The organism is Ruegeria sp. AM2 (assembly GCF_056540685.1).
The window spans coordinates 57,672-115,342 of sequence record NZ_JBQFXE010000007.1 but is presented as its reverse complement, the minus strand read 5'-3'; the positions used below and the strand labels follow the sequence as shown (position 1 = coordinate 115,342).

Here is a 57,671-nt window from a genome sequence, read left to right as displayed (position 1 = left end):
CACGCGCTGGAAGGTCCGGCCGCGAGTCCGGTCTTTGATTTCTTTCGCAATCTGAAATCCGATACGTCTTGGTCAACGATTTCTAAAGCTCCATATATGAATACGGGCGCGAATTCGAGCACTGCGACCCGTAAGATCGTTGATGCGCTTGCCAAAAATGGCCGTGGTCCAGTGTTCGGCTTTGATCTCAGCGATCCGGCGCATAGCTTCTTTGCAGCAAGGGTTCTGGCGCCCGGACTGAAGTTCGACAAATCTCTATTTTAGGTTGTGTTGCGTTCAATAGTGCGGAACTATGATTGCAACACGGTTCGAAGAGGAGCGAGAACTTGACCAGCGTTATCGAGACCGGAAGGGGAGAATCCACCGTAGAGATGCGAAACCGCAATCGCTATGTGGATACGTTCAGCGACTTTTCGCCTGATGAAATGGAAAGCCTCTGCCAGGTGAAACGTTTCATCGAGTGCTATGAGGGCGATCGCGATTTTCGCAATGCGCTGGACGACGGCGGAAAATTCTCGGATGACCAGCGCCAGATGTTGAAGGATATCGGGGTCACGTTTGAACCCGAAGAGCTTGCCTTGTTGTGGGAAGATCCTGGCTTTAGCGGTCAAATCAGCCAGCACGCATTCGGAGCCGACAGCTTCGAAGAGCTGCCGTCCGAGATTCATGAGACCCTGGCGCGCTATCCCAGACTGCGCACATGGTACTTGTGGCGGTTCCGCCGCGAGAAGACGGGTTTTGTTCAAAAGAAAATGGTGCTGACCACCAAGTCACTCAGTCCGGAATACACGGTGTGGCGCGCACGGCGCATTGCCACAACGCGAAATGAACTCGGTAGTTATGGCTGGGACATTGATCATCCCTGCCACGCGGTCGAGATGGCCGTGGGATGCTCTGTTGGCTGTCATTTCTGCGCATTTGATGCACCCAAGCTGCAGACGGTCTATGACGTCTCGGTGCCGGAAAACCAGGAAATGGTGGCAGGGGTCGCCAATGGTATGGCCGAGGTTCTGGGCTGGCCCGCCGCCCATGGGATGCTGTATTGGAGCACGGAACCCCACGACAATCCGCATTACGTAAAATTGCTGGAGATCTGGCACTCGGTTACCGGTGCATCTTTGTGCACCGCAACGGCGCGCGCCAAGGAAGATTGGGTTGGCGAACTGATCGGGTTCTACAGCAAGGTGCCCGCACCGTGGCCGCGTATCAGCGTGCTGTCTCGCAATATCATGCGGCGCCTGCATAAAACCTTCACACCGTCGGAGATGCGCGACACAACCCTTTTGATGCAGCAAGCCGATGCCGAGGTTTTCCGCGCAAAGGTCCCGGGTGGCCGCGAGCGTATGTTAAAGCAACTCGTTGAATCGGACGACATGCGCAATATCGACACTGACAATCCGCCCGAAGGGTTCGACGTGCCTCAGGGCTCGATTGCTTGCGTCTCTGGTTTGCTGGTCAACATGGTCAACAAGTCCGTTCGTCTGATCAGCCCTTGCTATACGACGCTGGAAAACCGCTATGGCTATCGCGTGTTCGACGAGGCGACCTTTAAAGACGGTGAAGACTTCAAGCGGGTGCTTGAGAAGATTGTCGCCCGTTCGATGGTTGTCGAACCCTATCCAGAGATGCCGATCAAGTGGCGCGATGACCTGAAGTTCATTGAGCAAGAAGACGGGTTCACCCTAATCTCACCGACCACCCGTCGCGACTTCCGCCGTGGTACGTTGCACCAGGTCACGGGCGCGCTAATTTCCGATGGCACTCTGACCTATGGCGAAGTGTTTGATCAGCTGTCAGATCATCCCGAAATTGGTCCGATGGCTGCAATGGCGATGCTCGAGAACATGTTCTCAAACGGGTATCTCTGCGAGATGGCGATCACCAAGGACTATCGCGCCAGAAAAGAAGCGGAAAACGCCGCGCTGCGGGATGTCGAGATCGCTTAATTCGGTGGTCCATACAAATTCGAATTGGCGGCTTTTTAAGCCGCCTTTTCTTTGGCCTGCGTTTATCGCCAACCGCCGCCATCAATCTCATCGCCATGAGATGGCGCTTGGTTGAACGGCGGGCGCAACACGCCGACATAGGCCTTGGCCTCGGTCACTTCGGCCCCGACGATGACCAGTTTTAGGTGATGCACGTTGCACGAAAGAGCCGGATAAATCACTTGCGGTCCGTCCGCAGACCAGGCGGGCAGGGCGTATTGTTCATGAAACGGCACTTCACGCAGCGCGCTTATTTTGTCTGAACGTGCAAGACCCGCGGATTGCAAGCGGCTAAACGCCGCCTCCCAGGGTTGCGTCGAGAACGTGTTTTCCTTTGCATAAAGCTCGATACCCAGCTTGGGCCCAATCCCATCCGGCATCAGGTCGATGTTCAAAGCGGCCTCTCCCAACGGGTCCGCATAGTCCCGCCAAACGGCCTTGACCGTTTCCAGGTCTCCGGGCCAGCCAATCTGATCAAGCCAGGCAATCGCAGCATCGCAGCTTAGGCCTGTCAGGCAAAGGCGGGTGACGACAACCTCGCGCGCGCCCATAACACCCATCTGAAAAATTGTGACGTCTTCGGGCAGCGCCTCGGCGAACTTGGCCAATTGGCCGCTATCGATTTCCAACTGAAAGAACCGCTGCCCAAGCTCGGACAGGGCGGCCAGAAGTGCACGGTCGGTGCCTTTGGCTTGCCTGTTGGGTCCCCAGAACATGCAGGGTTTGTCCAGGCACTTGTCCAGCTCTGGCCCTTCAGCGCTTGCGCTATCGACTTCCAACCAGACATTGCCAAGCATCGGTTTCCAGCGCGCTCCGTCGCGCCAGTCGCTGGCAAAACCAGACAGGTCTTCCCAGAAGGTCGAGCGTTTCAAAATAGAAGCCGTCGAAAAGGGGTCCTGCGCAAGCGCGGCGATTGATCCGTTGCCCTGTGCGATTTCCCACAGAATGTCCGCCCGGGCCTGTGGCTCTCCCAGCCGGATTTCCAACCCCCAGAACGGGGCCATCTCAGCCGGTAATTGATCGGCAACATGATAGAGGCGCGCCATACCGGGTGCGTCCACAAGCGCCGCTCCGACGCGCGGCGCAATTAACCTGAGGACATCACCGATGCTTTGACAGTGAGGCGCCAAAGACCGCTTGGCATTCGGGGCGGCCAGAGCATCATTTGCAATTTGGGATGACGCGGCAGTGTTCGGGGTCGTGGTCATTGCTCTGCTACCTTAGAACCATGTTTCTGGTCAGGAAAAGCCCGTTGAAGGTAATCGGAACGGCGGTTGCGGTCGTAACCACCGCTTCGATATCACTTAACTGGCCTTGAACCGCGTGGATATGCAAATGAGGTTCCGTTGAATTGCCTGAATTTCCAGCGCGCCCCAACTCGTTTCCCCTGCCGACGCGGTCTCCAGCTTCGACTTTCAAACTGCCAGGTTGGAGATGGGCCAGCAGAACTGTGATGTCGTCGCAGGCAAGCAACGCGAAATTACCCGCTGGCTCCTGCAGATTTGAACCTCCGATTGCTGTCTCTGGCTGGTCATTGCGCGTTGACAGAATACTCCCATCGCACGGGGCAATCACCGGCATCCCAAAGATCGCGTAGTCGTCTGGGTTTGACGATGACACCGCTTTGGCCCGTCGTCCATCGGGCCAGAGTGCGACCAGATCGACTGCGTATTTCTGGGCAGGCGTCGTGAAGTGGTGATTGATGATGATCGATTGCCCACCATGCAGGACGGCAACCCGATCACCATCTAGCGGCATAGCGAGGTTGACGGTGTTCGCAGGAGCACGTTCCGCGTTCAGGACTTGTACAAGGTTCATGCAAAAGAAGGCCGCTGGCAATGCAAATGCCACCAACGAAATCCATCCACCCCAGCCGCTCGGCACAACGCGTGTTTCGCCGGCTTTGCGGACTGGGCAGGACCAGAGCACAGACGCAACCGACAGTGCGATGAGGACCCATCGCCATTGCAATCCGACGATGAACCAAACGACACCGCCTAAGAACAAATAAACCGACAAGCTTAACAAAAGTGTCGACCGGAGAACCCAGTCCGCCCAACTTCGCGGTTGTCTAAGGACCAGATCGGTTGCTAACAACAGCGGAAGACCAAAACTCAGGATTATGGCCACCCACTGGCTCTGCATCACAACAGCTGCCTTCGCGCGAGCGCGGCAAACGATCCATCGCGCGCCATCAGTTCGCTATAGCGTCCTTCCTCGATGATTTTTCCGCCTTCCAGCATAATAATGCGGTCTGCATTGACGATGGTTGTCAGACGGTGCGCGACGACGATCCGGGTCAGGTTCTGTTTGTCTAGGCTGTTGTTTACGATCGCCTGCGTTTTGTTGTCGAGCGCGCTTGTGGCTTCGTCCAGTATGAGGATGCGCGGTTTTTGCGCCATCGCACGGGCAATCATAAGACGTTGTTTCTGACCGCCCGAGAATGTGCCTGCACCTTCGGAAACCACAGTGTGCAGTTTCATTGGCATGGCCTCGATATCGTCCTCAAGCCCGGCGGCAATCGCCGCTTCCATCGCGTCGTCTTGTGTCAGTTTCGTGGAACCGACGATGTTTTCAAAAATAGTACCCGAGGTCAGACGGCTGCCTTGTAAAACAACGCCGATCTGACGACGCACGGCTCCGAGGTTAAGGCCGTGCAAGTCCTGCCCGTCGAAGTACACGCCACCTGCTTCGGCCTGTTCAAAGCCAAGGATCAGTCGCAGGATCGTGGATTTTCCGGATCCGGATGCACCGACAAAGGCAACAAACTCACCAGGGCGGATTTTGATCGAGACGTTGTCCAGAACCGGGGGACCTTCGGGGTCATAGCGGAAGGTGACGTTGGACAATTCAATCTGCCCCGTCAGCTCTCCGGGATCGATGGCGTCGCTGCGCACTTCGGGTACGGCTTTCAGGATCGGATCGGCACGACGATAGAGCGGCACGATTTCGATGATCTGGGACGCTGCAGCAGCAAAGGCCATGACCGAGGCGTTGAACTGGCCAAGTGCAGCGTTGAAGGACAGAAAGTCACCGATGGTAAAGCCCGGCCCGTCGATGCTTGAATCGTTCAATTGATAATAGACATAGGCGAACACGGTGATCGAGGCAGCCACCGGGAACATCGTATTAAACACTTCTTGCCCGGCATTTAAGCGGGATGCGGCATAGGTGTGGCTTTTGGTCTTCTGATACAGCTGCGCCCACCGCGCAAAGGCGCGGCTTTCACTATGAGAACTTCTGAGCTTGCCGATGCCGGCGAGAAACTGGAAAACCTGACCTTCGATCTTGCCCATCGTTTCCAGCGCCGCCTGTTTGTGCGGGATCATCGCCCAGGTGAAAACTGTGGTTACGAGGATGACGATCAGGATCAACCCGGTGGCAACCAGCGCAAGCTCCCACGAGTAATAGAACAGCAGCGCGAAGGAAAAGAGCGAGAAAATAAGCGAAAATACGGATTGTATTGTGGCACCCGTCAGAACTTCGCGGATTGAGTTGATGCTGTTGGCGCGATCCGCCAGATCGCCAGACGTGTAATCGCGGAAAAACCCGAGTGGCAGTGCCAGCAACCTGTCCCATACGGCGGATTGAATGCGGCCGTCCATCTTGCCGGTGACGCGCAACACGGTGAAACCGCGCGTTATGTCAAAGATGAACACACCCAGGGCGGCTAGGATCAACGCCCCGATAACCGCCGTGAACGTATTCAGATCGGCACGAGGAACGACGTCCGAAAAAAGATAGCCGATGGAAACCGGTACAGCGAGGCCAAGCAGACCGGACATCAATCCCAGGCACAGCACCAGCCACATTTCACGCCGCATATCGCGCAAACCAAAGGAAAGAACCTCTTTCACGTCCAACGCCTTCAGGGGGAAGGGCACGTAGAACATGTAGGCAAACGCGTTCAATTCACCCGCATTGCGCCGCGTGATTTTGGTGCGAGTCCCAGAAGCCGGGTCAACCATCACATAGTCGCCAGAGGCGGAGCTTGGCATCAGGGCGACGGGCTGCGTTTCGTCTTCGTCCAAATACCCGACCAGCGCGCCTGCATCCGAACGATGCCACCCATCACGCAAGGCGACCCGACGCATGCGCAGCCCGGACGCGCGGGCAAATTCCTTGAGCTGGTCCACCCATTTGCGGTTTGTTCCGTGCTTCGGCTTCTTCGCATCTGAGCCCTGGCTGCGGACAACCTGAGAGAACACGGTGAACAACAGGTCTTCGCCTGTGTCGGCGTCGCTTCCGGTCTCGGCCAGGTTCTCCAGATCCGGGCGCAGAACGCTGCCCAGCGTGGCAAGGGCTCCGGTAAACCGAACCTGCCGTTGCCCGAACCGGGCCGCACGGGTTTCGACACCTTCGGCCCGGGATTGTTCGATTTCTTCCTGAATGATCGGCAGGAAGTAGCGATGGAAATTGTCCAAGGCTTCCCAAAGGCCGCCCAAAAACAAAAGTGTCGGCGTGTAGGCGCAGCTTATCGTGCTGTCGGTTCCAAAACTGACCCAGCTTTGATCGGTGATGGGAACCGCAACACCGCCTTGTTGTAGCTGGCATTCAGAGCGATCCAGAAATCTGGCCTCGCCGTCGTCGAGCGTACCCCAGATCACATCTTGAAACTGTGCACAGGCATCGGTGCCGCCAGAAAACGCCTGCGCGGGTTCCGCCTCTAGTACCAGCGCATTGCGCGGGATGCGGTTCTGAACGATGGCGCGGGACAGTAGCCCGACCCAAGTGTCGATCCAGTCCACGACGATCAGATCGAAGTCTTCGCCTTGGATATCCGCAGCATCGCCTTCGTAAAGCTGTGTCCCCATGGCTGCGACGGCTCGCAGCGCCAAGCGGTTGCCATTGGGCAGCTCAAGGCTGGGTACACCAAACAGCACCGCGCCGGGTCCAACATGCATGACATGGCGCCCTGTTGAGACCACCTGATCGCCCGACATCTCGATCGCATAGACGTCGATATACCCAACCAGAACCAGCCAGACCTTCGAAGTGTCTTCGATCATAAATGGCCGGTGACCGCCGACCGCCATGCGCCGACCGGTAATCTTACTCAGCAGTTCGGCGTCGAATGCGTCCTGAATTTCGGTCCGGACCATGTCTGTTTGTGTCATGCTCTCAAACCTCTTATTCCGCCTGCATCAGGCTGCGATAGGGCCCGTCCTGTTCGATCATCTCTTCGTGGATGCCGCGCTGCACCACCGAACCCTGGCTCAGCACGATGATCTCGTCGCTGTCACGAACGGTCGAGAGCCGGTGCGCCACCACGACGCTGGTACAGCCGCGACGCCGGACATTGTCATCGATCTGTTTTTCCACAATCGGATCAAGCGCCGCCGTCGCCTCATCCAGCACGAGGATCGATGGATTGACGGTTAGTGCGCGCGCGATTTCGATCCGTTGGCGCTGACCGCCGGAAAAGTTCGATCCCATCTCGGACACTTGCGTGTCATATCGACCGGGACGTGCTTCGATGATGTCCAGAATGGCGGCGTCGCGCAGCGCGTTTACGATGTCACGCTCCTGAACCATGGTGTCCCACATCGACATGTTGTCGCGCAGCGATCCTTCGAACAGGAAAATCTCTTGATCCACGGTCGAGAGGGACTGCGAAAAGACCCGCTGGGGTATTTCGCTCAGAGGCTTTCCGTCGAACAGAATGTCCCCGCTCCAGGGCGCATAGAGCCCGGTGATCAGCTTGGCCACCGTCGATTTGCCGCTGCCCGATCCTCCGATCAAGGCCACCCGCTGACCCGGTTCAATTACCAATGACAACCCGTCGATCAGCGGCGGTCCGGCTTTTGTGTAGCCAAACACAACGTCGCGCAACTCGATCCGTCCGTTCAGTTTGAAAACGGCGGCTTCGGCTGCTGATTTTTCGTCCTGCACGCCGGACCGCGGGTCAAGCTCATGGTTCAGAACGTCGTCAAGTCGCGCCAGATCGCCTTTGATTTCCTGAAGGCTGCCAGCGAGGTTAACCATCTGTTCGATCGGGCCGGTGAAGCTGCGCATCAGGCTTTGGAAGGCGACAAGCATACCGATGGTCATTGCGCCGTCCATCACCCGAAGGCCGCCGAGGAACAGGATTGCCACGGTAATCAGGGCCGATACCAATGTGGGAACCGACCCAAGGATCGTCGTATAGAATGAGAACTCCTGCCGCGATGTCAGATATTTGGCCTGATAGCCGGACCATTTAGAAAAGAAATCATCTTCCTGACCCGAAGATTTCAGGGTTTCCATAAGCTGTATGCCCGCGACCGATGTCCCCGCGAGCTTACCCTGATCTTGCATCAGGCGGCGACTGCCGTCTTCACGCACCCGGTTGAGCAACCGCAGAACCAGCACGTTCAGCAACGCCAAACCCGCGCCAACCATCGCCATGACGGGATCAAATGCGAACATGACTGCTAGATAGAAAACCACCGTCGGAAGCGATGCGAGGTTGGTGGCCAAAGGCCCGGACAGCAAGGTTGCCACACGGTCATTGGCGGTTATCCGAGACAGGATGTCCCCGGCAAAGCGTTGATCAAAGAAACCTTGGGGCAGCCGGAACACATGCCACAGAAAAGCAGATGCCTGCGTTATCGCAATCTTGGTGTCCAGCCGAACCAACGCGATCTGTTGGAGCCAGGTCAGCGCCCCCCGCATCAACGCGGTGAGCCCCATTCCGATGAGCAAAGGCATCACCCAGTTTTCGAGATTCTGGATCAGAATTTCATCGACGAAAATCTTTGAGAATACCGGAATGACCAGCCCAGGAATGACCAGTGACAAGGTGGCCAACAAGACAAAGGTCACGGCAGTTTTCGAACTGCTCAGGCGACGGAAAAGGCCTGCCAAGTCTTTGGGCCGCTCTCCCCCTTTTTTGAATTCCGGCCCCGGTTCGAAAGCAAGTACAACGCCTGTGTAGCCTTCGTCGAACTCTTCAAAGCTCAGCGTACGCGGACCCATCGCGGGGTCGTTTATGTGAACTTTCTTTCCCTTGATCCCTTCCAGAACCACAAAGTGGTTGAAGTTCCAGAACACGATGCAGGGCATCTTGATGTCGAGCAGCTTGGGCAGGCTGTATTTATATCCCTTGGCCGTCATCCCGTGCTCGCGAGCGGCTTTCAGAACATTTGACGCCTTTGAGCCATCACGGCTGACGCCGCATTCCGTCCGCAAACGTTCAAGCGGGACATAGCGGCCATAATAGCGCAGGATCATGGCCAGGGCGGCGGCACCACATTCCACGGCTTCCATTTGAAGCACGGTTGGAACCGACTTTCTGCGCCCCTTCTTACGGGCCGCTTCCTTGAAAGCCAGAAGCTCCTTATCGGCGCTTTGATCGTCCGAGTCGTTGGATTTGGAACCGAAAAACACGTCTGCTCAAGCCTTGTTCAATAAACGGAAATTCGCGTTGAATGAGGGTTGCGGGGGCACCTTACAGGCCCGTCCATTCGCGCAGCAGCGGGATCACCATTTCAATCGGGCGTTGGGATCGCACGGTCACTTCTGCCTCGGTCAAGGTGCCGGATCGCAGTTCCAGCCCTGCGCCCCTGTCCGATGTCCAGGCATATCCCGAGACCGAATTCGGGTCTCGATCCAGTCGTACAATCGCCCTGTAGGGCGGACCCGAGGCAGAAAACTGCCGGACAAGCTCGTTGTTGCGCAGCACGGCCATCATGCCGTCGATGGTTGAGGGGAACTCGGATACCTGCGTGACTTCACCGCGAATGGTCCCGTATTCCTCGCGCGCTGCAGTCAGCGGGGATACCTGAACCGGCATGCCGGGTTCCACCGATTTGCCGTCCGATGGGCCGACATACAAAACCAGCTCAAGACTGTCGCCTAATGTTTCAAAGGACAACGCAGCTTCACCGCGCCCCAATAGCTCGCCGGCTGTGGCCTGCAGTTCCGTCACTCGGCCTGCGGCGGGGCTGATGATGACCGACCCACGCTCCAGCTGACTTTCGATCGCCGCCTGTCGGCGCTCGGCTTCTGCGACGTTTTGCCGGGCCTGCTCAATCCGCTCGTTACTGCTCACCAATGCATCAAACCGGCGAACATCAATGTCGGACAGGACCTGCCGCAGTTCACCAAGTTCCTTGAGGATCGCATCTACGGCCAACTGACGTTCGAGCACCGCATCATTGGTAACCCGACCACGCTGCAGCAAATCCTGAAACTCCTCCAGACGCTCACGCGCGTTTTCCAGTCGCTCCGCCGCGATCTGCACCCGCTCATTCGTGGCGTCTGTCTGTTCTTTCAACGCTTCTTCCAGCAATTCTGATTGTCGCGCGACATCGGCCTCAATCCGGGTCAGCTCGTTTTTGGCCTCACTCACGGTTGCGATCATGTTGTTCAGTTCGATCTGAAGATCCCGTTGGGACAGGCGCGCAACGATCTGGTCCTTTTCGACCAGATCGTCGATCGAAACTTCCAGCCGTTCCACGATCCCATCGGCCTGCGCCACGGCGTCGAAAACGCGACCGCCTTCGATGATCAGAATTCCATCGCCTTTCACACGGGACGGGAGAGAACCCAGAAAACTCCAGACTATTGCCGCGCCAATCATCGACATCAGCATGATGATGGCCAGCCACGCCTTGCTGTCCGTCACCGGAACCAATCGATCTAGCTGTTCGGGAGAAGCGAGCCGGTCCATAGCACTTTTGCGGAAGATATTTTTGCTCATCTCTCACGTCCCGGCGTTAGCTGTGAGCTCTTAAACGGAAGACTTGCGGCTACCCGTCATGCTCTGCTTCTATTATCCCTGTGATTGAATACTCGGCGGTGAATACGCGTCAGTCAAGAGATTCATCGGGCAGCGCGCCAGCGCTATCGACTTTTGACTCCATCAGTTCCCTAATCTCTTGCCCCAAAGCGCTTCCAGCAACCCTAAGTTGAGCATCCGAAAGAGAATTTGACTCTCCGCTGGAAGCTGTCGCCTTTGGCTCATGCAGGTCATTTCTATAGCATTCGCTCGTTTCAAGGCGCGTATTCAAACATTCCAAAGTCGGAGACAGCCGATCCAGCATTGCGACCTGTACGGTCTTTGCAGGATACAACGCCTGCGCCGCTACATCTGGCAACTCGCTGCAAAGTGCATCCGACAGAATGCGCCCGCGTCGACCGATTTCTGCGTTCAGCGCCAGTTGCAACACGGTTTCCGCGCCGGTCAGGCCCCGATTGATGATTGGTGCTTTTGGCGCAGTAAATTCATGCGCCGCAAGGCCGAGCCAATCTGATACTTGGTTTTTCAGGCGCGACCTGTGGCGGCTGTAATTGAATACTCTGATCGAAATGTTTGGTTGATCACTGTAGATGTGCAGAAACCGCAAAACCAGATCGGGGACAGAATAGCGGGCAAAGAATTGTTCCAATGTGGCTGTCCCGCCTGCGCGTTTGACGTATTGCATCCACAACGAAGCGGCATGCGACACGGGATCCCGGACAGCAAGCAAAATGGACACGCCATCATATCCGGCCTCGGTCGCCAGATGCAGCAGTCGCTTCGGGTCCGAGGCGGTAGCCAATTGCGGAAAGAACTCCTCGCTCGACAGGATAAGTCCGCGGTCGGGGCGGGGTCGTTCGCGCAAAAGGGCCTGCATCTCAGCTGGTGATTGGGCCGCCACCAGACCATTGCCCTGACCGACTTCGGCATTATCCTCTTCAATTTCCAGCCATGACGGTGGCGGATAATCATAACCGCGCAGTGCCAACGCCGATCGATTTTCTCTGAGCAGGGCCTGTATGAAACTTGTGCCTGTTTTGGAGTGGCCTACGTGTAACAGGAGCCTTGACATGTTACCTTCCGGGATTGCTATGGATGCAGGATTGCACCGGGCGTCCGCTGTGACAGCACCCCGATTGTTTGTTGAAGTAAAGGTGATTTACGATGCTTGAGCAAGCGCCCAATGCCTTGCGCGTTGCAGGAGTGGAAGGCGCCGATGCCGATAGCTTGATGGCGGCGCTATTGCCGCCTTTTGAATGCCCCGACACAGCTCCGAAGTTTCCACTTCCGGACGAAGCTTTTGTGGAAAAATGGGAAATTTACGCGAGCAGCTCGGATATTTGGCACAGTTTGTCCGCCGCACTCCCGCAGCTTCGTTTTGAAGTTGCAGAGGGGCAAAGTCAGAACCCGGCCTATCTGGCTGCGACACGGCGGGGCGACCTGTCGTTGGCACCAGAAGCGGGCAATGGTCTGCGGCTGGAGGCCCCACGCGAATTATGCGTGACGCTGCACCCGACGCCTGCTGGGCGCATTCCGGTCCTTGAACCGGCGACGCGACCGGACTTCGAGACCCTTTTGCGTGCTTTTTTGCATCGCAGCGAACCCGTTCCGGTGCCTCGCAGCATGGGGGCGGCCATGGTTGCAGGCTTCAATAACTGGGACCGAATAGAGAACCTCAAGGCAGGTTGGCTTGCCGATGGCAACGCCGAGATCGGATGGAGCGCGTATTTCAAGGCTGAGATTGTTCCCAACAAACCTCTGTATCAGGATCGGTTCATTATCTTGTCGCGCGGGATCTATAGTAATGTGACATCCGATGATTTGCCCGGTGGGCCAGATAAGGTTCTGGAGTTGTCGCGGATCATTCGGCTGGAGCACGAATGCGCGCACTACTTCACACGCCGTGTGTGTGGCCAAATGCGCAACGATCTGTATGACGAGCTGTTGGCCGACTACGCGGGACTGGTTGCTGCGACCGATCAGTTCGACGCGGAGTTGTTTCTGATGATGATCGGGACGAATTCGGAGGGTTCACTCCAATCTCAAGCGCGCGCACGAATCTACCTAGCAGACAATTTGACGCCTGCGGCAGAGTGCGGGATGCTGAAACTGCTGGCTCACGCATCGAACACATTGAGCCGGTTGCATCAGGACCATGTTGCGCCGAAATTGGGCACGTCCCTGACATTCGGTCAGGTTCTGCTGGCCCTTGCCTCATTGTGTTTTGAAGACATGGCAGCCGGCGACGTGGAGCGCCGTTTCCTGGAAAGCCTCGATTGGGCAAGCGCAAAATGAATGTCTGCCGAAACGCAATGCGAATGGCAAATTTTTTGCAACCTATCGTGGTGGCATCAATTGACTTTTGACCGCTTAGCCTGCCAGTTTAGCGCCAACCCGGATGAGCAGATAAAGCGCTTTGGCGACATAGGAGCAACCGATGGAGATTAATGTCATCCAGCATGACGGCTACGCACAACTGGTTGTTACTGGCCGTATCGACAGTTCAACGGCGCCGCAATTCGAAGGTGCATTGATTGCGCAGCTCGACGGGGCTGCGACGTCGACGCTTGTGGACATGACGGCTGTTGATTTTGTCAGCAGCGCGGGCCTGAGGGTCTTTCTGATGGGCGCGAAGAAGGTCAAAGGAACCGCAGTTCAGATGGTTCTTTGCGCAATGAACGACAATATTCGCAACGTTTTCAAGATGAGCGGGTTTGATCGCATTCTGTCGATCGCCGATAGCCTCGAGGACGGTGTGGGTCAAGTTAACAGCTAGAGGGCGCGCGCGGCGATGTATGTCCCGCGCCCATTATTGGCAGCGCTGTCACACGCTGTGCTGCCGCCATTGATGGCGGCGCAGGTCGTGTTCGGGTCAAGCTTGGCCGAGCAACTGTCCGGGGTCGTTACATTTGCGGCTTTTTGTATGTTCTTCCAGACTATGTTGCCGCGCACGCCACCTTGGGACAGGTGGATAATATTTGTCAGTGCGTGCGCAATAGCATGCCGTTTGCTTACTCAGGTCGAGATGCCGAACGGTACTTGGTCCGACGCCACGGTCGGATTGTTGATCGGCGTGCCGGTCGGTGTGTTTTGTGTGGCGGTGGTACTAAAAAGACCCCGCGGACAGGCCGAACTGCGCTTACACAGCCCCGTATCTGGTGGCCGATTTCTGATCGTACAAGGCGGGGCCAGCCGGTTCGTGAACCACCACCTGAAATGCCTGCAAATTCCGTCTCTGCGGGGTCAGTCATACGGGGTTGATATTGTAGCTGCGGGCAGGTTCGGCTTGCAAACACGCAATCTTTGGCCGCGACACATCAATGATTTCTGGATTTTTGGGCATCCGTTGGGTTCGCCTGTTGAGGGGCAAGTCAGCGCAGCAAGCGACGGAGCAGAAGACCAGCCATTGGGAGGTGCCGATCGCGAGGCACCGATGGGAAATTATGTCTGTATCCAGTGCGACGATCCGGAATTTGGCCGGATCGAAGTATGTATGGCGCACCTTCGCAAAGGTAGTGTTTCGGTGACGAAAGGAGATTTCGTCAGATCGGGCCAACCTTTGGGAGCCATCGGTAATTCAGGAAACTCTTCTGACCCGCATCTGCACATACATGTGCATCTGCCCGACAGCTCAGGTGATCCTTTGGTTGGCAAGCCAATCCTGTTCTTGTTCCCGGGTATGGGCAACATCCGGCGTAACCGTGTTTTTACAGTTCCGGACTAAGTGGTTCCGTCGCATATTTCGCTTCTACCCGTCAGGTCGAGTGCAATTCTGGTCGCCCGCACTCGCACATGACGGGAGCAGGCCAAGACGATCTCAGCCAAGGGCACGCATTCTCCAAAAAGCGTGATCTTGCACGCGGATTTCTTCTATCTGCGCTACGGTGTTTCATAACGAGGTCTGGAATAAATCATAGCGCAACGTGGCGGTCATCTGGATCATGCAACGCCAAAACGCTGGGTCAGTCGATATGCAAGCCTCGTTGCTGAAGCAGCTCGGTCCGGAAAGAACCCTGCAGACCGTTCGTGGCGAATGGATGAAACCTATGTGCGGGTCCAAGGCAAATGCATTTGTCTTTACCGAGCTATCGACAAATACGGAAAGACCTTGGATTTCATGTTGACCGAACGCCGCATGACAGCCGCAGCGACGAAGTTGTTCGCCCGTGCGCTTGAGGTGTACGGCCTACTGCGCAAGATCGTCATCGATAAATGTGATGCCAATACAGTTGGCGTGAAGGCGATCAACAAGATGCTCAAAAGCTTTGGCCGCCCGATCCTGACCGGAGTGGTCCGGTGGAGATACCGCAACACTAACCTTGAACAGGATCACTGTTTCATCAAACGAAGGATCAGATCTATGCCGAGATTCAGATCTTTTGCTTTTGCCCCACCTGTCCAGGCGGGCATAGAACTGGTCAATATGATCCGCAAAGGTCAATTCAAGCCTAGACTCTGTCCGTTTCAGCAGCTCGCCCAAGTGGCAGAGTAAACCGCTCACCAATTCCACTGAAACTTGGCCATCTAATAAGTTTGCGACAGAACCCTTTCGTAGCCCCGCTGGGTCCACGGTCGACATCGCCAGTGCGGGCCATATTTTTGGGGCACATCACGCCATTGTAAATCATCGCGAGTGTTGAATATGATACCGCTCAACATACGTCTGTCATCAACATGCAGTTTACCGTGCCACTGAGAAACCAAAGGTTCCAGACGTGCCATCTGCGTGTCACTTAACCAGAAAAGATCAGACATTGTGAAGTGCCAAACCGCGCCACTCTGATAGAGTTTCCGGCAGGGGCGTGTCGCACGCCCGCGCCATTTGACAATCAAAGGATCAGCGTCATGCCGACAGATCAGCCCGCGTATTCCAAGAAAACCGCCACAATCCACGGCAAGAAAATGGCCTACGTCGAGATTGGGGAAGGCGACCCGATTGTCTTTTTGCACGGCAACCCGACCTCGTCCTATCTGTGGCGCAACGTGATGCCGCATCTTGAAGGGCAGGGGCGGTTGATCGCGCCTGATTTGATCGGCATGGGGGATTCCGAGAAACTCGATAATTCGGGGCCAGATCGCTATACGTTTGCGGAACACAAAACATATCTGTTCGCGCTGCTGGCACATCTTGGCGTCACCGAAAATGTCACCTTGGTCGTTCACGATTGGGGGTCGGGCCTTGGGTTCCATTGGGCGCATACGCATCCCGACGCAGTCAAGGCCATTGCCTTCATGGAGGCAATCGTGGCCCCGGTGCCAAGCTGGGACGCTTTTCCTGAGGGCGCGCGCGATATCTTCAAAGGGTTTCGGTCTGTGGCCGGCGATGAGATGATCCTGCAGGGCAACGCATTCATCGAGGGTGTTCTGCCCAATTCCATTCTGCGCAAGCTCAGCGAGGTTGAGATGGAGGAGTACCGCCGTCCCTTCCGCACCCCCGGCGAGGATCGCCGCCCAACCTTGACCTGGCCGCGCCAGATTCCGATCGAAGGCGAACCGGCGGATGTGGCCGAGATCGTCAAAGCCTATGGGGCGTGGCTGGCCACGTCGGATGTGCCCAAACTTTTCGTCAACGCCGAGCCGGGCGCGTTGCTGGCCGCCGGACCCGCGCGCGACTTTGTGCGCAGTTGGCCGAACCAGACTGAAGTCACCGTTCAGGGCATCCATTATGTTCAGGAAGACAGCCCCGACAAGATCGGACAGGCCATTGCCAACTGGCTGCCGTCGGTCACGTGACGCAGCAGGTTGCAGTCCTTTGCGTCAGCTGTCTGACGGGATTGATACGCTGTATCCAGATTTGAAAGCGTCCGGCATTCGCGTCGGACGCCCGGTTTTCAGGTTCGTGCAAACGTAGTCTGATTGGGCCCGCAGGATCGTTTTACGGTCGCCCAGACGGATCATCTGAAACAGGCGGCTGGCGCGCAGACGCCCGTCATTGGCCGAAAGCCAATTGTAAACCACGATTTCATCATCCAACAGCGCCGAGGACAGATAGTCGATTTCGTGTCGCACTGCCGCCATGCCACGATTGAGGTCCAGGCACACTTGTTCCGTCAGGCCCGCATGGCGGGTGTGCTCCCATACAGTCGCATCCATCCATTTCAAATAGACGGCATTGTTCACGTGATGAAAGCCATCCAAATCGTCTTTGGTAACCTTGAACCGCTTCCAGAAAGAGCCCGGATAATCTGCGAGGGAGGATATGTCGTCAATCATCGTGCGATAAACACCAATTGGGAACTGAATGGGAAAGCACGAAAGCCCCTTTCCCTACCTTACCTTTACAAACATAAAGAGTGCCCATTCGTCTATCTATCCATTTATGGTAAACACTGTTTAGGACGTAACGTTTCGGATCATAACCCGTACTTTGCATCTGGCAGTAGGGCCTTTGCGGATCATGTGGTTTCGTCAACCTCGGTCAAAAGCTTGCGACACAAAATCTAGGCTTCAGACTCATTGATTTTCAGCCAGAATAGAACGGTAGCCGCGAGTGCGATGGCCGTCAGGAAGACCTTCGGGCGTCCGTCGTAGCGGGCAGGCTTGTCGCGCAACTTGCGACCTGGGATGCAAGGCCTAATCCTCCTGTCATTAAGGGCTTTGCGGAACCAGCCCGTGTCATAGCCTCGATCTCGCAGCTGCCACTCAACCGATGACAGAGTGCTCACCAGAGCCCTGGCCCCTGTGTAGTCGCTAACCTGCTCAGCGGATATGAAGAGGCGGATGGGGCGTCCGAGGCTGTTAATAACGGCGTGCAATTTCGTATTCATGCCACGCTTGGCGCGTCCGATCAGTCTGCCGCCTCCCTCTCTTTTTAAGCCGCAGGCTGGAGGCTGTGCGGTGCGCTTTGAGGTAGGTCGCGTCCACTGCCCAGAAGTCAAATCGCAGTTTCGATGAGAGGGATTTATTATGGTTTTGTGATCGGCGTCTTCGGCAGCCAGCCCGTTCATGTTCCGAGCTAATACACCCATAGCGCTCCATCGGTTCCAGCGGTTGTAGAGCGTTTTCGGCGACCCTCATTCGCAAGGCGCACCCGTCCACCGCAACCCATTGCGATTGATGAAAATAGTCCCACTCAGAGCATACCAGTCGTCAACCCTCGGCTGGCCATGGCTCTTCGGAAGGTAGGGCCGAAGCCGCGATATCTGATCGTCGATCAACCAGAATAGACTACTCATTATGCACCCCCTGAACCTCAGGCGCTTGAATAATGTGGACGGGATGCCGACAACCAAATCAATGGGTCCAGAACCTAAGATATTGATCACCTGTCTCGCGGGATCGCGCCTGCCGTGTGGTCAGAGATCCGCTTTGACCAGATCACTTGCCTTTTCCCCGATCATGATCGCAGGAGCGTTGGTGTTCCCGCTGACAATCTCGGGCATGATCGAACAGTCGGCAACGCGCAGGTTTCCGATTCCATTGACCTTCAGGGCGGGGTCGACGACTGCGTTCTGCGATGTACCCATCGCACAGGTGCCTGTTGGATGATAAATCGAAACCGAATTCGACCGCGCCCAATCCAGCGTGCCTTCAAAGTCATCGTCTGACAGTTGCGCATCAGGGCGGAACTCTTCCGAGATTTTTGACGCCAACGGGTTATGCCTCGCGATCTTCCGGGCGATGTTCACGCCATCGACGATGGTTCGGCAATCGGTTTCCGTCGACAGATAATTCGGGACGATTTTGACATATTCGGAGGGGTCCGGGCCGTCCAATTGCAGCTCGCCCCGGCTTTCGGGACGCAGTTGGCAAACCGACATCGTAAAGGCCGAAAAAGGGTGCACCCCTTCGCCAGGGCTGTCCGCAGACCACGGCTGGACGTGGAACTGAATGTCGGGCGTCTGAACGTCGGGGCGGGTTTTCAAAAACCCGGTCGCAAGACTTGCTGCCATCGTCATGGGGCCCGCGCGGAACAAAGCGTATTTCAGCGCAATCCGGGCCTGATTGAATAGGCTGCGCACCTCGTCATTCAACGTTGGCTCGTTGCATTTGAATACAAGGCGCGCCTGCAAATGATCCTGTAACCCTTTGCCAACACGAGGCAGAGAGTGAACAGGCTCAATCCCGTTTTCCTTAAGGTGATCGGGATCACCGATGCCAGATAGCATCAAAACCTGCGGAGAGTTGATTGCACCGCCGGACAGGATGATCTCTCGGCGAACGGTGATTTTCTGCATCGCGCCGGACAGGTCGCGATATTCCAGCCCGATTGCCTTTTTCCCGTCAAGCACGACGCGCGTTACAAGCGCGTGGGTGATAATGTTCAGATTGTCCCGGTGCCGGACCGGTTTCAGATAAGCAACCGCCGCGCTGCAGCGGCGCCCATTGCGCGTGGTCAGTTGGAAGTAGCCCACGCCTTCCTGATCTGCACCGTTGTAGTCGGGGTTAAAGGGATAACCCGCTGTCTGCGCTGCAGCGACCCAGGCGTCGCAGATCGGTCGTTGTATGCGCATATTCGACACTGAAAGCGGGCCGCCCGTGCCGTGAAAGGCATCCTCGCCGCGTTCCTGATCTTCGCTGCGCTTGAACAGGGGCAGCACATCATCCCACCCCCAGCCGAGATTGCCCATCTGACGCCAGCGGTCGTAATCCTCTTTCTGGCCACGCACGTAAAGCAGACCGTTCAGCGACGATGACCCGCCCAGAACCTTCCCGCGCGGCCAGTCGATCGCGCGTCCGTTCAGTCCAGGGTCGGGCTCGGTGCGATAGCACCAGTCGACCGTCGGGTTGTGCATGGTTTTGAAGTATCCGACCGGGATGTGAATCCAAGGATTCGTGTCCGGTCCACCAGCCTCAAGCAGGGCGACTTTGGTACTGGGATCGGCGCTCAGACGATTGGCAATGACGCAGCCGGAAGACCCCGCGCCGACAACCGCATAATCCACCTCCATGACCGTCTCCTCCCAAAGCCGTCAAAAAACTCTATGCAAATTGCAAGAACTATACTAGCCTTTTTTGATACAAAACGTCTCAATAATTGCGATACGGGAGGATAGCAATGGAGATCGGACGGAAACTGAGTGGCATTTCACGGCGGGATTTCTTCCGCGTGGCCGGGCGCTATGGCATGAGCTCGACCCTGCTGGCAGCAGGTGGGTTCGGCGGCGCGATGAGCTTGGCAAACTTGGCCCAAGCCGCTGAATCAAATTACGAAAAAAGGTTCTCGAAAGAGCCCAAACACACGCTGAAATTCGGTGCGGCAGGATTCAACACCCGCAACCTGCTGATCGAACGGGCCGGGGCCATCGAGTTCGCCCGCGACCTTGAGGAACGCACCGATGGTGAGATTCGCATCGAGTTCATCGGTGACAATCAGATCTGCGGTCAGCTGAGCTGTGTCGAAAAGACTCAGCAGGGAATCGTCGATATCTATGCCGCCTCAACCCAGAACTCGGCGGGTGGTGCACCATATCTGAACGTGCTGGACTATGCGTACATGTTCCCCAGCCGTGCCGCGCAGTATCATTTCTTCTACAGCCCGGAGAGTCAGCGTATCTTGCGTGACCCCCTCGAGAAGCGTCACGGGCTGAAGTTCCTGTTCACGCATTGCGAACTGCGCGGACTTCAGATGGGTTCGACCTTTTCGGACAAACCGACTGTGACAAAGCTGGAAGAACTGTTCGGAACAAAGAACCGCGTCACCGGAACACAATTGGGTCGGATTGCAATGCAGCTGCTGAACCTCAACCCCGTGCCCGTCGCGTGGGAAGAAACGTTGGATGCGCTGAAAACCGGCCTGATCGACGGGGCCGAGACTTGGGCCTCAGCCGTGGCTTACGCAAACATGGCCCCTGTTGTGTCGCAATCGGTGAACCTCAAGTTCTTCTGCGGCACCGAGCATACTTCGATGTCAGCCAAGGTGTTTGATGGTCTGAGCGGTGAGCTGCAGGATGCAGTGATGGAATCCTCGTATTTCACGCAGGCCTTGATTCAGGGCGCGAACGAGGCGGCATTGTTGAACACTGTTGGTTTCTCGGACCCACAACTGCCAAACACGATCTTCGCTGAAAACGGTGTACGCGCTGCATTCCTTGCGGATGATCAGATCAAACTGGCCGAGGAAATGTGTGCGCCGAACTACAACCCCGAACCTTGGGCGCAGTGGCGTGAGCGTCTGAACAACTGGGCGGGCGGCATCGATACCTATCAGGAAATCTACGACATCGCGCGCGAGATTCCGGCAGACATGCTGCCCGAGAATGTCGAACCCCGCCGGTGGTGGATGGGCACAGCCTGATCAAGCAGAACGAACCGGCCCTTTCGCGGGCCGGTTCCACCAAACACCGACTGGGAGGACGGGGTTCATGTCGTTGTGGGCAGATATCGGCGCGATTTTCAGCGCCTTACTCAGCCGGGATTCGTTCGAGATTCAAACCGCGCTGCGGTCGGACGCCGCCTGGGTGGTCGGCGTGGTCGTCGCGGCGCTTGGCGGATTGCTGATCATGATGATCTACCGCAAAGTGCCGTTCATCGAGCGCCACCTGGAACGCTCGGTCATGGTGTATTCCTATCTGGCCATCGCGCTGATCATCTTCTGGGGCGTCATCGACCGGTTTGTGTTCAATGATCAGGAGCCCTGGTCGACAACCATCCCGCCGCTTTTGTTCATGGTAATGGCCTGGTTCGGGGCGTCCTACAACGTGCGCCTGCGCACCCATCTGAGCTTTTCCGAGTTCCGCACCGCGATGCCGCGCGGGGCGCAATTGTCCTGCCTGATTTTGGATGCGGTCCTGTGGTTCATTTTCGCTGTGATTGTCATCGTGACGACGACCCGTCTGGTGGCGCTGTCGGCCTCGAACTTTCAGATCGTGCTGGGCACGGACAACATCATGCAATGGTGGTTCCTGCTGGCCGCGCCGCTGTCGTTCTTTCTGATGGTCGGGCGGGTGTTTCAGAACTTGGCCGATGATTTCAGAAACTGGAAAACAGGAGAGCCGCTGCTGCAGCAGGCGGTGATAGGGTCGGACTGATGGCGGACGGAACCTGGGTAACTCTGATCTCGATAGGGGTCACATTTCTGTTCATGCTGGGCGTGCCGGTCCTGCTGGTCATCAGCTATTGGGTGATCGGTTGTTCCTTTGTCCTGGGCCTGACCTTGGACAATATGGGGGCCGAGCTTCTGAACGTGTTCAACAAGGGTTTTGCCCTTTTGGCGATGCCATTGTTCATCCTGACCGGTGACCTGATCAACAAATCCGGTATCGCCCGCAGGCTCAGCGATTTTGCCTATGCTTGTCTGGGTTGGATACGCGGCGGGTTGGCCATGGCCTCGCTGGGGGCGTGCGGATTGTTCGCGGCGATTTCGGGATCGAACTCGGCCACAACGGCAACAATCGGATCGATGCTGCACCCTGAAATGGTCAAGGGCGGCTATGACGAACGGTTCAGCGCCGCCACCGCTGCGGCGGGCGGCACGGTCGGGATCATCATCCCCCCTTCGATCATTTTCATCGTCTACGGGTTCCTGATGAACCTGCCAATCTCCGAACTTTTCGTGGCCGGTATTCTGCCCGGCGCGCTGATGGTTATCGGCATGCAACTAGCCTGTTGGATCATCTGCCGCATGAATGGCTGGGGCTACCTGATCCCGCTGCAACTGAATCGTATCCTGAAAACCGCCTTTGGCGCGTGGCTTGGGTTCTTCGCCATCGGGCTGGTCCTATGGGGCATCTACACTGGCAAGTTTTCACCCACCGAAGCCGCCGGCGTGACCGTTGGCTTCTGCGTGATTGCCGGGCTGGTCAGCTATCCGATCAACCGCATCATGGGCGCGCGCAACAACATTCCGCCGACCGAGAAAACCTATGCCGAGATGTTTGTGGTCGAAGGATTCACCATCCCAGAGATACCTTCGATCGTGATCCGCTCGGCGCAGATCACCGGTATCCTTGCTCCTTTGATCGCTGTGTCGGTCGTGATGCAGCAAATCCTGTCGTTGCTTGGGGCGCAGCAGACGATTGGTGATTTCGTCACTTCGATGGGTGGATACCATGCCGTGCTCTTTACCTCGATGGTGATCGTGTTCTTTTCCGGCATGGTACTGGAAAGCCTGCCCGTGACGATCATCCTTGCGCCGATCCTGGCCCCAATTGCCGCCTCGGTCGGTGTTGACCCGATTCATTTCTCGGTGATTTTTCTGGTTGGGGCCTCCATTGGGTTCATTACCCCGCCCTATGGGCTGAATCTGTATGTGGCATCAGGTGTGACCGGTGTGCCTTATTTCCGACTATTGCGGTATACGGTGCCCTATCTGGCAGCTCTGTTGTCGGTCTGGATATTAGTGTCGCTGGTGCCCGATCTGGCCTTGATCCTACTGCCAAACAACTAGAATGTAGCGGGATGGCCCACACGGATGCACAAGAGAAAGAGTCTCAAATCCCGACAAACTTGCGTCTGCTCGTGATCCTGGAAGAAGTTGCACGGCGGGGGGTTGCGGTAAGGCCGTCGGATCTGATCGAGACGCTGGGCTTGGCAAAACCGACCGTCCACCGCCTGCTGCAAACTGCCGAGGCCGAAGGGTTTCTGCAGCGCGATCTCGATGGCCGATCCTACGGTCCCGGAACGCGTCTACGGCAGCTTGCGGTAAACACTGTGTCGTCCGAGCATCTGCGCACCGCACGCCTTGCAATCCTGCGGGGGGTGGCAGATGCGATCGGCGAAACCTGCAATCTTGCGATACCAGATCGGGAAGGCATGATCTATCTCGACCGCGTTGAAACAAAATGGCCTTTGCGCATCCAACTGCCTATTGGTTCCCAAGTGCCGTTTCACTGCACCGCGAGCGGAAAAATGTACCTGTCGACGCTAAGACAAAACGTGCTGGATGGGTATTTGTCGGCAGGTATATTGCCGGCCAACACCGGGCGCACTCTGACGGATCAGGAGGCCTTGCGTGCCGAAATCGCGCAGATTACCCGCATGGGGTATTCAACGGACAACGAAGAATTCATGACAGACATGACCGCTGTTGCCGTTCCGGTCATTGATGCAGGTAACAGGCTGGTCGCAACGCTCTCGGTACACGCGCCAACGCAACGCTATAACCTGACAGGGTTAATTGCGTTTTTGCCGGTTTTGAAGGCTGGGGCGGACAAGTTTTCAAAACTGCTTTCCACCTGACAGAGGGTTATCCAACCAAAGTGACCTTGCCTCGCATCCGTATCTGGGCCCCGTGGCAGATACGTCCTTAGGTTATGGACCCACTTAATTCGTTGCCAGTATCTCGGTTTCATGATTCAAGCGCCTGAGTTTCAGAGGTATATTTTTAGCAATCGGATGAGTTGCAAACATTTGGAACGGCTAAATTCAACGACTTACTTGATACACCTTGCGTCCGCTTCCTCCGGGCTGGCTACAAATCAGAATTTATGGTCAGTCTACCGCCTCAATTTGACTCCGCTGATAACTTGGAAATGCCCTACTTGATGGTAACCAGAAGTTTCGGGAGAAGAAGGCTATGGCTCGACCCAAATTGCCCTCGGACGCAGAGCTTTCCGTTTTGGTTCGATATGCACTGTCTCAATCGATAGAGAGGGTGACCGAGCCAACTTGGCGCGTACTGCTGCTGCCAATGATTCCGGGAACAACATGAGCAGAAAAGACGCGGGCTTTGCCAAGTGATTTTGGCGGTCTTGCCCGAACCGTACATTCGCCGCACGATCTACGGACAAGATTGACGCGGACAAAGTGGGCTTTCGCTGCAAATGGACCAATGACTGCCCTTGCTCTCAGCCCTCCCGGAAATCGACGAAGGTATCATCCTTGCGGATGAGTTTACGCCCGGGTAAGGAGCTGTAAAAGTCCATCAGTTTTGCAAGTGCGGCCACGCTTTGATCCTTTGAATGGCGTGTCCAGACATAGGTTTTGAAACCTTTAACGATGCCGTATTCTTCCATGATCTCCTCATGGAATGGACCCAGATCGTCACCTGCTTTCCAAAGTTCCCAAAGTCCGCCGACATTTCGTGCATGAGCGTCAAGCCGCTGTTGCAGGTCGTCCAGTTCCAAGTCAGTATGAATATTATAGTTGATCGCCATCACAGCTTCCCAATTGTTCCATCTGGACGCACGATAATCACGTCCCCAAGCCCCTCAATTGGCCAATCCACAAACTGTTGACGGAGTTCTTCCTCGTCTACATTGCTGTCCTGCAGACCGATGACCACGTTTAACGTTTGTTCGTCTTCTACCTTCTTTTTTACGGTACTCCAAATGTTCCGAACGCGGTCGGTATCTGGCACATAGTGATCGTAAATCTCTCCGTTGATCAGGTAGTCGGGATTTTTTAGCCCGTCGACCGCTGGATTTTGAAAGACGTCAAAACCATTTTGCCCCAAAACCTGGGCAGATTCATTTTCTCGTCGATGCCCTCGTTGCGTCGTCCGATCTGAATTAGGATCGATCGGAGTCGGCTCACCTGGTCGGACTGCAACGATATTCGGCCCGGTTTCTTCTGGGAATGGTGTCGAAAAGATGTTGTCGGTCGGATCATCAGGGATTGGCGAGCCGGTGTGGTTTGGCAAACCCAAATCTTCAATAGGATAGGTTTCAAGCCATTGCTCTATCCGTTCCGGTGTGAAGCCCGGCAATTGCCCCAATCGACGCTCATCTTCCGTCAATTCGGGGAAAACCTCGACCCAGCCCTGTGCCAACTCACCATCCAGAGGTGTAAGCCGGTTTGCCTCCAAAGCCGCCAAAGCTTGTGCAGCCAGTTGGCGTGCAAGCTCTACTGCCCCAGCCGCATTCTCGTTTGGCAATGTAAACAGCCCTGGTTGGACCATTTCATAGAGCCCGATGGCTTCCGCAATTACTCTCGCCCGGTCGCCGCGTTCCAGTGTGTCAGACAAGAAACCATTCTCGGCAAGTTCTTTCGCCATAGCGTAGGCTTGGGCGGCCAGGATGCCTTCAACGGTGTACAGATCAGCGCCCAGGATTTCTGCCGCATCGCGCACACGTCTCTCGTTCGCAGCGCGCGGGAAGTCTTGAAGCCGGTTGCTTGCTTCAAGGGCCGCGTATGCTGCCAATCCTGCGGGCGAGCGCGCAAGCAAGCCATTACCCAGACGTCGAACTGTATTGTTGCCGTTTGGAAAGATTTCAGCTGTCGGCGCGAAATCAGCAAGCACAACGTTGCTCGACACGGCAGGAGAAATCGGCTCGGCAAAGCAACGACTATTATGTGCTTCGCCGGGGTGCCCGCCTTCAGGTGGATTGTCCCACCGGAACACTCGGTCGTCATAGGCCGCATGGCTGTCACGCACCTTAGCATCATCCTGCGAGCGCCAGATATATTGCTCAATCCCGAGGTCTTCCTGCCGGAGCTGGTTGATCAGCCCAGCAAAGGCCCGCAAAAGGCGTTCTTCCATGGTCGATCGAAGCGGTCTAATCCGTTGCGGGTGGTTTTGATACTCGCTGAATATGCCCTCAAGTCGCGCATCCCAAGCGCTAAGCACTTCCGTCTTTGCATCGGACACATCTCGCAAATCGGATGCCGAAACAGTCGGTACCGTGTCAGGCGGCGTCAGCGCGTTCAGGAGCATCCGCGTGTTTTCGGAAATTACCCGGTCGAGACGTTCGCTGAAATCAACCCGCAAAGCCGTGTGGCTAGGAAAAGTGGATTTGAGTGAAAATCCTACACGGAAGCCAACCAGACGACCGTTCCGTTGCGTTAGATCGAAATGACCGTCACCGCCGTGCCGGATAAAGTCAACGAAACTGTGTTGCATGGAACTTCCCAGCGTGTGCAGGACAGGTTCTATTCGCAGCTGGTTAAGAAAATCCAAGACCACCGTTCGCAACGCACTCGCGGAGTACAACGCACCCTGCCGGCGTCGGAAGCGGACATTCATGCACGACACGGCATTCGTTGAAATGGGCTCAAACCGCACCACTGCCGCGGTGCGACCTTAGGTCTGGTCTGGATTGGCGAACGGCAAGGGCCGCCCGCCAACATAGTTCAAATGTCGATTTGTTCGGCAATGCTCAGCGCATCTTCAAGTTCGACACCAAGATATCTGACAGTGCTGTCAATCCTTGTGTGACCGAGCAGCAGTTGAACAGCCCTGAGATTTCCGGTTTTGCGGTAGATCTCCGCAGCCTTGGTCCGGCGTAGCGAATGGGTGCCATAGCCGCTGGGCTCCAACCCAATCGCAGCCACCCAATCCCGTACAAGTCGGCCATATTGGCGAGTTGAGATATGTGGGCGGCCATGAAACCGGCTCGGAAACATGAAACGGCAGCCAATCATTTCTGGTGATTTGACCCACGCGGTAATCGTATCACGCGTGTTTCCGGAGAGTTCGAATTGAACGGGCCGCTTGGTTTTGCTCTGGACTACGGACACCCTTTCGCGAACGCAACCATCCCTCACCAAGTCGGTGACGGCCAGTTTCACCAAATCGCATCCACGAAGCTTGCTATCAATCGCCACGTTGAGCAACGCAAGATCGCGCAGGTTGCCCGCCAGTTCGAGCCGTGCTCGGATCGCCCAGGCCTGTTTCGGCAACAGTGGTCGTTTCTTGCCGATGATCCGGCCCTTGTTCCAGGCTCTACGTTTCGGGGTCACAGCGGGAAGTTGGACTGTTGGCATGGTTTGCCCTCCAATCCACCCACCATGCCCAGACATCAGCACCGCGCCGACGCCTGAATATTATCGTCGGTTTGAATGGCCGTTGCCCGATTGCTTGTTGGTTGAGAAATGCTGCAGACGCATTGGGCCAGTCTGAGCCCATTCTGACAAATGCCGCGTCGCGCACGAGTGACGTCGATACTCTGATTGCTGCCATTGGCCTGCGCAAGGCGGCCCATGGCTGACCTTCAACTACAGATAGCAATGCTGCGTTTCTGCAGGTCGGAACGACCATTGGCTGCTTTCAAATCGTTCTCGGTCAATCGATGTCGAGCAACACAGGCGCCCGCATTAAGCCGTTGATAGCGGTACTTTGAATCCAGACTCATTGAAAACCAGCAGCACTGTAACGCCGAATCTGCGAGCAACTTGCTAGCAATACCCGTGGGGCCGTCTCTCCAACCCACGCCGGCCTCAATATTCGGTCTATCAATTTCCCTGATTCCGAGCTTCAAGCCGTTCCAGATTTACAACCGTCGAAAGCATCAGACGATCATGGCTCCAATCCTGAGTTTGACGCACTGAGGCTGACCCAATGGCAAGTACAACAACCAGAGAAAGCGTCATTCCCAAGAAAATCGCCGACAATTGTGTGGTCGCCACGGGCGCATCGGTCAGGGCAATCACACGCTGACGCAATTCATGCTTTGCTTTCTGCCCGTTCACCAAAGCCACATGAAGAATACGAGGGCTCTTCAGCTTCACCGAACGTGTGCAGTATTCTAGCAAGCAGGCGGTATAGTCGGTCGCGTCAATGCCTTTGCGCGAGACGACGGACTGATCGCAGGCTAACTCGCGAAGCCGGTCGAACTGATGCTTCATGGCCAAATAGGCCGGGTTCCAGAACAGCAGCGGGCGCAGAAGCTCGAAGCCCAATTCCCATTCCACGTCCAATGCGCGGATATGCTGGAATTCATGCGCCAGAGCAAAGCGCAGATCGCGCGGTGAGTTCAGCAGATGGCTGGGCAAAACGACGTGGCGTCGACGAAGGCCGCGCACCGCAAATGGCACGGTGACGCGATCCGAGATACGGATATCCACCTTTGCCGACTGTCGCCAAAGAAAGCTGGACCGTACGGCTTTGCGAATTGTAAGCGCGTTGCGGACAACCCGAATTGCCAGAACAGCCGATAGAAGAACCAGCGCAATCAACGCGCAAGTCACGAAGACAGAGCCGCCTGACAAGACATAGTCGAGCCAGCGTTCGCGCGTATTCAAAAGGGTTTCGAATTGCGCGGCCGGCATGGCGATTTCGCCGCGCAGATAGGCCGCCACCGCAATATCCCCCAGCGCGACAACACGTCCAGGCCATACCTGAGCGACAAAACCAGAAACACCCATCGCCAGAACTGGGCTGAGCATAACGCCGATGCAAAGTATCTTGAGCGAACGAAGCTGAGCAACAAAGCCGTACCGCATGGGCGTCACCGCAAGGGCCCCGCGCACGACCAGCCAGATCAGCGCCGAAAATCCAAGCACAACGTTGAACTCGAGAAATGCGTCGAGAACCGGTTTAACCGCTGTCATTTTGCAGTCTCCTCTCTACCAGTGCTCGAATCTCCTCTAGATCATCTTCTGTGAGCCCCTCATCGTCGACCAGCCTTGCAACCAGAGTTGCGGGCGTGTCGTCAAACAGGGTCCGGGACAAATTCTGCAACGACCGCGACTGATACCTGTCCTTCTCCAGAAGCGGTCTGTAGACCAGCGACTTGCCTTTCTTCTCGCTTTCGACAAAGCCCTTTTCATCAAGAATCCGCAAAATTGTGGCTCCGGAAGTGTAGGCTAGATTGCGATCAGGCGGCAGGCGATCAAGGACTTCACGGACCGAGCCCTGACCAAGCGCCCAGAGTTCGTTCATGAACTCAAGTTCCACATCGGTCAGAAGATTTGTTGTCTTTTTCTTTCGCATCGGTCTCGGTGTCGCCATATTGTAGTATGCCTGACAGACAAGCATCCTTTCGCAGTTTCGCAAAGTCTAAACTTTCCAGAAGACGAAGACTCCCCAACCGATGGATAGGAAAAGAGGCGTCCAAACAGGTTGGCCCACCAGCCCGAGCCAGGCCAAGAAGATATAGGTCGAGCCCAGCAAGGTGATGAACAACCGATCCCCTAGCGTGGTGATCAGCCCCAGCACGCCGCGCCGCTCGATCCCGTCCCGGAATTTGAACCCTTCCAGCAAGCCAATTAGGGCGATGGCCGAAAAGATACCGATGAACACTGCCAGTGTTGCCGGGGTCCATGCCATCCAGAAATCCGGCCACAAAGGAGCGGTCCACGAGAACCCTTTTTCCTCTTGTTGGCCGACACTGCCCCAACCGGCCTGTTGGGCATAGGCCACTGAAGGCAGGAACGGCAGAGTGACAAGAAGTTTACGCATATCGAACCTCACACACGTCCCATCGCGAAACCGCGCGCGATGTAGTTGCGGACAAACCAGATGACGATGGCGCCGGGGATGATGGTCAGGGTTCCGGCGGCTGCCAACAGACCCAGCTCATACCCCGCGCTCGAGGCGGTGCGGGTCATCACGGCGGCGATGGGTTTCGCCTCGACCGCGGTCAGGGTTTTGGCCAGCAGCATCTCAACCCACGAGAACATGAAGCAGAAGAAGGCCGCGACGCCGACACCTGCCTTGATGTTGGGCAAGAAGATCGTCACGAAGAAGCGCGGGAAGGAATAACCGTCCACATAGGCGGTTTCGTCCAGCTCTTTCGGGATGCCGCGCATGAAACCTTCCAGAATCCACACCGCCAGCGGCACGTTGAACAATGTATGCGCCAACGCAACGGCCAGATGCGTGTCGAACAACCCGATCGAGGAATAGAGCTGGAAGAAGGGCAGCGCAAACACCGCCGCCGGTGCCATCCGGTTGGTCAGCAGCCAAAAGAACAGCTGCTTGTCACCCAAGAACCTGTAGCGCGAAAACGCATACGCCGCAGGCAAAGCAACACAGACCGACAGTACCGTGTTCAGCGTCACGTAAAAGATCGAGTTTATATATCCCCAATACCATGTCGGGTCGGTGAAAATGGTGATGTAGTTCTCCAAAGTGAAGGTCTGGGGAAACAGGGAAAAGCCCGACAAGATCTCGTTCGTTGTCTTGAAGGACATTGCCACCAGCCAATAGATCGGCAGCATCAGGAACGCGATATAGAGGATCGGGATGAGGGACCGCTTCTTCATTGCGCGTCATCCCTTGTCATCAGAGTGTAGAAGACCCAGCTGACCAGCAGCGTGATGGCGAAGTAGATCAGGCTCATTGCGGCCGCAGGGCCGAGGTCGAACTGTCCCAGCGCGATCTTCACAAGGTCGATCGACAACAGGGTGGTTGAGTTGCCGGGGCCACCGCCCGTCAGAACGAAGGGCTCGGTATAAATGTTGAAACTGTCCATAAAGCGCAACAGAATGGCGATGGTCAGTACAGTTTTCATCTTGGGCAGTTGGATATAGCGGAACACGGACCACGGGCTAGCGCCATCGATCTTTGCGGCTTGGTAGTAAGCATCCGGAATAGACACGAGACCCGCATAGCACAGCAGCACCACCAGCGAGGTCCAGTGCCAGACATCCATGACGATGACGGTGATCCAGGCCGACAAGGGCTGTTGTGTCATGTCATAGTTGATGCCCAGAACATCATTCAGGAAGTAGCCCAGCAGGCCGATTTTAGGCAGGGTAAAGATGTTCCACATTGAGCCGACCACGTTCCACGGGATCAGCATCGGCAGGGCCATCAGGACCAGACAGACCGGCACCCAGAAGCCTTTGCGGGGCATCGAAAGCGCCACGATGATGCCCAAGGGCACCTCGATCAGCAGGATCAGGAAGGTGAACAGGAACTGCCGTCCCAACGCGGCCTGGAAGCGATCCGAACGCAGGATTTGCTCGAACCAACCAAGTCCTTCCCAGAAGAACTGGTTGTTACCAAAGGTTTCCTGCACCGAGTAGTTGACCACCGTCATCATCGGCACCAGTGCATTGAACGCGACCAGCGCCAGTACCGGAAGGACAAAGAACCAAGCTTTTTGGTTTTCTGTTCTCATCAGCTGCGCTCCTCGGTTGCGATCCAGCCGTCGCGGTAAACGCGAGATTGTTCTGGTTTGAATTGCAGGAACACCTGTGAGCCCGGTTCAGGCACAGAGTGTTCGGTCACTGCTTTGAGGTTCGTATTGCCGACTATCGCGCTGACCACATAGTGGCGGCCGATATCGGACACTTTGGTCACATGCGCCGGGATGCCAGCATCGCCAAAGCCCACATATTCCGGGCGGATGCCCAGATCGGTGCGGCCTCCGTCGCCATGAGTGGGGCCTTCCAGCATGACCTCATGGCCTTCGAACACCGCGCGGTCGCCCTTTGCTTCACATGGCAGGACATTCATGCCGGGTGATCCGATGAAATGGCCTACAAATGTGTGCTGAGGGCGTTCAAACAGTTCAACCGGGGTGCCGATCTGCACCACTTCGCCTTCTTGCATGACAACGACTTCGTCGGCGAAGGTCAGCGCTTCGGTCTGGTCGTGGGTCACATAGATCATCGTGGCTTTGACGCGCTGGTGCAGTTCTTTCAGCTTGGACCGCAGTTTCCATTTCAGGTGTGGGTCGATCACGGTCAGCGGCTCGTCAAACATCACCGCGTTCACGTCATCACGGACCAGACCGCGCCCCATCGAGATTTTCTGCTTGTTGTCTGGGCTCAGGCCACTGGCACGAGTGTTCAGCATATCCGTGACGTCCAGCATCTCGGCGATCTCATCGACGCGACGTTTAATCGTCGCCGGGGCAACACCTCGATTTTTCAGCGGAAAGGCCAGGTTTTCGCCCACAGTCATCGTGTCGTAGATCACCGGAAACTGAAACACCTGCGCAATGTTGCGCTGATCGGGGGGCAGGGCGGTGACGTCCCGGTCATCGAACAGGATTTGCCCTTCGGACGGGGTCAGAAGGCCCGAGATGATATTCAGCAAGGTGGATTTGCCACAGCCCGAGGGCCCCAGCAGCGCATAGGCTCCGCCATCGCGCCAAGTGACGTCGATTTCCTTCAGCGCGTAGTCATCCGGGCCCTTAGGGGTGGGCATATAGCTGTGTCGCAGGTTCGAAAGCTTGATCTGTGCCATGTCAGGCCACCCTTTGGCCGTCGTGGCCGAAATACCGGCAATGGGCCGGGTTCATATAGAAACTGTGATCCTCGCCGACCTGATAGGGGTGAACCCCTGCCGCCAAAGACACCCAGTCGTCCGAGCCATGCCGGAAATGCGCGCTGGAATCCGATCCCGACAGCTCGGTCACGATCACGCGGCCTGTCAGTTCAACGTCAGCCTCGGATGTCCGGATCGGGGTGATGCGATGAGGGCGCACGGCGACCATGTATTCGCCATCAGCCATATTCTGAACCGCCCAGCCTCCGCCTCCGGCAAGCTGCGCCTGTGCGCCTGAAACCGTGATGCGAGCCACGTTGATCGGTGGGTCCGAGAACACACGCGCGGCGGCGATGTTTTCGGGATTGCGATAGATGTCTGCTGTCGGGCCGAACTGCGTGACGCGACCATCCTCCATTAGGGCGGTGTAGCCGCCCAGCAGCAGCGCCTCTTCGGGCTCGGACGTGGCATAGACCACCACGGCCCCGCGCCCGGCGAAAAGGTCGGGAAGCTGTTCGCGCAATTCTTCGCGCAATTTGTAATCGAGATTGGCCAGCGGCTCGTCCAAGAATACGGCGCGGCTTTCTTTAGCAATCGCACGGGCCAAGGCGGTGCGTTGTTGTTGGCCACCGGACAACTCGTGCGGACGGCGATGTAGCATCGGTCGCAGTTGCAGCAAGTCGGCGGCCTCTTCAACGCGACCTTCAATCTCGGATTTCGCCATTCCGGCCACGCGAAGCGGTGAGGCGATGTTGTCGAATACGGTCATATGCGGGTAGTTCACAAAGAACTGGTGGACCAGGCTAATCTGCCGCTTCTGCGTATTCAGCTTTGTCACATCCTGCCCATCCATGAAGACCTTGCCTGAGGCGATCGGGTCCAGCCCAGCCACCATCTTGATCAGCGAGGTCTTGCCCGATCCCGTAGCCCCCAGTAGCACATTGAAATGGCCAGTCTGCAGCTTCAGGTTGGTAGGCTTGATATGAATGACATTGCCAACCCGCTTGGTGGCGTCTTGAAGTTCAATCATGTCCGTGGATTCCGGTCCTTCAGTGCATCGCACTGGTCGTAGGGTGGGGATGCCGCAAACGGCACCCCCGGTTTCAAACGCTTACTGAGACTGCCAGCGCTGAACCAGTTCGTCATAGTTGACGGTCTGGCCTTGCGGCTTTTCGTTCTCAAGCTTGGCCTTGGGCGAGCCTTCTTTTTCCAGCCAGAAGGCAGCATCCTGCGGCTCGTTCAGGCGCGGGCCACAACCGCCATAGACGTTGGCTGCTTCGTCGGCGGCCTGCATACGGGACATGGTGATGTCCATTTCTTCGGCCAAACGGTCCATCGCCTCTTGCGGGGTGAAGGCGCCCGAGTTCACGTCACCGATCTGCTGCCACCAGATTTGGGCCAGCTTCGGATAGTCCGGCACGTTGATGCCGGTCGGCGACCATGCCACACGGTCAGGCGAGCGGTAGAACTCGACCAGACCACCCAGCTTGGGTGCGCGCTCGGTGAACGACTCGTGGTTGACCGAGCTGTCGCGGATGAAGGTCAGACCCACATGGGACTTCTTCACGTCAACAGTCTTGGACGTCACGAACTGAGCGTAAAGCCAAGCCGCCTGGGCACGATCCTCGGGGGTCGATTTAAGGAACGTCCATGAACCCACGTCTTGGTAGCCGACCTTCTGGCCTTCTTCCCAATAGGGGCCGTGCGGGCTGGGCGCCATCCGCCACAGCGGTGTACCCTCGTCATCCACGGTATTGTTACCTTCGGACTTCGGCTTAACCATGTCAGCGGTAAAGGCGGTGTACCAGAAGATCTGCTGGGCCACATTGCCTTGGCTAAGCGCTGGCAGCGACTGGTAGAAGTCATAAGACGCCGCACCCGGAGGCGCATAATTCCGCAGCCATTCATCCCATTTGCGGATCGCATATACCGCAGCCGGGCCGTTTGCTGCACCACCGCGCGATACAGACGCGCCAACGGGGTTACAGGTGCCCGCTTCCATGCGGATGCCCCATTCGTCAACGGGAACACCGTTCGGCTCACCCACATCGCCGGCACCAGCCATCGACAACCAGGCGTCGGTCATACGCCAGCCTAGGTCCGGTGCGCGCTTGCCATAGTCCATGTGGCCATAGATCGCGACGCCATCGACTTCCTTCACATCGTTGGTGAAGAACTCGGCGATGTCTTCGTAGGCCGACCAGTTGACCGGAACGCCCAGGTCATAGCCATACTTTTCTTTGAACGCGGCCTTATTGGCCTCGTCATCGAACCAGTCTTTGCGGAACCAATACAGGTTCGCAAACTGCTGATCGGGCAGTTGGTATAGCTTACCGTCCGGACCAGTGGTGAACTGAATGCCCATGAAGTCATCCAGATCCAGAGTGGGCGAGGTTGTTGCCGCCCAGTCGCCACCCATCATGTCGGTCAGCGGATACGCCAGTTGCAAGCGCGAGTGCGTGCCGATCAAGTCACTGTCGTTGACATAGCCGTCATACAGGTTCCGACCCGTCTGCATTTGAGTTTGTACGGCCTGAACCACTTCGCCCTCACCAAGGATCTGGTGGTTGACCTTGATCCCGGTGATTTCCTCGAACGCCTTGGTCAGAACCTCGGACTCATAGGAGTGGGTCGGGATACCTTCGGACAGGACGTTGATTTCCATGCCGGCGTAGGGTTGTGCAGCTTCGATGAACCACTTCATCTCACCCATCTGCTCGTCTTTCGACAGCGTCGATGGCTGGAATTCGTCGTCGATCCAACGTTGTGCTGCGGCTTCGTCGGCCCAAGCAGGCCCGTGCCCCGCAATGACGGCCGCTGCCGCCACGGCGGAAAGTAGATGTCTCCGCATCTGTCTCCTCCCAAAGATTATGTGATCCGGTGCGGACCGGATGGCAAACAGCATCGGAGATATTTGGTGCAGCTGTCAAACTAAAATTTTAGTAATAACGCTTTGCCTTGATAAGCATATGATAATAAATACTATTTTTACCGTCGAAATACGTAAAATTGAAACTTGGTTCAATCAACTCGTATCCGTAGATGCCGAAAGCATCGCAAAAACAAATTCTTGAGCTGGTATAACACCCGCGGCTCAAATGCGAATAGGGTGAAATACAAGGCTGACGTCTGCCAACTTTAAAGTCCAACTAGCCTTCTTGCAATTGCAACGAAAAATTATCGTCCTGCTTGACCTGCAAGGGGCAGCATTCGCGATCCGCCAGCAACTGCCGTTCGAGCGCCCGCAGCGAACCGAGGCTTTGTCCCGCGTCTTTTCTCTTTGTGCGGCGTGCAGCTAATGTCGGTCCACACCAGACCGGCCATTGGCGCAGTGCGCAGCAAAGGTGCCGGGCGAGCCCAGAGTGCAAATTGCTGCGGTCGGCCCAAATACGTGCGAAGCGTGCGTCGCTGCCGTTGGTCCTACAATGGACGGCCCATTCCGGACGTTGTCCGCAACTCGAAGTGCTGCGACGCAGAGATCTTCAAAATAATATTTGATCCTTTTGCATGTTCTTTCGCTCACTCAGACGCGACGGGCTGTTAACGGACCATGGACACATCTCTTTTCCGTTGTGCGTCTCGGACCAGCGCCGCCAATCGGTAAAACCCGTGTGCCATTTTTGTGTAGGGCGTCAGCAGGAAGAAGGTCAGAACCGATCCGAGGTGGATGGCCAGCAGTGCGGGAATCAGAGGCGTTGAACCGAGGGCATAGAGAACCAGCCCGCTGAGCCCCACAAACCCGAGCAACAGGATGAAGCCGATATCCCCACCCCAGGCCGACGGATCGCCGAGGTCTCGGTCTGACTTTTGCTTGAGCAGGGCCATCGCACCGCACCCCACCGTCAGCAGAAGCCCCCCGGAAATGCCGAACAGCTTCGGCAACGACCAGAACCCGTAAGGCGCGTGCATTCCGAAGACATAGTGCATAACGGTCGCCACCGAGGTGGACGCAAAGCACAGCAGGAAGCCATACATAACAGCGTGGTGGATGTGGCGTCGGCCCTGACTGAACCGGTCTTCGTCCTCGAAGTTACAACCCTCGCCATGGCCTGCGGCCAGATCCTGCATCTTGCCCGCACGTTTGAGCGCAGCCGTCAAATCAGACATTTGGATGGGTTTGCCACCAACCTCTGCCCAATAGTGCCTCAGGCTGAAGGCGATACTGAACAGAGGCAGCAGGAATGCAGGCGCAAAGATCGCGACCATCGCGTTATGCGATAGGACGGCATAAAACCCTTCGCCTCCGCTGGAGCCGATGGCGCGGGTCGCCCAGAACAACAAGGCAAATCCGACCACCAACGCCAGGGCGATGGCCCCGCCATGGGTGTGGAACCGGCGCGCCAGCGGCTGCGGCCATGCCAAGCTTTGCCAACTGTCGCGCCGCACTTCGGCCAGCGCCTTGGGCAGGTTCAGGTCAAACGCGTGCGGAGCGGTGTACTGGCAGGCGTAGTAACAGCCCCGACAGTTGTGGCACAGGTTGGCCAATTGCGTGATGTCCCCATCCGAGAACGCGCGCTCTGCGTGCAGCGACGGGAAGACAGAGCAATAGCCCTCGCAATAGCGGCAGGCGTTACAGATCTCGGCCTGGCGGCGGGCTTCCTGAATAAGATCAGTTTGCATAAGCGGCGGCCTCTCGTCCTGCGATGCGTCCAAAAACAGTTCCGATGGTCATGCCGAAGCCCGCCAGATAGCCTTGCCCAAGGATCGATCCGGCCATCGTTTCCCCAGCCGCCCAAAGGTTTTTGATCTTGCCTCTGGGGGTCGAGCACTGGGCCGTCTCGTCAACCTTCAACCCAAGATAGGTAAAGGTTACGCCGGTCCGCAGCGAGTAGCCGTAGAACGGCGGTTCGGTAATTGGGCGCGCCCAGTTGGTCTTGGGCGGGATCAGGCCCGAGGTCGCCACCCCATCCAGTTCGGTCGGATGAAACCCGTTGGTGTCGCCGCAGGCGGCGTTGAATGCGCTGACGGTTGCTTTCAGTCTCTCCGCAGGCAGGTCCATCATCCCGGCCAATTCGTCCAACGTGTTCGCCTTTAGCGGAGGGAACACCGACGGCATGAACAGGTTCAGCGACTTGGCGTCGATGATGGCATATCCCACCTGATCCGGCTGCGCAGCCACCAAACGGCCCCAGATCGCGTAGCGTTTGGGCCAGACGTCTTCGCCCTCGTCATAGAACCGCTCGGCATGTTTGTTCACGACGATGGAAAACGGAACGCAGTCCAGACGGGTGACGATGCCGCCGTCGAATTTCGGCGCGCGCCCGTCGATGGCAACGGCGTGGCATTGGGTCGGGTCACCGACGCTTTCTACTCCTTGGTCCAGCAGATCAGACAGGACCACGCCTCGGTTGTACGGCGTTCCCCGGATCAGGAAGTTCTTGGCAGGTTCACCCCAGGCTCGGGTGAGCCAATCTGTGTCGGCCTGAAAGCCGCCGGAGGCAACGATGACCGCCTTCGGTGTGATCCGATGAGACTGGCCTTCATAGGTGTAATCGACCCACTCGATCTGGTCGCTGTTCAGTTCCAGATGCCTCACAGCGGCCTCATACAGCACATCTACACCCAGCCCCACCGCTGTGCGGTAATAGGCATTCACCAGAGATTTGCCGCCCCCCATGAAAAACGCATTGGTCCGTGCCAATGACAATGTGCCGGAAAGCGACGGCTGAAACCGGACCCCATGCTCTTGCATCCACGGCAGGCATTCTTCCGACGTTCGGATCGCGAGGCGGGCCAGATGTTCATCGGTTTTGCCGCCGGTGACTTTCAGCAGATCCGAGAGGTATTCGTCTTCGCTATACGCCTCGACGAGCGGTCCCAACGGGCCCGAATGCATACAGCGAAAGTTGCGCGTATGGCGCGAGTTTCCGCCGCGATAAGGTTTTGGCGCCGTTTCAAGGATCAGAACACGGGCGCCTGCCTCGGCTGCAGTCATCGCAGCGCAGAGAGCCGCATTGCCGCCACCGATCACAGCGATATCGTAAGCTCCCTTTGGGGTGGCCATCTCCTGTCTACCTACTAATTTTCGTCGTTTGAGCGGTCGCGGTCCTGCAACGCGCGGATGCGCATCCGCTGCGCAGCCTGAATATGCGCGCGCATCTCTGTCTCGGCCGCTGCGCCATCGCGGGCCTTCAAAGCCGCCATGATGCGCCGATGCTCGGCCACTGCGGCCTCGGCGCGGTCGCTATCCAGCAATTGAGACGGTCCGAGGATCAACAGCGCTTTTTGCAAGGACAGCATGGACTTTGCCAGAAAGCGGTTCTTGGCCGCATCCAGAAGTGTTGCGTGAAAGATCTTGTTGATTTGGGCCGCATCGGGGCCAGTACCCGCCTCGGCCAGCCGGTCGTTCAGAACTTCAAGCTCATCCAGTTCGACATCAGACGCCGCGCGGGCTGCCAGACGGGCCGCTGTCCCTTCAAGCACCGCGCGCATCTCATAGAGTTCCATGACCTCGGCGTAATCCAGACTGCGCACGGTGGCACCTTGCCGTGGCACATGCGTGACCAGCCCGTCGGCCTCCAACTGCCTTATCGCCTCGCGTACCGGGGTACGGCTGACGCCCAAACGTTCCGAGAGCTCAATCTCTCGTAGCCGGTCGCCGGGCAGAAGAGTGCCTTCGCGAATCTCGTCCAGCAGGCGCTGATACGCAGAGTTGCCTTGTGGGCCAGGCTGTAACGGGTCGTCCTGAAGGGTCATCGCAGGCTCTCTTGTCATCTTGCGTCCATATGTATACATTTGGATACATTATAAGTCAACGAAGCTGGAACGCTTACCTTGCACAGCCAAACCGATACCCCCTCTCTTCTGACGAAACGGGCCGTCACGCTCGGCCTGGCGGTGTTGGGCACTGGGGTATTTTGGGCGCTGAACCTGCCGCTACCCTTTCTGTTCGGGCCAATGAGCGCATGTTTGATTGCAGCTCTTGCGCACGCACCGATGGAAGGCTTTGGACAGGTCTCGGTTGCCGCCCGCACTATACTGGGCGTAGCGGTAGGGGCATCGATTACGCCGGCTCTGTTTGCTGAATTGCCGAAAATGGCCGCGTCAATTGCGCTGATCCCGTTCTTCATCCTGCTGATCGCGCTGGTAGGTGTGCCATTCTTTCGCAAATTCTGGGGCTTTGACTCCACAACGGCTTTCTACGCAGCCATGCCGGGCGGTTTGCAAGACATGATTATCTTTGGCACTGAGGCCGGGGCCAATCCGCGTACCCTGTCCTTGATCCACGGTACGCGCGTGCTGATCATCGTGACGCTGGCCCCCTTGTTCCTCACCGTGTTCTATGATGCCCAATTCACCAACCCGATAGGCGAGCCCGCGTACAACCTGCCAATACATGAATTGGCGCTGATGGTTCTGGCTGCCATTATCGGCTGGAAAGGCGGGGAGCGGATCGGCCTGTTCGGGGCGTCAATCCTGGGGCCAATGATCCTTACGGCGGCCTTGTCACTGGGCGACTTCATTCATACCCGACCGCCTCGCGAGGCCATCCTTGCAGCGCAGTTTTTCATTGGCTGCGGAATTGGTGTGAAATTCGTAGGTGTCACATGGATCGAACTACGCCGGGTAGTGGCAGCGGGCTTCGCCTATGTCATTGTCCTTGCCGTCCTGGCAGCCGCTTTCACCGCCGTTGTCACCACCTTGGGACTGGGTCAACCTGTCGAGGCGTTTCTGGCCTTCGCGCCCGGTGGGCAGGCAGAGATGACGGTGCTGGCCATCGTCTCGGGTGCGGATTTGGGCTTTGTGATCACCCACCATCTGACAAGGATCGTGTTAGTGATCATTGGTGCGCCCATCGCCGCAAATCTTATTCTGCGTTGGTCCAAACCTCGGGGTTGATCATGTGGATCGGATCGCCTTCGACATAGGCGTTCACCTGATCGAAAATATCCGCGAATTGCAGGTCGAACTCATCCTCAGTGACAAAGCCGATATGTGGGGTCGCGATCAGGTTGGGATGCGACAATAGCGGGTCGGTCGGATCAATCAGTGGCTCGGAATCGAACACGTCAATCGCCGCCTTACCGGGGCGACGCGCGTTCAGAGCGTCAAGCAAGGCGCGCGGAGCGATCAGTCCGGCCCGCGACGTGTTCACAAACAACGCCCCCGGCTGCATCTGCGCGAAATCCGATGCGGTGATGATCCCGCGCGTGTCCGGCTTCAGGCGTACTTGGACCGAGACGACATCGCTGTCGGCAAAGAACGCATCACGGCTGGGCGCGACTTGCACGCCATCCGCCTGCGCACGTGCCCGGCCTTCTACGGATGACCACCAGACCACATTCATCCCAAAGGCCTCGGCATAGCCCGCAATAGCGCGAGCAATGCGGCCATAGCCATAGAGTCCCAACTGACGCCCCCGCAGCGTCTTGCCCACGCCCGCCTGCCAGTGCCCTGCTTTGACCGAGGCCATTTGTGCGGGCAAATCCCGCATCCCAGCCATGATTAACGCCCAAGTGAGTTCGGCCGCGGCGTAGGACGGCGTCCCACCATGCATGTTCGAACACAACAACACTCCGTGAGTTGAACAGGCCTCAACATCGACATGAGGATATACGCTGCGCTGGCTGATCAGTTTTAGGTTTGGTAATTTCTCCAGCAGGGCGCGGGTGACTTTGGTACGTTCGCGGAACAGGACAAGCACTTCTGCGTCATGCAGTCGTTCGGCCAGAGTGTCAGTGTCTTCGACATGATCCGTCCATACCGTCACCTCATGAGCGGTGAGTTTCTCAAAGCAAGGCAGGCCACGCAGCGTGCCAAACCAGTCATCAAGAATGTGGACCTTCATCGACTTTCTATGCCCTGCTCGGTGTTCAGTTTTCTTGGCGTCGGCACAAAATGACATGTGTCGAGAGCGGCAAGTGCATTGCGGACCCGTTCGCTTTGATCCAGCAGATGGTTGAACTGCTCATCGCAGCCAGCAATCGGCGTTGGGTATTCTGCCATGTTTCGCCGTAAGGCCGCTTGCGCCAGCTTTAGTTCCTGACGCGCGATACCGAGGCATTCCGAGTAGTCGTCCATCGTGACCTCCTCTTTTGTATACCATAGTATACTTTATAGCTGCCACCTAATCAACTCCCGTCCCAAACAGATTGTGGCACATAAACATGCCCGTCCGCCAACTTGCGCGCAGTTCGAACTAAGCCCGCCGCGTTCACGGTGAAACCGTCGTCGTTAGAGAAATCGACCAGCACGTCTATTTTGCCCGAGGCGTGTTCCAGAACAACTTCGGCTGGGCTTTTAGTGGAGCGATCCAGCAAACCGTCCGCGACAGTCCCGGGCGTCAACGCGCAGGAAGCCATGCATTGCGCGCCGGTGACGGCCATAGTCGGGTGGGTTTTCCACGGCATGAAATACCGAACCGAAAGGGTTCCACCATCTCTGGAGGGTGCCATTAGACCGAATTTGGGAGTTACCGATTTCGATACGTCCCCCATACCCATCAATTCCCCGGCTTCGATCCGCACGGCTTCCATCCGGTCGAAGAATGCACGGTTGGCATCCAGCTCTTCGGCGCTCTCATATCCTGTCAGTCCGAAATCCACTGCCCGGGCTATCGCCATCGGCATTGCAACATCCATGCAGGTCAGTTCAACGCCCTGAATAATATCGCGCAGGTTCCCCGTGGGCAGGAAAGCTCCAGTGGCCGATCCGACGATGCCCATGAAACTCAGCTGAACCGGTGATGAATAGCCCGGAACTCCGGCAATTTCCGCATCGCCCTCATAGGTCAACTCACCCCCGGGCGTATTTACTTTGGCTACGACCCGAGCCCCAGTGTTGACGGCCCGAATGCGGATCTCGGTTTCATCCCCCTGCGGTTTGAACAGCCCCATCTCGATTGCGGCAGGGGCAACGCCTGACAAGATATTGCCGCAGGTGGGTTTGAAATCGACCAATTTCTCCTCGACCGAGACTTGCGCAAAGAAATAGTCGATATCGGCCCAGTCATCCTCACTGATCGAAAGCATCGCGACCTTCGTGGTCACCGCCGCGCCACCGCCGATACCATCAATGTTCAACGACTGCCCGGAGCCGAGGGCAGCGATCAGCACCTCGGCTACGGTGCCGAGATCCTGGGGCAAATCTGAGCGGCGGAAATACGGACCTTTCGAAGTGCCGCCACGCATTAGGATATAAGGGATTGCGGTTTGCGTCATTTTGGATCCCTCACTTCAACGGCCACGGCAGATCCACCATGTCTTGCAACAGACCCGGCGGGAAATCCCGGTTCAGAGCACCTGCCATGAAGCACATGAAGCCGATGCCGCAGGCGGTCAGGATCAAAGTCATCTGCCAGCCTGAACCGGCGCGAATGCGGAAGAAGGCGATCAGGAATCCGGTCAGGGCCAGGATGAACCCCACGACCCACGTCGCCGCGATCAGACCAGCGAACCACGCGAGCGTCGACCAAAGGCCATGCGGCGCGCTCGCGTCTTCGCCGGCAAGTTCCTTGTCTGCAAAGATCGCATCCCCTTCGGGTCGCCGCATCATCTGGATCAACAGGATCACACAGCAGAATAATGACACGCTTCCGATCACCAGCGGGATAATCTTATCTGTCATGTTGTAGTCGGGGATCATATTGGCATTGATCAATGCCACGATCAGATAGGCCATGATCACAAACAAGAAGATTACAGGCGCGCGTTTACTACCGGATTTCACCTCGCCTTCGGCCATGATCATCTTGGCCTGTTTAACGCCCAGAATAATCGAAACTATGGTGACCAGTATCAGGACGATCACAATCGGGCTGAAGACGTACTCCATGCCCTCACCAAAGCTTTTGCGGAAGCGAAACGAGGCGATCTGGAACGCCTGATTGGTGAACTTCTCAACCGGGTTCGACAGAACGAAACCGATCAGGAAGGCTGGGCGCGACCAGTCGTAACGGCGCAGGAAGATGCCGATCAAGCCAATCACGAACAAGGCGAGCAGGTCTTCGAAGTTTTGACCGGACTGGAAGGCCGCAAAGCTGATCAGCATGAACAGGAACGGCGCCAGATAGGTGAAGCGGATCGTGGTCAGCTTGGCGATCCCGCTCGATGCCGCGATGCACAGGATCGTCCCGACGACGTTGGCCAACGCCAGCAGCCAGACGATAGAATAAGTGATGTCGAGGTTGTCCTTGAGCATGCTCGGACCGACCTCGATATCGCCTGACCCCAGCAAAGCCACCGCGCCGATGAAGATCGCCATCGAGCCTGAACCAGGGATGCCAAACAGCAGAGTTGGCACCAGCCCTCCACCCTCTTTGGCGTTGTTCGAGCTTTCCGGGCCGATGACTCCGCGCACTTCGCCCTTGCCGAAATTGCTTTTGTCCTTGGTTGTTTGCACCGAATGGCCATAGGCGATCCAGTCGACGACCGAACCACCAAGACCAGGTATGACGCCAACAATCACGCCAATGATCGAACAGCGGACAGAAAGCCAGATATTGGCCGCCCAGTCGTTGACACCGTCCAGCCAACCGGCCCCCAGAGATGCCCCTTTGGCAATCGACCGATCCTGCCGCAGCAGTGAGACGATCTCGGGCACGGCGAAGATACCCAGCCCGACGATGACCAATTTCAGGCCATCAGTCAGATAGGGGATGTCATAAGTCGCCATGCGCAGCGAACCGCCAGCGTCGGCCTCACCAATGGTACCGACCATCAAGCCCAGCCCGGCGGCGGCAACCCCTTTCAGAGGGATACGCCCTGCCAAAATGGCGACCATCGAAAGGCCAAGAATTGTGATCATGAGCATTTCGGGCAGGCCGAACGCCAATACGATGGGGCGCGCGATAAGTATGAACATGGTCAGGAAGGTCGCGCCGACGAGCCCTCCGAATAGGGACGAGGAGAAGGCCGCCGAAAGCGCCCGTGTAGCCTCGCCCTTTTTCGCCATAGGGAAGCCGTCCAGCACGGTCGCCTGCGAGGCCGAGCTGCCGGGGATGCCCATCAGGACGGACGCAAAAGTGTCCGACGTCGGCACCACCGCGACCATACCGATCATCAGCGCCAGTCCAAGGATCGGATCCATGCCGAACATGAAGGGCAGCAACAGGGACAGACCGGCGATGCCTCCCAGCCCCGGAAAGACGCCCACGGCCAGCCCCATAACGACGCCGAGAATGAGATACCCCAGAACGATAGGTTGCAGGATCAGACCCCACGCGTCACCTAGCGCAGGAAGAGCGGTGGCGAAAACCTCCATAGCGGCCGCCTTTCATAAAATGTCTTGGATGTAGAGAAACGCGCGCCCTTCGTTGGGCGCGCGACGACGTGTCGGCTTAGTTCAGCTCGACGCCGTAGGCCTCTTTCAGCCAGTTCAGGACGTATTGCTTGGCGTTGTCGTCCACATTAGTCGCCGTTTGAAGCGCGGCTTTTGAGCCGTCGCCGACGAACACCGGATACTTGCCGACGCGCTTCGAGGAGATATCAGCAAAATCACCCCGCTCGGTCACTGCTTGGAACGCTGCGGTGTATGCGTCCACCACTTCCTGTGGTGTGTCCCCGGGTAAGAACGCCAATTTCTGAACAGGGAAGCCCGCCACGAAGAAGGCTTTCCAGGCATCCCAAGCCTCACCACTGGTTTCGCAGCCATCGGTGGCCTCGCAAACCTCTTTGAAGGTTGGAATGTCCGGAAAGGTCGGATCGCGCACGATATTGCCGTCCGCATCCAGCGCGCCCCATGTCATCATCGGAACCGCCTGACCGGCTTCGACCAACGGAGCCGAGCCGCCCAGATAACCGGACGAGGTCTGGTAGTCGATATTGGCTTCGCTACGTTCGAACATTAGGCGACCATCACCACGGCCTTTGATGCCAAAGACCGGCTCCACATTCATTCCCAACATCTGCCACGCCAGCAGCGGGACCAGATCCAGCCGGGTCGCGCCCTGCGAGCCGTAGATGAAATTGGTGTCTTTCAGCGCATTGGCAGTGCCATCGAATTTGGCTCCGTCCTCTGCGTTCAGATAGGCGACACCGCCGGTGCCCGATGCCATGACCGGGATCCAGTCATTGTATTCATAGCGTACGCGCGGGTCGCTCAGCAGGTACGGGAACTGTGTCGAGCCAGAGGTGCCGAACAGCAGCGTGCCGTCGTCATGGCTCTGCTCCTGAAACCAGTTCGCGCCTTTGGTCGATCCTGCACCGGGCATAAATTTAACCACAACGGTTGGCTGACCCGGCAGCTCCTCGGACAGAAGCGGGGCAAAGAAGTTGGCCCATTTGGCCGACCCGCCCGTTTCCGAGAACGGAATGACCCATTCGATGGTCTTGCCCGAGAAATCGACCTCGGCAGCGGCGGGTGCCGCGAGTCCGGCGGCGGCGATCAGCCCCACGACGGCGCGACGGGTGAAGTTGGAAATGGCCATTGGTTCCTCCCTGTTGACCAGAAAACCACGTCAGCGCCCTCCGCACCACCGTGATTGCAAATAGAACTGTGGGGTTGATTCCCCCTCCCATCTGGCAATCATGGAGAGCCAACCTTGCGCGAAACTTGCAGGAGCCCGAATGCGGATCGTCATCGTCGAGGATAATGAGACCCTCGCCAACGCCATTGCCTATCGCCTGCGGGACCGAGGTCACGCAGCAGAAGTGCTGACAGATGGCGAAGCGGCCGATCTGTATCTGGAACAGGAAGGTGCAGACCTGATTGTCCTGGACATCAACCTGCCGGGTCGGTCAGGGCTTGAGATCTTGCGGTCCCTACGCAACAGAGGCGACGGCGCGCCCGTCATCTTACTGACCGCGCGCACCGAAACCAGTGACCGCGTTTTCGGTCTGGACATGGGCGCAGACGATTACCTGGTAAAGCCCTTTGAGATGGATGAGCTTGAGGCCCGCATCCGTGCCTTGTCCCGCCGCAAACAACTGGATTACGGTGCGCGCGAAACGATCGGGGACCTGGAATTCGATCGCACCACCCGGCAGGTCAGTGCATTGGGCCAAGTGCTTGACGTGCCGCGCCGGGAAATGGCGGTACTTGAATGCCTGCTGGAACGGCGCGGCAGGATCGTCCCCAAAAGTCAGCTGACCGACTACGTCTACGGCGTGGGAGCCGATGTCGACGATTCAGCGGTCGAGCCGCATGTGTCACGACTGCGCAAGCGCCTTCAGAACCTTGGCATTCGGATCAAGACCGCCCGTGGCCTTGGATATCTGCTTGAGGTGCAGAAGTGATCCGGTACGGTTCGCTCAGGCTCAGGCTGTTTATTCTGATCCTGACGCCTCTGGTGCTGCTGGCAATCCTGCTTGGATACTGGCGCTACACGGTCGCCCAGCATACGGCGCAGGAGTTGTTTGACAACAGCCTGCTATCCGCCGGTCTGGCCATTTCGCGCGACGTGGCTGTGTCAGAAGGCGATGCCTTGTCGCCCACCACGCGCAGCTTGATCCAAGATGCGTCAGGCGGAGAGATTTTTTATCACGTGACCGGACCCGGCGGTATCTACGTCACCGGATATGCATATCCGCCGACTGCCGCAAACCCGTCAGAACAAGACGCATACCAGCCGCAATTTTTCGAAGCAGTTTATCGGGATGAGTCGGTGCGCGTACTGAAAATGACCGAGCGGATCACGCTGGAAAACCTGGTGGGCGATGCGACAATAACAGCTTGGCAACGCGTTGCGGACCGCAACGCTTTTGCCAACGAACTGTCGATCCGCGCCGCGATCCTGATGGGTATCCTGCTGGCCACCCTTGCTGTTGTCGTGTGGTTCGGCGTCGCGCGAGGGCTGCGGCCCTTGCTGGATTTGCAGGATGCGATCGACCTACGCTCACCTGACGACCTGAGCAAAATCAAACGCCCGGTCCCGGTCGAGGTTCATGGAATTGTTCAGACCTTGAACCGGCTGTTTGGGCAGGTCGAGCACAGCATCAACGCCCATCAGGTGTTTATCTCAGAAGCCGCGCATCAATTGCGAAATCCAGCGGCTGCGGTCCAGTCCATGGCTGAGGCTTTGCGCGATGCAAAAACAGATGAGGACAAAGACAAACGGATAATCGAGCTGGTGGCAGCGGCTAAGAATTCGGCTACAGTGGCGGAACAACTATTGTCACTGGAACGACTGCGGCAACCTACACATCAGGATCAGATGGACAAGATTGATTTCCGTGCGGTTGTGGAAGAAGCCTGCGCTGACATGGGCGTTCATATCCTCACAAAAGGGATCGATTTTGAAGTCACAATGCCGGACTCGACAATTACGGTTTCAGGGGATCAGGTATTTTTAACTGAGGCCATCAAAAACCTGCTGGACAACGCAGTTAAGCACGGTGGGACTAAGTTGAGCCAAATTTCAGTCGCGCTGCGCTCTGAAGGCGAGAACGTAAAGCTTACCGTATCCGATGACGGAACCGGCCTTTCACCCGAACAAAGCGAAGCTGTTTTCAGTCGATTTTCGCAGCTGGAATATTCCGAAGGTAGCGGTTTAGGGTTGTCGATTGTCTTAGCTGTAGCGAAGCGCCACGGAGGAGTGGCCGCGATCAACCAAGTCGAAAAAGGAGCAAGCGTTACGCTTCAGCTTCCCATAGCCCCGTAGTTTGTTTTAATTTCTGCTCGGAACCCGAAACCTGTCACAATCAAAGAGAGTTTTTCGGTTACAGCGAATGACCGGTTTCCACCCCAGGTGCCGGGCACCGTGGTCTTGATACGTCTTCACCAGACTTTGAAGCCTTTTGCAGCGAAATGGCGATTGGTCCCGCGACCCGTGATTTGCTGTCGAAATTCTCCGCGCAATGAACGAACGGCGGCAATCTCCGCTGCCATGCGGCGTACTGGACCGAGCATCTGCGGCGATTTCCGTGCCGCGTGCACGCGCAGCGAGAAAAGGCGATGACCGAGTTGGGCTCTTCAGGCTGGTTCACCGCACCACGAACGAACGACTGCACCAGGCCATCGCAGCCGTTCGCAAGTTGGCTGACCAACAGGAACAGTGCGGACAAAACGGACTGTTGCAGTTGCTGCTATTGCTGACGCAGCATCTGCTTGCATTCCCAGATCGCGGATCACCGCGCCGCTACTTCGCGTCAAAACTGGCCATTCATGGCGCTTCCCGAATGGTGTAATGCTACCAATCTGCAGTGACGGGCTCTACAATTTTTGAAAAGGTGACAGTCTGCCCATACAATTCGCATTCTCTCTGTAAAGCGGTGCGTCGTCATAACCGCTGAACTGCAAGTCCGTAGACACGGGTTGATATTCTCGGTCGGGCCAACCCAGTCCTGTCGGCCCGGCAGGTGCACAGCGTCCAATCCCCAAATGGCCCTACTGACCTGGCAACGGACACCCAGTTGATCAACCCTGATTCCGTCCAAATTAGAGAACAAGCTTCCCATCACCATTCAGCTTCTGGGCCAGATTGCCAAATCCAGATTCTATTGGGTAGCGTGCAAATGTGAATGTAGCTGGCGCTATGTTTTTTTGGATCTACCGCAGGCTGTTCCAAGGCGTCTTATCCGCAACATCTTCAATCTCGTAACCCATTTCTCCGACACATGGTCCCAGAATGGCCAGAAGCGTTGCATCGTGATCACCAATGTTAAACGTAGCGTGGACCACGTCTGCACCGATAAAAACCGAGTCCCCCGGCCCCATTTCCCGCTTTTCTTCACCAAGCCACTGCTCGACCTTGCCTGCGACGCAATAGATTACCTCTTCCTGATCGGGGTGCTTGTGAAAATCGTGGCCATGTCCCGGCGCAAGGCTGACCTCAATCACCGTGAGTTGCCCGGCACCCGTTGCGGGCGGATTGCTCATCCACTTCAACTTGCCCCAATCAAGCGTTTCCTGCGGTGTTTCCGCCGACAGCATGAATTTTCCGATCATCCCAATTCTCCGGTAGTGTTTTGGTTACGAAATAGTTCTGAACCTTAGCGTTTTGTCGTCAAGCGACTCCTTTAGAGCGTTCAACACCTCTCCGCAGGTTGCCGAATTCGGCGGTTTGGGCTGTGATTGCACGTTCCGTGGGCAAACGCTCCATGGATGACGCACCGTAGAAGCCATGGCAATCGGGGCACAGGTCCAAAAACTTCTGTGCGTCCTCCGGCTCGGCCAGCGGACCTCCGTGGCAAATAAAGATCAGATCGTCACGACAGGCCCGCGCAGCAGCGGCCCATTCGTTGTAAAGGCGCGCGCATTCGGCAATATCAGGCGCGCTGTCGCCCGCCCCGATTGCGCCGCCGGTGGTCAGGCCGAAATGCGCGACTATGACGTCTGCTCCGGCCTTGGCCATTTCCGCCGCGTTCTCGGCGCTGAACACGTAAGGCGTGGTCAGCAGATCGCGTTCATGGGCCTTGGCGATCATATCGACTTCCATATCATAGGACATGCCCGTCGCCTCCAGCTCGCGGCGGAACCGGCCGTCGATGATGCCGACGGTGGGGAAATTCTGCACCCCGGCAAAGCCCATCGCTGCCAGATCGTCCAGAAATTTGTCCATGATGCAGAACGGGTCGGTGGCGTTGACACCGGCCAGAACGGGGGTGTTTTTGACCACGGGCAGCACTTCGCGCCCCATGTCGACGACGATCTCATTGGCGTTGCCATAAGACATATACCCAGCCAAAGACCCGCGTCCGGCCATACGATAGCGGCCCGAATTGTAGATCACGATCAGGTCGATGCCGCCGGCCTCTTCGCATTTGGCGGACAGGCCGGTGCCTGCGCCGCCGCCGGTGATGACCTTGCCTGCGGCGATCTTGGCCCGAAGGCGGCTGAGGATTTCTGCGCGTCCCGTGACTGCCATCTCAGGTATCCTTCTCATTGTAGATTTCATTGAAATTTGTGATCGCCGCCTCGGCAAAGGCGGGATCGTTGATATGCAGGTCCAGTTCGACCAGTTGCCGGGTCGGGGTCTGGTTCACCGTATTGCGCAGCGCCTGAAACAGCGCGTCATTGGCAGCAGGGTCGTGGAACGCGCCGCCCTCGATATCCAGCGCCGAGACTCCACGCAGCGGCAGCAGGAACCGGACCGGGCCTTCACAGGCGTTCAGCTTGTTGCCGATCCATGTGCCGATCTGCGCGCATTCTTCGGGGGTCGAGCGCATTAGCGTGACCTGCGCATTGTGGTGATAGAAGTTGCGCCCGCTGAACTGTGCGGGCACCGACTCGGGGGCCCAGAAATTCGCCATGTCCAGCGCGCCGCAGGAGCCGACATAGGGCAATTTCCTGCGTGCGATGCTGTCCAGACGGTCCTCGCCCGCGCTGAGGAAACCGCCCACGATCAGGTCGCAGATTTCGGTGGTGGTGATGTCCAGCACCCCGGCCACGTCGCCCTGATCGATCAGTTGCTCCATCGAGCGGCCACCGCTGCCTGTGGCGTGAAAGACCAGACAGTCAAAGTCATCGGACAGACCGTCTGTGATCGCCTGCACCGCCGGGGTCGTCACCCCGAACATGGACAGGACCAGCGCGGGGCGGTCATCGGGGGCTTCGGGCACCGGGTTGGCCATCATCCCCGCCAGCGCGTGTGCGGCATTGCCCAGCAACCGGCGCGAGACACGGTTCAGCCCCGATACATCCGTCACCGGGTGGAACATGTTCACATCCGACGCGCCCACATAGGCCGACACGTCGCCCGAGGCCAGTGTCGAGACCAGTACCTTGGGCACTCCTATGGGCAAAGCCTGCATCGCGGGCGCGATGATCCCCGAGCCGCCCGAACCGCCCAGCCCGATGATGCCGCCCAGATCGTCGCGGCCCATCACAAAGGCGCTCAGCGCGCGGGCCATTTCGGTCACGGCCTGCCCGCGATCATTCACGAACACCGCCGCCGGGCCATCGGGGTGGCAGGCGGCGACGCTGGCGGCGCTGACATCCACACCGGTTTCGCCGCCCTTGGTGCCGACATTGACCAGCACGGTTTCGATCCCCGCCGCATCGATCAGGTCGCGCACATATCGCAATTCCGGCCCCTTGGTATCGGCGGTTCCGACAATGTAAGCTCTTTTTGTCATCGTCTCTCCCTCCCTCAGCCCGATTGCCCGGGTTCCAGCCCCAGATGGCGTTTCTGCATCGCCGGATCGTTTTCCAGCGCCTCTGCCGTCATCCGCTCGACAACTTCTCCGCCAACCATGATGGCCACGTCCTGCACGGCGGCCAGCGCCGCATGCATGTTCTGTTCCACCAGCAGCACCGCGATGCCTTCGCTTGCGATCAGTTCGATCAGGTCGATCACATCCGAGACGATGGCCGGGGCCAACCCCTCGGTCGGTTCATCCAGAACCATCAGGCGTGGGTTCAACAGAAGCGCGCGACCAATCGCCAGCATCTGCTGTTCCCCACCCGACAAGCGGTTGCCCAGATTGCGGCGACGCTCCTTGAGGCGCGGAAAGGTCTGGTACACGCGTTCAATCGACCACGCGCCGCCTTTGCGTTCGACGATCTTCAGGTGTTCCTCAACGGTCAGAGACCTGAACACCCGCCGTCCCTGCGGCACGTAGCCAATTCCCATCTGCGCGCGTTTTTCGGGCGGCAGGCCAGTCATGTCGCTGCCATCGAACCGGATTTCCCCCGCCGAATGCGGGTGCAGGCCCATGATGGCGTTGCACAGGCTGGTCTTGCCCATGCCGTTACGACCCAGAATGCCCAGAGGGCGGACGCCAACCGTCAGGTCGACCTCATGCAGTACATGGCTTGAGCCATAGCGCAGGTCCAGCCCGCGAATGTCCAACAATGCGTCAGTGGCCATGAGCGCCCCCGATGTAAACACGGTGCACGTCTTCGTTGCGCATGATCTCGTCCGGAGAGCCCTCGGCCAGCATGCGCCCGTTATACAGCACCGAAACACTTTCCGATGTCTGCAGGGCGATATCCATGTCGTGTTCGATCAGCACCACGGTCACATCCTTGGGCAGTGACATCAGCAAGGCGCTCAGCTTGGGCCGTTCGGCAGGCGACAACCCCGCCGCCGGTTCGTCCAGCAACAAAATCTTCGGGTTTTCGGCCAGCGCGATCCCGATCTCAAGCTGCCGCCGTTGGCCATGGCTGAGTTCCGAGACCTCGCGGTCCAGCACGTCCGTAACGCCAGCGGTTTCCGCCAGTCGTTCGGCCTCGGCCAGTCGGTCATCGCCGGTGCGCAAGGGCAGCACTTGACGCCAGCTGCCGCGCAGCCCGGCCACAGCAAGAAACAGCGTTTCGCGCACGGTCAGGCCGTTGAACAGGTGGGCGTGCTGATAGGTGCGCCGCAGCCCGCGTTGAATTCTTTTGTTGATCGGCTCGCGCGTGACGCTGTCGCCAAACAGCGTGATCGAACCGGCCGTGGCGCTGGTATCCCCGGTCAGCACGTTGAACAGGCTGGTCTTGCCCGCCCCGTTCGGCCCCAGGATCGCGCGCCGCTCGCCAGGGCGGATGGTCAGGTCGATATCCTGCACCGCCCAGAACCCGCCAAAGCGTTTGCCAATGCCCCGGACCTCCAGGGCATTGGCGTTGGTATGTGAGTGGTTTATGGGCACGAAGGGTTGTCCCGGCTAACCGGACCTGCGGCAAGGAAGGTTTCTTCGTCCTGTCCCAGCAGCTGATCCACATCGCGCACAACCTTGACCACGCGGTTGCCCAGCGTGCCATCCTCACGCTCGTAGACCTCGGTCACAAAGTTGTCGATCACGCCGTTTCGGTTCTTGTCCAGACGCATGGTGCCGCCGGTGGGGGTGGTGAAAGTCAGATCGTTCAACGCGGCACGGAAGGCAGCCTGATCATTGGACAAATCGCCGTCGACCTCATCCAGAGCCAGCATCGCGGCCTTTGCACTCATGTAGTAGTGATGTGCAAAGATCGACGGGGCCGAGAAACCGTCAGGGAAGGCTTCGGTATAGCTGGCCGTAAAGGCTTTCCATTCGTCGCCATCAAAATCGCTGACCGTTGGCGTACCTGCGGGCGCACCCACCAGAAGTTTCTTGAATGGGCCTTTGCTGTCCAGGATCGACTGGTCAATTGTGATCGAGCCGCCAATGATCGGTTTGTCACCGCCCGCCTGGCTGTATTGGGTCAGGAAGCTGACCGCGTCTGCACCGCCAAGCGCCACGAACAACGCATCCACATCATCCGGGATGGAATAGACGACCGAGGAATAGTCCTTGTTGCCAATCGGGGTCCAGAATTTCTCGGGCACCTTACCGCCAGCCTCGCAGAACTCGGTCATGAAACCCAGAACCTGCGTGTAGGGGAACGAGTAATCCTCGGCGATGACGGCCACGGATTTGTAGCCCATGTCATTGAAGGCATAGTCGCCAACGCCGACCATCCATTGCGCGCCGTCGCCACCAAAGCGATAGAAGTTGTCGGAACTGTCGCGCAGCGTCGTGTCCTGTGCCGCGCTCGATCCGTTCAGGAACGTGACAGCCGGATAGGATTTCGACAGATCGCGCAACGCGAGACCTTCTGAGCCGGACAAAGGACCAACGATGATATCGACACCATCCTGCTCGATCAATTTACGCGCCGCGTTCACGGCACTGTCCGGGCTGGCATCTGAGGATATGGTGATGACCTCAATCTTGTTGCCGTCCACCTCTCCTCCGGTTTCCAGCACCGCAAGTTCCGCACCACGAATGCCGTCCTGACCCAGCGCGGCAAACGCGCCCTCAAGGATCGAGATGACCCCGACTTTGATGTCCTCGGCGGATGCCGGAACCGCCATCACGCTGATCGCCAGCGCCGATGCGGCCATTTTGAGCTTATTCATTTTTCAGATTCCTCCCTATGAGTTTGCTCAGACAGTTGATTTCTTCTTGGTTTCGGGGCGGCGTAGTCGCGCCATCCAATCGCTTGCCAGTTGCTGCAGCCCGCCAGGTGCTACGATGACTATCAGCAGAAGCACGACGCCAATCAGCGTGTTGAAGCGTTCGCGGTCGATCAGATCGACCGCGAATGTATCCAGCAAAACAAAGACCACCGCGCCGACGAACGCTCCGCCCGGATGGCGCAAGCCGCCGATGACCGAGATGATGAGAATGTCGATGATCGGACCAAGGCCGACCGAAAAGGATGAGATGCGTTCCTGATACCAGACGTTCAGGATGCCCCCAGCCCCGGCCAGCAGGCCCGAGAAGGCAAAGGCCGCAACAATGGGCGTGGTGACCGAAATCCCCAGTGCCAGCACGCGTCCCGGTGCATCGCGCACGGCCTGAATGGTCAAGCCCAGCGGCGAGCGGACAAAGCCGCTGACCAATGCCAGCGCCAACGCGGCAGTGCCAAGTGACAGCAGGTACAAGGCAAGTGGGTTGCGCAGGCTTATGCCTCCGATTTCGGGTGCGCGGACGCCCGAGAAACCGGTCCAGCCATTGAACAGGGAATAGTTCTGGCGCGTGAAGTAGAAGAACGCCACCCCAATCGCCAAGGTGATCATGATGGCATAGATGCCCCGCGACCGGCGCGCGATCAGACCGATCAGCCCGCCCGAAACAACCGCCAGCAACAAGGCCAGCGGAATTGAAATCCAGAAGGGCAGCTGCACTCCGATGCCGACAGCGTTTGGCCCGAAAAAGGCGATGGTGTAGCCCGCAATTCCGGCCATCGTGGCTTGCGCAAAGGATACGACGCCAAGATATGTTGCCAGGAAGCTGAGGCTTAAAGCCATGATCCCAAGGATCAGTGATCGCGTTGCAACCTGCGTCAGCCAAAAGTCGTTCAGCACGAAGGGCAGGATCAGCAGCGGGATGAGGATCAGCACATGTTTCATAGCTCGGCCTTCCCCAAGAGACCTTGCGGGCGGATGGCAAGAACCAGAACCATAATGGCAAATGTGAACACCACGCCGTATGTGGGGGCGTAGGCCAGCCCGTATTGCTCGGCCAGTCCGACCAGCAGCGCACCTAGTGCGGCACCTCCAATGGACCCCATGCCACCGACGATCACCACCACCAGCGAGGACAGCAGGAATTGCAGGTCGGTTCCCGGCGCGATCGACAAGGCGCTCGCGGCGACGACTCCGGCCATTCCGGCCAACATCCCACCTAAGGCGAAGACCAGTACAAAGATACGGTTGATCGGATACCCCAGCGCCCGCAACATGTCTTGATCGTCGACACCTGCGCGGATAACGGCACCGAACCGGGTGCGTTGGATCAGGAACCACAGCGCCACGCCGGTTGCCACTGCAAATGCCATCAGGGCCAGTCGGATATTGGCATACCCCACGCCGAGAACCGGCAAACGCTGGCCACCTGCCAGCGCTTCGGGCAATTCAACCTGATAGGTCAGACCACCCCAATACCAAAGCATCAGGTCCGCCATGATGATCGAGATCGCAATCGAAGCTAGGGTCTGGCGCAATTCATCGCCCTGCATCCACCCCAAGACACCCGCCTGCACGATGGCCCCCGCGAACGCCGCAGCAAGGCCGCCGCCGATCACACCCAGCCCCCAGCTCCCGGTGGCATCAACGATGCTGTAACCGACATAGCCACCCAGCAGCAGCAAAGCCCCATGCGCCATGTTCACCGTACGCATGAGCCCGAAGATCAGGCTGAAGCCGCTGGCCGCCAAGAAATAGAGCGCGGCAAGCGTCAACCCGTTCAGGGTGACGATTAGAAATAGTGTCATGATTCCTCCCGTTGAGTGAAACCATGACATGAGTTTCGGAAATCCCGGCGACTTTGGTTGCGAATGTAAAAAAAAATTAGTGTTTAAAATCAGATCGTTGAGCAGATCCACGTTGTTGCGCCATAACCATTTTGAGAAAAAATAAGAAATCCCTTCTCATTTCCGGTCATTTCTTCCTAAATGACCCCATGATAAAAATGGCACTTAGTGGATCGAGAACCGAAAATTCCGATCAGAATAACCGGATCTTCTGCCCGGCGCTGGATGGGCTGACCCCTCCGCAGGCAGATTTGGCCTTTGTGATGCCTCGAATGGACCATAACCGCGAGGTGCGTGAAAACCGTCGGCAAGGTGATTGGGCGGCCCTTCTCGCCAGCGATCCCTTTGGGTCCGAGGCCACGATGTTCGGTCAATTGCGCGACCTCGGATATCTGGGCGTTACAAACTGGCCGTCATCCATTTTGCTGGACGGCACGCTGAGACAATCCATGTCGACGATCCCCGCATCGCCCGAGTTCGAATACGACTTCCTTGCCCGAGCCAAGGGGGCCGGGTTCGAGGCAATGGCTTTCTTTCTCTCAATGGGCCAGGCGCGGGCCGCCCTTAAGGCCGGGCTGACAGGGCTGGTGCTGCATCCCGGGCTTCTGGATGTCAGGACCGAGGAAAGCAGCGCTATGGTTTTGGGTTCGCTCCAACGCCTGATCGATGCGATCAGGGCCGAGGCCAAGGATGTATCGATCTTCGCTTATACTTCTGGCTGGCACGAAGCTTCGGTTCCGCTCAGCACTTTGACGGTGGATGGTCTGGTCTGGCTTGAGGCTGACACATGACAAAACAACCCAAGGACTTCCTGTTTGGAGCGGTTGTCGGTTCAGGGCTGACGGCCAAGGCAGCTGACAAAGCCGGGGCGGATTATCTTCTGGCGCTGAATGCTGGTCGTTTTCGGGTGCAGGGCGCGTCGTCTCTGGTCAGTTTTCTTCCCGTGCGCGCCGCCAATGACTGGGTTTTTGAATTTGCCGAGCGTGAAATGCTGGGGCGGTGTTCAGCGCCGCTGTTCGCAGGCTTGTCTGTAAGTGATCCCACTCAGGATATCGCCGAGTTGGTTCGGCGGACCCATGATCTGGGCTTTTCGGGGGTGTGCAACTTCCCTTCTACAACTCTCATAGACGGTCGGCTGGGCGCGCTGATCGAGCGCGAAGGGCTGGGGCTTGAACGGGAAATTGCTTTGGTCGAAGAAGCTGTGAAGGCTGGCCTCAATTCCTTTGTCTACGTTCAAACCAACGTGCAGGCCCGCAGGATGGTCGAGGCAGGCGCAACAGCGATTTGCGTCAACATCGGCTTCACCAGCGGGGATACTGGCGTCAATACGCATCTGACACTGGAAACAGCGGCGGCGCAGATCGAGCGTGTGTTGGAGGGGGTTCCAGCTTCGGTCGATAAACTCTGCCACGGCGGACCGATCACCTCGCCCGAAGAAGCTTTGGCAATCACCCGGATTTGCGGCGTGCAGGGATTTGTCGCCGGATCGACACTGGATCGCTTGCCCGTGGAACAAACGCTCAGCGAAGTCACCAAGGGATTCACGGCTATTCCAAGCTTGTCGCGCATCACCTCCGGTCCCTTAAGCAATGTGCATGATCTGGTCGGTTCATCCTACACGATGCAG

General features: G+C 57.3%; 50 protein-coding genes and 3 pseudogenes (2 of these 53 cut by a window edge). 16 read left to right on the top strand and 37 right to left on the bottom strand.

Translation table 11 applies throughout. The annotated features are described in order from the left end of the window. Together ACR0CR_RS14040 and ACR0CR_RS14035 are read left to right on the top strand one after the other, a co-directional pair. Positions 1-264: the 3' portion of a YcaO-like family protein gene (locus tag ACR0CR_RS14040; RefSeq protein WP_480600053.1), read on the top strand. 966 nt of this gene lie to the left of the window's left edge; 264 of the gene's 1,230 nt are visible here — the last part of the coding sequence; its start codon lies off the left edge, out of view; it ends in the stop codon at positions 262-264. 62 nt (positions 265-326) lie between these two features. After that, positions 327-1,946, top strand: a complete 1,620-nt coding sequence (locus ACR0CR_RS14035; protein ID WP_480600052.1) for a hypothetical protein — start codon at positions 327-329, stop codon at positions 1,944-1,946. A gap of 62 nt (positions 1,947-2,008) precedes the next feature. Here ACR0CR_RS14035 and ACR0CR_RS14030 read toward each other — a convergent pair whose 3' ends face one another. The 6 genes from ACR0CR_RS14030 to ACR0CR_RS14005 all read right to left on the bottom strand — a co-directional run bounded on the left by ACR0CR_RS14030 (position 2,009) and on the right by ACR0CR_RS14005 (position 11,779). Further along, entirely contained in the window at positions 2,009-3,193 is a 1,185-nt protein-coding gene (locus tag ACR0CR_RS14030) for a hypothetical protein (RefSeq protein ID WP_480600050.1), read from the bottom strand. A gap of 7 nt (positions 3,194-3,200) precedes the next feature. After that, positions 3,201-3,803 carry a M23 family metallopeptidase gene (locus ACR0CR_RS14025; RefSeq protein WP_480600049.1) on the bottom strand — a complete coding sequence of 201 codons (603 nt, stop codon included), beginning with the start codon at positions 3,801-3,803 and terminating at the stop codon, positions 3,201-3,203. Between the two features lie 326 nt (positions 3,804-4,129). After that, complete coding sequence (locus tag ACR0CR_RS14020) at positions 4,130-7,102, bottom strand: NHLP bacteriocin export ABC transporter permease/ATPase subunit (RefSeq protein ID WP_480600047.1); 2,973 nt, start codon at positions 7,100-7,102, stop codon at positions 4,130-4,132. Between the two features lie 13 nt (positions 7,103-7,115). Beyond that, positions 7,116-9,353 (bottom strand): NHLP family bacteriocin export ABC transporter peptidase/permease/ATPase subunit, encoded by a 2,238-nt coding sequence (locus tag ACR0CR_RS14015; RefSeq protein ID WP_480600045.1) that lies wholly within the window; start codon positions 9,351-9,353, stop codon positions 7,116-7,118. Between the two features lie 61 nt (positions 9,354-9,414). Beyond that, positions 9,415-10,668, bottom strand: coding sequence for an NHLP bacteriocin system secretion protein (locus ACR0CR_RS14010; RefSeq protein ID WP_480600043.1), 1,254 nt, complete (start codon positions 10,666-10,668; stop codon positions 9,415-9,417). Positions 10,669-10,777: 109 nt separating this feature from the next. Then, on the bottom strand, positions 10,778-11,779 hold the full coding sequence (locus tag ACR0CR_RS14005; RefSeq protein ID WP_480600041.1) for a hypothetical protein: 1,002 nt from the start codon (positions 11,777-11,779) through the stop codon (positions 10,778-10,780). Positions 11,780-11,871: 92 nt separating this feature from the next. On the opposite strand from ACR0CR_RS14005, the gene ACR0CR_RS14000 reads away from it, so the two are divergent. The 4 genes and pseudogenes from ACR0CR_RS14000 to ACR0CR_RS13985 all read left to right on the top strand — a co-directional run bounded on the left by ACR0CR_RS14000 (position 11,872) and on the right by ACR0CR_RS13985 (position 15,199). Next, positions 11,872-13,002, top strand: a complete 1,131-nt coding sequence (locus ACR0CR_RS14000) for a DUF7005 family protein (protein ID WP_480600039.1) — start codon at positions 11,872-11,874, stop codon at positions 13,000-13,002. 142 nt (positions 13,003-13,144) lie between these two features. Then, on the top strand, positions 13,145-13,483 hold the full coding sequence (locus ACR0CR_RS13995) for an STAS domain-containing protein (protein ID WP_480600037.1): 339 nt from the start codon (positions 13,145-13,147) through the stop codon (positions 13,481-13,483). A 249-nt stretch (positions 13,484-13,732) separates the two neighbouring features. Then, positions 13,733-14,431, top strand: a complete 699-nt coding sequence (locus tag ACR0CR_RS13990) for a M23 family metallopeptidase (RefSeq protein WP_480600035.1) — start codon at positions 13,733-13,735, stop codon at positions 14,429-14,431. A gap of 90 nt (positions 14,432-14,521) precedes the next feature. Then, positions 14,522-15,199 (top strand): annotated as a pseudogene (locus ACR0CR_RS13985) (IS6 family transposase). 62 nt (positions 15,200-15,261) lie between these two features. On the opposite strand, the pseudogene ACR0CR_RS13980 reads toward ACR0CR_RS13985, so the two are convergent. Further along, a pseudogene (locus ACR0CR_RS13980) lies at positions 15,262-15,462 on the bottom strand (transposase); the annotation flags it as partial. A 90-nt stretch (positions 15,463-15,552) separates the two neighbouring features. On the opposite strand from ACR0CR_RS13980, the gene ACR0CR_RS13975 reads away from it, so the two are divergent. Next, positions 15,553-16,440 carry a haloalkane dehalogenase gene (locus ACR0CR_RS13975; protein ID WP_480600033.1) on the top strand — a complete coding sequence of 296 codons (888 nt, stop codon included), beginning with the start codon at positions 15,553-15,555 and terminating at the stop codon, positions 16,438-16,440. Between the two features lie 24 nt (positions 16,441-16,464). Here the strand turns inward: ACR0CR_RS13975 and ACR0CR_RS13970 are convergent, their stop codons facing one another. From ACR0CR_RS13970 to ACR0CR_RS13960, 3 genes and pseudogenes are all read right to left on the bottom strand, one after another. Next, a complete protein-coding gene (locus ACR0CR_RS13970; RefSeq protein ID WP_480600031.1) occupies positions 16,465-16,920 on the bottom strand; it encodes an acyl-CoA thioesterase in 456 nt (151 codons plus the stop codon). A gap of 227 nt (positions 16,921-17,147) precedes the next feature. Beyond that, positions 17,148-17,882 (bottom strand): annotated as a pseudogene (locus ACR0CR_RS13965) (IS5 family transposase). Between the two features lie 120 nt (positions 17,883-18,002). Next, on the bottom strand, positions 18,003-19,598 hold the full coding sequence (locus ACR0CR_RS13960; protein WP_480600029.1) for a GMC family oxidoreductase: 1,596 nt from the start codon (positions 19,596-19,598) through the stop codon (positions 18,003-18,005). 107 nt (positions 19,599-19,705) lie between these two features. On the opposite strand from ACR0CR_RS13960, the gene ACR0CR_RS13955 reads away from it, so the two are divergent. The 4 genes from ACR0CR_RS13955 to ACR0CR_RS13940 all read left to right on the top strand — a co-directional run bounded on the left by ACR0CR_RS13955 (position 19,706) and on the right by ACR0CR_RS13940 (position 23,826). Beyond that, a complete protein-coding gene (locus ACR0CR_RS13955) occupies positions 19,706-20,944 on the top strand; it encodes a TRAP transporter substrate-binding protein (RefSeq protein ID WP_480600027.1) in 1,239 nt (412 codons plus the stop codon). A 67-nt stretch (positions 20,945-21,011) separates the two neighbouring features. Then, entirely contained in the window at positions 21,012-21,677 is a 666-nt protein-coding gene (locus ACR0CR_RS13950) for a TRAP transporter small permease (RefSeq protein WP_480600025.1), read from the top strand. Continuing rightward, positions 21,677-23,035, top strand: coding sequence for a TRAP transporter large permease (locus ACR0CR_RS13945; protein WP_480600023.1), 1,359 nt, complete (start codon positions 21,677-21,679; stop codon positions 23,033-23,035). Before ACR0CR_RS13950 ends, ACR0CR_RS13945 begins: the two co-directional genes overlap by 1 nt. An 11-nt stretch (positions 23,036-23,046) precedes the next feature. Beyond that, positions 23,047-23,826 carry an IclR family transcriptional regulator gene (locus ACR0CR_RS13940; protein WP_480600021.1) on the top strand — a complete coding sequence of 260 codons (780 nt, stop codon included), beginning with the start codon at positions 23,047-23,049 and terminating at the stop codon, positions 23,824-23,826. Between the two features lie 608 nt (positions 23,827-24,434). Here the strand turns inward: ACR0CR_RS13940 and ACR0CR_RS13935 are convergent. The 14 genes from ACR0CR_RS13935 to ACR0CR_RS13870 form a co-directional block, all read right to left on the bottom strand. Continuing rightward, entirely contained in the window at positions 24,435-24,743 is a 309-nt protein-coding gene (locus ACR0CR_RS13935) for a hypothetical protein (protein WP_480600019.1), read from the bottom strand. Continuing rightward, complete coding sequence (locus ACR0CR_RS13930) at positions 24,743-26,068, bottom strand: CdiA C-terminal domain-containing protein (RefSeq protein WP_480600163.1); 1,326 nt, start codon at positions 26,066-26,068, stop codon at positions 24,743-24,745. Before ACR0CR_RS13930 ends, ACR0CR_RS13935 begins: the two co-directional genes overlap by 1 nt. A gap of 590 nt (positions 26,069-26,658) precedes the next feature. Next, positions 26,659-27,291, bottom strand: a complete 633-nt coding sequence (locus ACR0CR_RS13925) for a tyrosine-type recombinase/integrase (RefSeq protein WP_480600017.1) — start codon at positions 27,289-27,291, stop codon at positions 26,659-26,661. A gap of 468 nt (positions 27,292-27,759) precedes the next feature. Next, on the bottom strand, positions 27,760-28,857 hold the full coding sequence (locus tag ACR0CR_RS13920; RefSeq protein WP_480600016.1) for a M56 family metallopeptidase: 1,098 nt from the start codon (positions 28,855-28,857) through the stop codon (positions 27,760-27,762). Continuing rightward, positions 28,844-29,239, bottom strand: a complete 396-nt coding sequence (locus ACR0CR_RS13915; RefSeq protein WP_480600161.1) for a BlaI/MecI/CopY family transcriptional regulator — start codon at positions 29,237-29,239, stop codon at positions 28,844-28,846. The genes ACR0CR_RS13920 and ACR0CR_RS13915 overlap by 14 nt, the downstream gene beginning before the upstream one ends. Positions 29,240-29,305: 66 nt before the next feature. Next, entirely contained in the window at positions 29,306-29,707 is a 402-nt protein-coding gene (locus tag ACR0CR_RS13910; protein WP_480600014.1) for a DUF2160 domain-containing protein, read from the bottom strand. A gap of 8 nt (positions 29,708-29,715) precedes the next feature. Then, complete coding sequence (locus tag ACR0CR_RS13905; protein WP_480600012.1) at positions 29,716-30,513, bottom strand: carbohydrate ABC transporter permease; 798 nt, start codon at positions 30,511-30,513, stop codon at positions 29,716-29,718. Further along, positions 30,510-31,373: a carbohydrate ABC transporter permease gene (locus tag ACR0CR_RS13900; RefSeq protein WP_480600010.1), complete on the bottom strand. Its 864-nt coding sequence runs from the start codon at positions 31,371-31,373 to the stop codon at positions 30,510-30,512. The genes ACR0CR_RS13905 and ACR0CR_RS13900 overlap by 4 nt, the downstream gene beginning before the upstream one ends. Next, the gene (locus ACR0CR_RS13895) at positions 31,373-32,446 is read right to left on the bottom strand and encodes an ABC transporter ATP-binding protein (protein WP_480600008.1); all 1,074 of its coding nucleotides are present in this window, start codon (positions 32,444-32,446) and stop codon (positions 31,373-31,375) included. Before ACR0CR_RS13895 ends, ACR0CR_RS13900 begins: the two co-directional genes overlap by 1 nt. Position 32,447: 1 nt before the next feature. After that, positions 32,448-33,497 carry an ABC transporter ATP-binding protein gene (locus ACR0CR_RS13890; protein ID WP_480600006.1) on the bottom strand — a complete coding sequence of 350 codons (1,050 nt, stop codon included), beginning with the start codon at positions 33,495-33,497 and terminating at the stop codon, positions 32,448-32,450. Between the two features lie 81 nt (positions 33,498-33,578). Beyond that, a complete protein-coding gene (locus tag ACR0CR_RS13885) occupies positions 33,579-35,318 on the bottom strand; it encodes an ABC transporter substrate-binding protein (RefSeq protein WP_480600004.1) in 1,740 nt (579 codons plus the stop codon). Positions 35,319-36,007: 689 nt separating this feature from the next. Beyond that, entirely contained in the window at positions 36,008-37,087 is a 1,080-nt protein-coding gene (tcuB, locus tag ACR0CR_RS13880) for a tricarballylate utilization 4Fe-4S protein TcuB (RefSeq protein ID WP_480600002.1), read from the bottom strand. Further along, positions 37,077-38,471, bottom strand: a complete 1,395-nt coding sequence (tcuA, locus tag ACR0CR_RS13875) for an FAD-dependent tricarballylate dehydrogenase TcuA (RefSeq protein ID WP_480600000.1) — start codon at positions 38,469-38,471, stop codon at positions 37,077-37,079. The genes tcuB and tcuA overlap by 11 nt, the downstream gene beginning before the upstream one ends. A 14-nt stretch (positions 38,472-38,485) precedes the next feature. Beyond that, positions 38,486-39,163, bottom strand: coding sequence for a GntR family transcriptional regulator (locus ACR0CR_RS13870; protein ID WP_480600159.1), 678 nt, complete (start codon positions 39,161-39,163; stop codon positions 38,486-38,488). A gap of 78 nt (positions 39,164-39,241) precedes the next feature. On the opposite strand from ACR0CR_RS13870, the gene ACR0CR_RS13865 reads away from it, so the two are divergent. Further along, a complete protein-coding gene (locus ACR0CR_RS13865; RefSeq protein WP_480599998.1) occupies positions 39,242-40,306 on the top strand; it encodes an AbrB family transcriptional regulator in 1,065 nt (354 codons plus the stop codon). On the opposite strand, the gene ACR0CR_RS13860 is transcribed toward ACR0CR_RS13865, so the two are convergent. The 5 genes from ACR0CR_RS13860 to ACR0CR_RS13840 form a co-directional block, all read right to left on the bottom strand. After that, complete coding sequence (locus ACR0CR_RS13860) at positions 40,275-41,255, bottom strand: D-2-hydroxyacid dehydrogenase family protein (RefSeq protein WP_480599996.1); 981 nt, start codon at positions 41,253-41,255, stop codon at positions 40,275-40,277. The two genes, ACR0CR_RS13865 and ACR0CR_RS13860, sit on opposite strands and share 32 nt — an antisense overlap. Then, positions 41,252-41,488 (bottom strand): hypothetical protein, encoded by a 237-nt coding sequence (locus ACR0CR_RS13855; protein WP_480599994.1) that lies wholly within the window; start codon positions 41,486-41,488, stop codon positions 41,252-41,254. Before ACR0CR_RS13855 ends, ACR0CR_RS13860 begins: the two co-directional genes overlap by 4 nt. Positions 41,489-41,538: 50 nt before the next feature. Then, a complete protein-coding gene (locus tag ACR0CR_RS13850; protein ID WP_480599992.1) occupies positions 41,539-42,627 on the bottom strand; it encodes a 4-oxalomesaconate tautomerase in 1,089 nt (362 codons plus the stop codon). 10 nt (positions 42,628-42,637) lie between these two features. Continuing rightward, positions 42,638-44,668 carry a tripartite tricarboxylate transporter permease gene (locus ACR0CR_RS13845; RefSeq protein ID WP_480599991.1) on the bottom strand — a complete coding sequence of 677 codons (2,031 nt, stop codon included), beginning with the start codon at positions 44,666-44,668 and terminating at the stop codon, positions 42,638-42,640. A gap of 76 nt (positions 44,669-44,744) precedes the next feature. Further along, positions 44,745-45,833 carry a tricarboxylate transporter gene (locus ACR0CR_RS13840; protein WP_480599989.1) on the bottom strand — a complete coding sequence of 363 codons (1,089 nt, stop codon included), beginning with the start codon at positions 45,831-45,833 and terminating at the stop codon, positions 44,745-44,747. 139 nt (positions 45,834-45,972) lie between these two features. Here ACR0CR_RS13840 and ACR0CR_RS13835 point away from each other — a divergent pair, with 139 nt between their 5' ends. Further along, complete coding sequence (locus tag ACR0CR_RS13835) at positions 45,973-46,641, top strand: response regulator transcription factor (protein ID WP_480599988.1); 669 nt, start codon at positions 45,973-45,975, stop codon at positions 46,639-46,641. Next, entirely contained in the window at positions 46,638-48,005 is a 1,368-nt protein-coding gene (locus ACR0CR_RS13830; RefSeq protein ID WP_480599986.1) for a sensor histidine kinase, read from the top strand. The genes ACR0CR_RS13835 and ACR0CR_RS13830 overlap by 4 nt, the downstream gene beginning before the upstream one ends. Before the next feature lie 887 nt (positions 48,006-48,892). On the opposite strand, the gene ACR0CR_RS13825 is transcribed toward ACR0CR_RS13830, so the two are convergent. Genes ACR0CR_RS13825 through ACR0CR_RS13790 form a run of 8 tightly spaced genes read right to left on the bottom strand, consistent with a single transcriptional unit; the run spans position 48,893 to position 56,005 of the window. Next, positions 48,893-49,291, bottom strand: coding sequence for a cupin domain-containing protein (locus ACR0CR_RS13825; protein WP_480599984.1), 399 nt, complete (start codon positions 49,289-49,291; stop codon positions 48,893-48,895). A 58-nt stretch (positions 49,292-49,349) separates the two neighbouring features. Next, on the bottom strand, positions 49,350-50,210 hold the full coding sequence (locus ACR0CR_RS13820) for a phosphoenolpyruvate hydrolase family protein (RefSeq protein ID WP_480599982.1): 861 nt from the start codon (positions 50,208-50,210) through the stop codon (positions 49,350-49,352). Between the two features lies 1 nt (position 50,211). After that, positions 50,212-51,420, bottom strand: coding sequence for a Tm-1-like ATP-binding domain-containing protein (locus ACR0CR_RS13815; protein ID WP_480599980.1), 1,209 nt, complete (start codon positions 51,418-51,420; stop codon positions 50,212-50,214). 14 nt (positions 51,421-51,434) lie between these two features. Next, positions 51,435-52,154, bottom strand: coding sequence for an ABC transporter ATP-binding protein (locus ACR0CR_RS13810; RefSeq protein WP_480599978.1), 720 nt, complete (start codon positions 52,152-52,154; stop codon positions 51,435-51,437). Beyond that, positions 52,144-52,917 (bottom strand): ABC transporter ATP-binding protein, encoded by a 774-nt coding sequence (locus ACR0CR_RS13805; protein WP_480599976.1) that lies wholly within the window; start codon positions 52,915-52,917, stop codon positions 52,144-52,146. The genes ACR0CR_RS13810 and ACR0CR_RS13805 overlap by 11 nt, the downstream gene beginning before the upstream one ends. Continuing rightward, entirely contained in the window at positions 52,908-54,146 is a 1,239-nt protein-coding gene (locus ACR0CR_RS13800; protein ID WP_480599974.1) for an ABC transporter substrate-binding protein, read from the bottom strand. The genes ACR0CR_RS13805 and ACR0CR_RS13800 overlap by 10 nt, the downstream gene beginning before the upstream one ends. Positions 54,147-54,173: 27 nt before the next feature. Next, complete coding sequence (locus ACR0CR_RS13795) at positions 54,174-55,142, bottom strand: branched-chain amino acid ABC transporter permease (protein ID WP_480599972.1); 969 nt, start codon at positions 55,140-55,142, stop codon at positions 54,174-54,176. Further along, positions 55,139-56,005, bottom strand: a complete 867-nt coding sequence (locus tag ACR0CR_RS13790) for a branched-chain amino acid ABC transporter permease (RefSeq protein ID WP_480599970.1) — start codon at positions 56,003-56,005, stop codon at positions 55,139-55,141. Before ACR0CR_RS13790 ends, ACR0CR_RS13795 begins: the two co-directional genes overlap by 4 nt. A 197-nt stretch (positions 56,006-56,202) precedes the next feature. On the opposite strand from ACR0CR_RS13790, the gene ACR0CR_RS13785 reads away from it, so the two are divergent. Together ACR0CR_RS13785 and ACR0CR_RS13780 are read left to right on the top strand one after the other, a co-directional pair. Continuing rightward, a complete protein-coding gene (locus ACR0CR_RS13785; RefSeq protein ID WP_480599968.1) occupies positions 56,203-56,835 on the top strand; it encodes a phosphoenolpyruvate hydrolase family protein in 633 nt (210 codons plus the stop codon). Further along, on the top strand, positions 56,832-57,671 hold the beginning of the coding sequence (locus ACR0CR_RS13780; protein ID WP_480599966.1) for a phosphoenolpyruvate hydrolase family protein. Its footprint extends 885 nt past the window's final position; only the first 840 of its 1,725 coding nucleotides appear in the window; its start codon is at positions 56,832-56,834; its stop codon lies off the right edge, out of view. The genes ACR0CR_RS13785 and ACR0CR_RS13780 overlap by 4 nt, the downstream gene beginning before the upstream one ends.

Excerpts from the sequence above, each read along its gene's own strand:
- ACR0CR_RS14030 (WP_480600050.1), bottom strand. The coding sequence starts at position 3,193 with ATGACCACGACCCCGAACACTGCCGCGTCATCCCAAATTGCAAATGAT.
- ACR0CR_RS14025 (WP_480600049.1), bottom strand. The coding sequence starts at position 3,803 with ATGAACCTTGTACAAGTCCTGAACGCGGAACGTGCTCCTGCGAACACC.
- ACR0CR_RS14020 (WP_480600047.1), bottom strand. The coding sequence starts at position 7,102 with ATGACACAAACAGACATGGTCCGGACCGAAATTCAGGACGCATTCGAC.
- ACR0CR_RS14010 (WP_480600043.1), bottom strand. The coding sequence starts at position 10,668 with ATGAGCAAAAATATCTTCCGCAAAAGTGCTATGGACCGGCTCGCTTCT.
- ACR0CR_RS14005 (WP_480600041.1), bottom strand. The coding sequence starts at position 11,779 with ATGTCAAGGCTCCTGTTACACGTAGGCCACTCCAAAACAGGCACAAGT.
- ACR0CR_RS14000 (WP_480600039.1), top strand. The coding sequence starts at position 11,872 with ATGCTTGAGCAAGCGCCCAATGCCTTGCGCGTTGCAGGAGTGGAAGGC.
- ACR0CR_RS13995 (WP_480600037.1), top strand. The coding sequence starts at position 13,145 with ATGGAGATTAATGTCATCCAGCATGACGGCTACGCACAACTGGTTGTT.
- ACR0CR_RS13990 (WP_480600035.1), top strand. The coding sequence starts at position 13,733 with ATGCCGAACGGTACTTGGTCCGACGCCACGGTCGGATTGTTGATCGGC.
- ACR0CR_RS13975 (WP_480600033.1), top strand. The coding sequence starts at position 15,553 with ATGCCGACAGATCAGCCCGCGTATTCCAAGAAAACCGCCACAATCCAC.
- ACR0CR_RS13970 (WP_480600031.1), bottom strand. The coding sequence starts at position 16,920 with ATGATTGACGACATATCCTCCCTCGCAGATTATCCGGGCTCTTTCTGG.
- ACR0CR_RS13960 (WP_480600029.1), bottom strand. The coding sequence starts at position 19,598 with ATGGAGGTGGATTATGCGGTTGTCGGCGCGGGGTCTTCCGGCTGCGTC.
- ACR0CR_RS13955 (WP_480600027.1), top strand. The coding sequence starts at position 19,706 with ATGGAGATCGGACGGAAACTGAGTGGCATTTCACGGCGGGATTTCTTC.
- ACR0CR_RS13950 (WP_480600025.1), top strand. The coding sequence starts at position 21,012 with ATGTCGTTGTGGGCAGATATCGGCGCGATTTTCAGCGCCTTACTCAGC.
- ACR0CR_RS13945 (WP_480600023.1), top strand. The coding sequence starts at position 21,677 with ATGGCGGACGGAACCTGGGTAACTCTGATCTCGATAGGGGTCACATTT.
- ACR0CR_RS13940 (WP_480600021.1), top strand. The coding sequence starts at position 23,047 with ATGGCCCACACGGATGCACAAGAGAAAGAGTCTCAAATCCCGACAAAC.
- ACR0CR_RS13935 (WP_480600019.1), bottom strand. The coding sequence starts at position 24,743 with ATGGCGATCAACTATAATATTCATACTGACTTGGAACTGGACGACCTG.
- ACR0CR_RS13930 (WP_480600163.1), bottom strand. The coding sequence starts at position 26,068 with ATGGAAGAACGCCTTTTGCGGGCCTTTGCTGGGCTGATCAACCAGCTC.
- ACR0CR_RS13925 (WP_480600017.1), bottom strand. The coding sequence starts at position 27,291 with ATGCCAACAGTCCAACTTCCCGCTGTGACCCCGAAACGTAGAGCCTGG.
- ACR0CR_RS13920 (WP_480600016.1), bottom strand. The coding sequence starts at position 28,857 with ATGACAGCGGTTAAACCGGTTCTCGACGCATTTCTCGAGTTCAACGTT.
- ACR0CR_RS13915 (WP_480600161.1), bottom strand. The coding sequence starts at position 29,239 with ATGCGAAAGAAAAAGACAACAAATCTTCTGACCGATGTGGAACTTGAG.
- ACR0CR_RS13910 (WP_480600014.1), bottom strand. The coding sequence starts at position 29,707 with ATGCGTAAACTTCTTGTCACTCTGCCGTTCCTGCCTTCAGTGGCCTAT.
- ACR0CR_RS13905 (WP_480600012.1), bottom strand. The coding sequence starts at position 30,513 with ATGAAGAAGCGGTCCCTCATCCCGATCCTCTATATCGCGTTCCTGATG.
- ACR0CR_RS13900 (WP_480600010.1), bottom strand. The coding sequence starts at position 31,373 with ATGAGAACAGAAAACCAAAAAGCTTGGTTCTTTGTCCTTCCGGTACTG.
- ACR0CR_RS13895 (WP_480600008.1), bottom strand. The coding sequence starts at position 32,446 with ATGGCACAGATCAAGCTTTCGAACCTGCGACACAGCTATATGCCCACC.
- ACR0CR_RS13890 (WP_480600006.1), bottom strand. The coding sequence starts at position 33,497 with ATGATTGAACTTCAAGACGCCACCAAGCGGGTTGGCAATGTCATTCAT.
- ACR0CR_RS13885 (WP_480600004.1), bottom strand. The coding sequence starts at position 35,318 with ATGCGGAGACATCTACTTTCCGCCGTGGCGGCAGCGGCCGTCATTGCG.
- tcuB (WP_480600002.1), bottom strand. The coding sequence starts at position 37,087 with ATGCAAACTGATCTTATTCAGGAAGCCCGCCGCCAGGCCGAGATCTGT.
- tcuA (WP_480600000.1), bottom strand. The coding sequence starts at position 38,471 with ATGGCCACCCCAAAGGGAGCTTACGATATCGCTGTGATCGGTGGCGGC.
- ACR0CR_RS13870 (WP_480600159.1), bottom strand. The coding sequence starts at position 39,163 with ATGACCCTTCAGGACGACCCGTTACAGCCTGGCCCACAAGGCAACTCT.
- ACR0CR_RS13860 (WP_480599996.1), bottom strand. The coding sequence starts at position 41,255 with ATGAAGGTCCACATTCTTGATGACTGGTTTGGCACGCTGCGTGGCCTG.
- ACR0CR_RS13855 (WP_480599994.1), bottom strand. The coding sequence starts at position 41,488 with ATGGACGACTACTCGGAATGCCTCGGTATCGCGCGTCAGGAACTAAAG.
- ACR0CR_RS13850 (WP_480599992.1), bottom strand. The coding sequence starts at position 42,627 with ATGACGCAAACCGCAATCCCTTATATCCTAATGCGTGGCGGCACTTCG.
- ACR0CR_RS13845 (WP_480599991.1), bottom strand. The coding sequence starts at position 44,668 with ATGGAGGTTTTCGCCACCGCTCTTCCTGCGCTAGGTGACGCGTGGGGT.
- ACR0CR_RS13840 (WP_480599989.1), bottom strand. The coding sequence starts at position 45,833 with ATGGCCATTTCCAACTTCACCCGTCGCGCCGTCGTGGGGCTGATCGCC.
- ACR0CR_RS13835 (WP_480599988.1), top strand. The coding sequence starts at position 45,973 with ATGCGGATCGTCATCGTCGAGGATAATGAGACCCTCGCCAACGCCATT.
- ACR0CR_RS13825 (WP_480599984.1), bottom strand. The coding sequence starts at position 49,291 with ATGATCGGAAAATTCATGCTGTCGGCGGAAACACCGCAGGAAACGCTT.
- ACR0CR_RS13820 (WP_480599982.1), bottom strand. The coding sequence starts at position 50,210 with ATGGCAGTCACGGGACGCGCAGAAATCCTCAGCCGCCTTCGGGCCAAG.
- ACR0CR_RS13815 (WP_480599980.1), bottom strand. The coding sequence starts at position 51,420 with ATGACAAAAAGAGCTTACATTGTCGGAACCGCCGATACCAAGGGGCCG.
- ACR0CR_RS13810 (WP_480599978.1), bottom strand. The coding sequence starts at position 52,154 with ATGGCCACTGACGCATTGTTGGACATTCGCGGGCTGGACCTGCGCTAT.
- ACR0CR_RS13800 (WP_480599974.1), bottom strand. The coding sequence starts at position 54,146 with ATGAATAAGCTCAAAATGGCCGCATCGGCGCTGGCGATCAGCGTGATG.
- ACR0CR_RS13795 (WP_480599972.1), bottom strand. The coding sequence starts at position 55,142 with ATGAAACATGTGCTGATCCTCATCCCGCTGCTGATCCTGCCCTTCGTG.
- ACR0CR_RS13790 (WP_480599970.1), bottom strand. The coding sequence starts at position 56,005 with ATGACACTATTTCTAATCGTCACCCTGAACGGGTTGACGCTTGCCGCG.
- ACR0CR_RS13785 (WP_480599968.1), top strand. The coding sequence starts at position 56,203 with ATGGCACTTAGTGGATCGAGAACCGAAAATTCCGATCAGAATAACCGG.